This window comes from Mycobacterium sp. UM_CSW, assembly GCF_000455205.1.
Taxonomy (GTDB): Bacteria; Actinomycetota; Actinomycetes; order Mycobacteriales; family Mycobacteriaceae; genus Mycobacterium.
Genome location: NZ_AUWQ01000091.1, coordinates 1 through 44,188, shown reverse-complemented (window position 1 = coordinate 44,188; position 44,188 = coordinate 1). Strand labels below are relative to the sequence as shown.

Genomic DNA, 44,188 nt, shown 5'->3' with positions numbered 1-44,188 from the left:
CTCGGCCTCCAACGACGCAGCCTGGGCGCGAATCGTCGCACCATGGGCATCCACATCGCCAAACTGGTAATTGATGGTCATGTTCATGTCTCCTTGATTGAAAAGTTTTGGGGCAGAAGGTATTTCTGGCTAGCTGCCGAGGATCTGCTGGGAAGCCTGCTCTTGCTGCTCGTAGTTGTTCGCGTCGCGGATCAGCCCGTCGCGCACACCGTGCAGCATGTTCACGATGTTGCGGAAGGCCTGATTCATCTGCCCCATGGTGTCGTAGGACGTCGCCTGGGCCTGGCCACTCCAGCCGGCACCGGCGATGTTGAGCGACGACGCCCACATCTTGCGGGCCTCGTCCTCAACGGTCTGCGCGTGGACCTCAAACCGGCCCGCCATCGCCCGCATCTCATGCGGGTCGGTCATGAATCGTGTTGCCATTTTGGCTCCTTACCTCACTTGGATGGGTTCTGTCGGTGGCTGGTTCGCTTGTGCGGCGAGCCAGGACACCTCGAGTCAATTGATTTGTGCTGCCGTCACACGTTGGCCGACGAGTTTCCGTTGGTCGGCACGTATATGACCGCCGCCTGATACCCGGGGGGCGCATGGCCATTCGTCGGAAACGACGCGGGCACAGGGTATTTCGCCGCCGCCGGTGGGGCCGCCGGGGTTTCCCCGTCGTCCGAGTATCCGGCGGCTGGTGGACGCGACACGAACCTGAGGCGCGGTGCGTACTTGGCCGCCGCGATGGCCGCGCCGGCTCCGGCACCCGCGGCCGCGGCTCGGCCGAGCCCGCCGACCCCGCCGAGCGGCACCGGGAAACCCAGTCCGGCGGCAACTTCGTCGCCCGCCAACGGCAGCGCCGCCGGAGAAGCCATCGGCAGCGTCCCGAGCATCCCCGGCGAAGCGCCCGCTGCCGCGAGGCCCCAACTTTGCGGCACCGCCAATCCGCCGACGGAGGTCGCCGCACCCAGGCCCGCGAAGCCGCCCAAGCCAGGGATACCGCCTAAGCCTGCGCCGATCGGCCCCAGGGCTCCCGCCGCCGCACCCGCCGCGCCGGCCGTGTTGGCCGCGGCTGCGGATGCGAAGCCGATGTTCATCGGGCCACCGATGAGGGGACCGAAAACGGTGCCCAACATCGTCGACATCACCGACAAGCCCATCCACCCTGGCATCGCGCCGTACGAGGTGATCAGGCCGGTCGCGATGCCTCCGAGCGAGGAGTCGGACAAGATGCTCCCGAAGGGGCCCACGGCAGCGCCCGACGAAGAAGTTCCGCCCAGTGCGGAGGACAAGGGTGACGCGAGGCTGTTCAGCGCCCCGGTGATCGCCGAGGTCAATTGGGACAGCGTCTGCTGTGCGCCGCCAATCGCCGAGCCGGCCGACTGGGCGCTCGCGCCCCCCTGCGCCGCCAACCCGGCCAGGTTGGTGGTCTGCGGCGCCGGAGCGAAGGGAGTCACCGGCGCTGTGGCCGCCGCCGAACTCGCGGCATAGCCGTACATCGCCGCGGCGTCCTGTGCCCACATCTCCGCGTACTGGGCCTCGGTGGCCGCGATCGCCGGTGTGTTCTGTCCGAAAAAGTTGGTCGCGATCAGCATCATCAGGAGTGCGCGGTTGGCCACGATCTCCGGCGGCGGCACCGTCGCCGCGAAGGCCGCGGCATAGGCGGCCGCCGCCGCTTGAGCCTGAGTAGCCGCCAGCTCGGCCTCCGCGGCGGTCGCGCCCATCCACGCCACGTAGGGTGCGGCCGCGGCCGCCATCGCCATCGCCGACGGGCCGAGCCACGGTCCACCGGTGAGCGCCGAGATCACGGCGTCGTAGCCGGCCGCCCCAGAACGCAAATCGGCGGCCAACCCGTTCCAGGCGGCTGCGGCGGCCAGCATCGACCCCGCGCCCGGACCGGCATACATCCGCCCGGAGTTGATCTCCGGCGGTAGCGCCCCGTAATCCATGGTGACCCCGCTGCGCAGCTCAGAGGACCGCGGCCGCGTTGGCGGCCTCGGTGGCCGCGTAAGAACCGGCGCTGGTCGCCAAGGTGCTGACGAACAGCTCACGAATCGCGGCGGCCTGGGCGCTGACCTCCTGGTACAGCACGCCGTGCGCCGTGAAGTGCGCCGCCGTCAGCGCCGACACCTCGTCGGCCGCTGCGGGAATCACCCCGGTGGTCGGGGCAGCCGCGGCCGCGTCTCCGGCGGTCACGGCGGCGCCGATGTTTTGCAGTTCGTCGGCTGCGGACGACAACATCGCCGGCAGCGTGGTCACAAACGACATGTGCTCCTCCTAGCGGAAGCAGGTCGAGCCATCGGCCGGACGCCGTTACGCGGGGCCTGGTGCGACCGTGGATACCGGCAATGCACTTCATTCAGCAGAATACATACTAATCGAAGCATTAGTAAGGGAATTGGTCAACTTGTAGTACTTGCAGGTCGCGGACTCGCCGCGAGGAGGCTTCGCACAGACTGCCCACTGAGCCGAGGCTGAGGCCGGTGCCACGGCATGAAGCCGGGTCACGGCAGCGGCAAGCGCGTCACCCGCGCTTGGGGAAACGCAGCGCCGGTCTAGAACACCCAGGTCGCCGCGGGCGACGGCGCAGCTGCCTGGGAACGAATCGGCACGCGGGGATATCCAGGGCGCCGACTCAGCGCTCGTCCATCCACAGCCGCTCCGTCATATTGTCGAACGTCACCAGCACGACCGGGTCGGCCTGGCGCAACATCGCCGTCTGGCTCATCCTGGCCCGCACCGTCCAACCCTCACAATGCCGCAGCTCGACGATCAAATTCGCGACTGCGTCGACGCCGGCAACCGAACACAAGGTGGCCGGCACGGTGTGGAACATCTCGGGAAACACCGAGCCCGCCAACGCTTCCAGCTCGTAACCCACCATCTCGGCAAACGCCCTGTTGGCGAACAAAATGACGCCGTCCCGCGCCATCGCGAGCGAAGGAACCGGCAGCCGCTCCAACACCACCACGGCGGGCAACCGGCTCAAGATGTCCATCGGCGAATCGCCGGGACCTCCATTACGCCGCCGCTCGACCGCCGCGCTGGCGTCCATGCCAGGGCAGTCGCGCGGTGGGTCGGGTAAGACCGCGGTGGGCGGAGGCGCGTTTGACTTCGATGGCAGGCGCGTCGCCACATCCGGTTGTCTGGTCACGACCGACATATGTCCTCCTCACGGAAGAAAGCCGACCTGTGGCGGGCGTGTCACCGCGACGCCTGAGGCGCAATCGTGTACAGATACCGCCGATGCACCTGACCAGCCAAGTTTCATACTCTTTGGCATGGTAGCGGCCAAATTATCACACTTTGAGTCTTCCCGCGAAGTAAAGTGTGAATTAAAGTCAGGACGTCAGCTCCAGATCAGACCAGGCCAGACCAACGGAAGACTTTCGACGAACACAACGCCGCTCCAGGGGGGTGCACACGCCCGGCGTGCCATCGCCCCCCTCCCCGAAGGGACTGACTCGGTCGCGGAACTGCCTGGCCGCGCCGCGACGGTTTTTCGCGCGGCAACCGCGACAAGACAAGGCGGGGCAATGAATGAGGACGGCGAACGGCGAGCCGACGTGACGCGTCAGCGGATCATTGCCGCCGCCTCACGCCAGTTCGCCCACCGCCCGTACAGCGTCGTGAGCCTCGACGACATCCTGGCGGAAGCCGAACTGACCAAAGGGGCAATGTATTTTCACTTCCCCTCGAAGCAGGCGCTGGCGCTGACGATCATCGACGATCTCACCGAGCTGAGCCGTTCGTCGATCGCCGAGTTGCTTGACCGCAACATGTCGGGCCTGGAAACCCTGATCGAGTTCGTCTTCGCCCGTGCCGCTCAAGACACCCAGGACGACGTGGCGCGCGCCGGCGTCCGACTGCTCGACACGCTGGACAACCCGACCTCCCTGCCCCCGACGGTGTGGCAGTCATGGATCGAGTTCGTCACCAGCCTGATCCAAAAGGCAGCCGCCGAGGGCGACGTCATCGCCGAGCACGATCCCGAAGACATCGCCAAAATGTTGGTGGCACTGTGGGTGGGCATCCGCCGAACCAGCAATCTCGACAAACCAGCGGATTACCTCGACACCCTGCAAAGAATATGGACGCTGGCACTGCCCAGCTTCGCCAATCCCGATCGAATCGACTACTTCACCAAGTTCATCGAACGCCGCCAAGCGCTTGCGTGAAAGATGTTCTGCCGCAGACGCTCTCACGACGACCTGTCGGCAGAGCGTCTCCTCCACACCCCACCCGTGTTCGCATCGAGCAGCGGACGACGACTTGGGTTCCGAGTGTCGACCGGGGCCGACTCACGTCTCTGGCGTCCGGGGTCTGGGGATCTCCCAGCAACCATCCGCGGCCCGTCGTGGGCGTAACTTCGGGAGAAGCCGCGGTAAACGCAGGGTGTAAGGTCAGGGGCGGCCGCGGGATGAATTGAGGGTCACCACGCCGGGCAGGCCTGCAGACACTGCGTGTCGGCGGGGCCTATCATCGAAGGCATCGACGCGGCGGTGTTATTTTCTCGGGCCGAGAAGGTGTCCCCGCTGCGCGGCGGGCGCAAAGAGAACAGGCGGGGCGATGACTGATGACAGCGAACGGCGACCCGACAACACCCGCGATCGCCTCATCGCCGCCGCCGCACGCCAGTTCGCCCAGCTTCCGTACAACCTCGTCAGCCTCGATGACATCCTCGCGGAGGCCGAGCTGACCAAAGGGGCGATGTATTTTCACTTCTCCTCGAAGCAGGCGCTGGCGCTGACGATCATCGACGAACTCACCCAGCTGACCCGTTCGGCGGTCGCCGAGTTGCTTGAGCGCAACATGTCGGGCCTGGAGACCCTCATCGAATTCGTCTTCCTCCGTGCCGTTCAGGACACCCAGTACGACCTCTCCCGAGCCGGCATGCGGCTGCTCGACGCACTGGAAAACACGACGCCAGAGCCTCGCGCACTGTGGAAGTCCAGGAAAGACTTCGTCATCACCCTCATCGAGAAAGCAGCCAGGGAAGGCGACGTCATCCACCAGCAGGATCCCGCGGACGTCGCCAAAATGTTGATTGCCCTGTGGGTGGGTGTCCGCCGAATCAGCAATCCGGACCAACCCGAGGACTACCTCGATAACTTCAAGAAGGCGTGGATACTGGCACTGCCCAGCTTCACCAACCCCGATCGAATCGACTACTTCAAGAAGTTCATGGAGCGACGCCACGCACTCGCGGTGAGAAAGGTTTGCGCAGAACCGCTCTCATTTGAGGTCCCCGTGACCGCCGCGGCGCACGCCGGCGACTAGCCCACCACTGTCGATCGCGGCCTCTCTGGGCGCCGCGTGTCGGTCGCCTCGCGGATGTAGTTCCCAATCTGGCGCAAAGAACGATCGGCCTCCGGGACCATCGACGCTGCGATCTGGAAGACATGCATCTGGCCGGGCCACACCCGCAGCTGCACCGGCACTCCGGCCTCGGCGAGCCGCTGCGCGGCCACGCGAGCGTCGTCGAGCAGGACCTCGCAGCCGGATACATGAATCAACGTTCGGGGCAGACCGGCCTCGATGTGGTCGAGCGGCTCGAAGATCTCCTTCCAGCGCCCGTCCCCGACACGGCGCTGATCCGCTTTGGCGATCAGGTGGCGGAATGCGTCAAACGCTTTGGCGGAGAACATCGCATCGCGACTGTCGTTGGGGTGCACCGGTCCATCACGCGTCGCGATCCGCAGCAAAGGCGACATGCAGACGATGGCCGCGACGTCCTCACCCTCGGCGTGCAGCCGTTCGGCCAGCGCCAGTGACAGGTAGCCGCCCACGGAGTCGCCGGCCAAGACGATCTGGTCGGGGCCGTAACCTCGCGTGCGCAGCCACCGGTACCCGTCGTCGCAATCATCGAACGCCTCACCGATCGAGTGCTTGGGCATCATCCGGTAGTTCATCACCAGGACCGGGGCGTCGGCGTACTTCGACAACGCGGTGACGAGCCGGTCATGCGTGTTGGCGCCGCAGGTCAAGAAGCCGCCGCCGTGCATGTACAACACGACGCGCCGGCTGCCGTCGGCAGGCAGCACGCCGGCAGCGCGGACCAATCGGGCGGTGCAATGCGGCAACCGAATCGTCTGGCGAACGCTGCCCGGCACGGGTGCCACAGCCCGGGCGGCGAAATCGACGAGACCCCACGGCCACGGCGCGTTCGCCAGGTGGCTTCCAACAGTCAGAACCGGCCGGATGGTAAGCCGGGCGCAGAGCCACACAAGCCGGCCGGCGACACTCGGCTCATCCTCCACGACCTCCCGAGCGGCAGCTGAACACCGAGCGTCGAACATGATCGCGGTGCCCCGGCGAGTGGGTGCACGATCTCTAGGCGTTCGTTCTCCGTTTTGCATGGTCAGCCATCGGTCCGGTTCCTCCGGGCCTGCGGGGCGTCCCCGACGCGCGTCGGCTTTGTCATCGGTACGACGCTTGCCGCGCCTCGGCCCGCGCGGGAACCCACGCTCGGAACATCGAATTCGAGCCACGCGGCGACGGCGTCGAGAACCGGAGCCACGTCGGTGGCCCACCAGGTGTGGTGGTCTGGCGGGGTTTCACGCTTGCGCCACGAGCCGGCAGCATGGCGCAGCCAGGTCAGCACGATGGCAATGCGCTCGTCGATGGGCTCAGTGTGCTCGATGTCCGCTTCTGCTTCGTCGTGCGCGGCACGCAGCGCCGAACGCTCGCGAACCGAGAGACCGCCCGCTCTCAGCCGGTCAGCGACGACCGTGCCCAGATCGGTTCGCTCCACCAGAGAACTCGCCGTCAGGATCATCAGGTACTCGTCGACGAAGGCAGGCTGGCCCGGCCGCGCCCCGCCCCAATCCACGATGCCGGTAACCGGGCCGCGAATGCCGGCGACCCGAACGTTGGTGGGCGTGTAGTCGCCATGGGTCCAACTCACCGGCATGCGCCAGCCGACAAGGGCTTGACGTAGCACGGTGCCAAGCCGGTTCATGTCGGGAACCCGATGCGGATCCAGCCGCCGGCACGCGTCCGTCAGGGTCGCCAGGGGTTCGACGACCCATCGCCGCAATAAGCAGAAGTTGTCGACGACGGCGGGCGTCGCGGTTCCGCGGTGCAGGGGCGCGATGGCTCTGAGAGCCGCCGCGGTCAGCTCCTCGACACGGTTCGGGCGGCGCGCCAGAACCTCGGCCAGGTCCGTTCCACGGCGATACGACTCGACGGACACGGCCGCATTTGCGCGCTCGTCGAATGCCAGGATCCGCGGTAGCAGTTTGCGCCATTCGTCGTTAAGTCCTTGGTGGACAGCGAGTTCGGCGAGCACGCGCCGCTGCATGCGCAATTTCGCGGCTCTGAGCTGGCCACGCGCCACCTTCAATACCGCCGTCGGGGGTCCCTTCTCGGGACGCAGCAGGACCACAACCGTTTCGCCGACCAGCTCGGCCGGCGGCATGCTCAGCGCGACGTCAATGAAACCGATCGGCAGGTCGTTGACATCAATCAGCCGGTCGGGCGGGCGGGCATTGCCAGTCACGCCGTCACTTCGGCTGACATACCGACAGCCGGTCGCCCTGCAGCCTGTCGTGCCGCCTGGTACAGGTGCCCAGAAACACCCGAGCGGTGGTGACGCAGCACCGTCCGCAGCACGCGGATGCCATCGCGGATGGCATGCAGGTTCGATGCTCCGCTGCGACGCGGCAGTTCCACGCTGGGAACCTCCGCAATTCGCAACCCCGCCTGCATGGCCCGCACCGTCATCTCGGCCTCGATTTCGAAGCCGGTCGCCGAGAGGTGGAGGTGATCAAGATAGCGGCGGTCGAAAGCCACGAACCCATAGCAGAGGTCGGTCAAGTTGCCGTGGTACAGCGAGTTGAACACGGAGAGCAAAAACCAGTTGCCGAACCGGCGGAACCACGTGATGTCCAACGACGATCCGCCGCTGATGAACCGCGACCCCTTGACGAAGTCGTAGCCGTTCGCAATGAAATGCACGTAGTGCGGGATCTCGCTGGGCGACATGCTGCCGTCAGCGTCCATCATCACGATGATGTCACCGGTTGCGGCCAGGAACCCCGTGCGCAACGCGCTGCCTTTGCCGGGCCCCTGCTGCGGCACGACGCGGATGTCGGGCCGGGATCGGCGCGCGGTGATGAGCGTGACGTCGGTCGAATCGCCGTCGACGATGATGATCTCGGTGGCCTCGTCAGCGAGCTGCTCGAGCACCCAGCCGATGTTGCGCGCCTCATTCCGCACCGGAATGACCAGGCTGACCGTCGGGGCCGAAGGGCTCGATTTCGGGCGAGAGCGAGGACGTCGAGAGAGGGAAGTCTGGACTGAGTCTAGTGATGAAACGCTGGTCATCTTCGGGCCGCCAATCTCTAATGAAGTGCTGCGCGTCACCCCCTGGTGCGGGCCGTCGGCGTATACCGGCGATGCACTTGATTGGCGAGTTTACATACCATTGGATTACACCGCAAAAGATTTACTCAACTTTTGGTCTCTGACTTTCGGGCAGGGCCCAGGAGGTCAGGCGTGGCCGTCAGGCTGCAGCACGAAGTCGGCGACGATGTCGGCCATGGCGTCGATGGCGCCCCGAGACGTGACCTCATACCCGTGCGTGCTCAGCGTCGGCAGGCACAGCAGGGCCGCCCGCGGCGACAGCCCGTTGGCCTTGGAATGGGACGCGTCGGACTCGAACGCGCCCAGCACCGCGGCCTGCGGCTCCAGCCCCCGGTCGGAGGCGATGGCCATCAGCCGGTCGGCGACGTCCTTGTCGTAGACGCAGAGGGCATCGCTGTAGCCGACGATCGGACCGCCGGTGACGGTGGTGCCGTACTCCCGCTCGGTGGGTCCGACCTCGAGGGCGAGGTTGAGCGTGCCCGGCAGTGAGGCGCTGGCGTAGGAGCCGCCCACCCCGCCGATCTCCTCGTTGGTCGTGAATACCAGGTAGACGTCGTCGGCGGGCCGTTGTCCGCGCTCGCGCAGCAATTGCGCCGCGCGCAGCAGCGCGGTCACCGCGGCTCGGTCGTCGAGGAAGTAGCAGCCGACGTAGTCCGCGATCTCGACGAGCGTCCGCTTGCTCCGCTCGACGCACACCCGCGTGCCGGGCCGCACGCCCGCGTCGGCCAGCTCCTTTTCGGTGCGGCCGGTGAAGACGTAGACGTGCTCCCAGTCCAGCGCCTGATCACCCGCATCGGGTTTGGTCTGCCAGATCCGCGGGCTCTCCTTGGTGGTGTGTTCGGAGCCGAGCGTGAGCACCGCGGTGAGCGTCTCGTGCTCGCCCAGGACGGCGACCGGGCCGAGTCCGAAGTTCCCGGGATACATGGTGCCCAGTTGCGTCACGTGCAGCGAGCCGTCCGGCTCGATCCGCTTGACCAGCATGGACAGCTCGTCCATGTGCGCCATGACGCGCGTCGCGGTGCTGGGCCCGGCGATTGCGGCCGACCGGTGGGCGGCGTCGTCGGGGGGACCTCCCGCGGCGATGTAGCCGACCAGGTTGCCGGCGTCGTCGGTCCACATGTCGTCGACGACGGGTTCCAGCTCGCGGGCGCAGACGGCTCGGACCTCGTCCTCCTGGCCGCACGGCCCATAGGTCCACAGAAGTTCTTTCAGCAGCGCTTCGGTCGCATCGGGATCGCGGGGCGCCATCGGGTCCTCTCGCTCGTTGCTGGGTCGACAACTGGACCAGTACCCAAATCGCGCGTCGGCAACGCGGTGGCCGATCGCGGCCCCGCGCGGATCAGGGGTCGAAAAGTGGGTATGCGAGCTGCACGGTGCAAAGGAGACCAAAGTGACGAAAGATCATGGGTCGAGCGTCAAGAACGACAAGCAGTACGAGGGTCTGCGCAAAAAAGGGATGAGCAAGTCCAGGGCGGCGGCGATCTCGAATTCGCCCGGCGCCTCCAGCAGGGGCGGCAAGAGTTCAGGCAGCAGCCAAAGCAGCCGTAGCAGCGGTAGCGGCAGCGGTGGTAACCAGTCCCAGAAGAAGGCCGCAGGGCGCACGGGCGGCAAGAAGTCCAGCTAGCCCGATGACCCGGGGAGCGGAGCTCAGCGGGCGGTCAACTGGCTCGTGATATCGAGTCCGGCACCCGGGTCGTGGTGGTGGTCGGTGGTGTCCCGGCACTCGCCGTAGAGGATGATTTGCCCGCGGCTGTGGTCCGAGGGCAACAAGCTCATGTTTGCAGTCACACCGTTCTTGTTCAGGGTGGTGCCGTGGTAGTGCTGTCCCGGCGGAGCGCCCTCGCTCCAGCCGTGCGCGACCATCGCGGCGCGGATGTGCTGGAAGTAGGCATCCGGGTCGCCCTGCAACAGGAACCCGATCGTCACCCTGCCCTGATAGGGCGGATCGCCTTGGTCATTGCAGGAGGCGAACGAAAACCCGCCGTCGACGCCCTGCAGGTCCGCGGCGGCGACGATCTCCTTGGCCGGCTCGATCACCTGGGCCTTGGTCTGATCATCCGTTAGCGGGTGGGCGGAATCGTCAAAGGGGTTGGAAGAGCCCGAGGAATGCGGTTTCGGAAACACCAGCGAACACCCTCCTAGCAACATGACGGCGACGACTAACGCGGCAAGCCGTGCTTGCCGGGGCCAAATGCGTTGCCGCTCAGTGATGGTGTTGGTCATCGAAGACATGATCATCGGTAACAGATCCAGGCGCGCGGTCCCACTCGGGGTCGACGACGAGCCCGCCTATGCCCGGCCCGACCGGACCCAGGCCCGGGATGGTGACCTTGCCCGGCTGGTAACGGTGTTGGGCCGTCAGGCCGTCGGATTCCAGCGCGTCACCGTGGCCCGAGGTGATGTCGGCCATGCTGTGTAGCGCCTCGCTTCCGGGGTGGTAGTAGTACGAATGGTCATGCGGGTCAACGCCATCGGAGCCGGGCACCTCGGCCCGGAAGCGCACCGACCCGAATCCGTCGGCCGCGGGGTCGGCGCCCAGGCCGGGGGTCAAGCCGAGCACCTGACCGCCGAGGTTGTCCCGGTTCACGTAGTGGCTCAAGCCATTCAGCTCCCCGAGCATGCCGACCGGATCCGTCGACGCGTCCCCCACGTACACGTGCCCGCCGTCGAGATGGAAGCTCGCGGCGGTGGGTGCCAGGTCGGTGCCCGGGCAACCGATGAGCACCGCGTCGTTGGCGTGCATGTGGCCCAACGCGAACGCGTCGGCCACCGTGGTCGAGCCGTACGAGTGGCCCAACACGGTGACATGCTGGCCGGCCCCGAGGTGCGTGGCCCACAAACCGTTGACGTCTTGCGCCAGCGCCTGACTGCCGGTCCGCGCCAGCGCCGGGGTGGAAATCCGCTGGACGTCCTTGAAGTCGTTGGGGGCGTCGTATCCCATCCACGCGATCACCGCCGTGGGGTTTCTCGGGTCGGCGGCGTTGGCCTGGCCGTACAGGTTGAGCGCATCGTTGTGGCCGTCGTGCAGCCAGCCGCCCTTCACGCTGCTGCTGGTGCCCGGGACGATCACCGCGGTGTTCTTCGCCAGGTCGGGGTTGCCGATCGCGATCGCCGCCCGCCCCTTGCCGCCGAAAGCCATTGGGTCGTAAGCGAATAGGAATACCGGGTTGTGGCCATGGTCGGCGTCGCGATCGAGCCCCTGCTGGGTCTGATCGGCGTTCTGGTAGCGGGTGACGTCGGCGGCCGACAGGCCGTACCTCGCCGGATCGCGCAGCACGTCGGCCGGGGAGACGCCGTAGCGGCCGGCGATGTCGCGAATTCGGTTGAGATCGGCCGTCATCACCGCGATGTTGGCGTCGCTGCGCGCGAGCACCGGGACACCGTTGAGGTTGCCGACCTGATCCGGGTGCTCGGCGATGAGCTGCTGGCGCTCCCCCGGCGTCAACGACGTCCACCACCTGTTCACGTCCTCCGGACTCGTTCCCGGCGGCGGAATCTCGGGTTTGGCGTCCACCGCCTGGAGAACGTCGGGCTGGTAGCCGTCGGCGCGCAGGGTGCCCATCGCTGCGTGCAGGTAGTTCGAATAGCCGTCGCGTACCGAATCGATCTGTGCCAGAGCGGATTTGGTGTCGGCGATGGCTTCGTTTTCAAGGTCGGCGATGTGCAGCTCCAAGAGCTTTCTCTCACCCGCGGTGAGGTGGATGTCTTTCTCCGCCTCCACCGCCTGGCCGATCTCGTTGTCGAGCTGCTGCAGCTGCCCCTCCAGCGTCGAGATCAACGCGGCGCCGGTTCGCTGCGCCTCGGCCAACGCGGCGGCGATGTTTTCCAAGTCGGCGCCGATCTTGGGCAGCTGCAACGACTGCGCGCCCAGCGCCGTGGTCACCCGCTGCACCTCGGCGGAGTCGTTGATCGGGTGGTCGCCGTTCTGGTGGTTCCAGGCCGCATCGAAGCGACGGCGCGCTTCCTGGAACGAAGCGTCGGACTCAGCGGTGCACCGACCCGCTGCGTGAAACGCCTCCGCCAACTCGGAGATCTGCGCCGGGCGACCGACCTGGAGGCTCTGATTGATCAACCACGGATCTCCCCCGGCCTCGGCGATCAGGGCCGGCACGCTTATGTAGCGCAGCTGCACCGCACTGCCCGTCCGGAGTACGGGGGATCTGTATCGAAACGCATCGCGATCCCCTTTCCGAGCTGGTGACAACGCTACTACCGCGTCTCCAGTCGGACAGCTCGCCAAAGCGTGCCCGCAGCGGAAATTTGGGCTGTGCAGCGCGGCCCGAAATCGTGCTGACCTGCCCAAATGTGGTGGAGCTAAGCTTTTGCTCCACCGTCAGTCGGCGCGTCAACGAAGTGATCGGCATCCAACGCCGTGGCGTAATACATCGAAGATATCGACGCGAGCATCGCGACCCTCGAGTAATCGCGTTCAGTCGGTTCCTCGGGCAACGCCTGGGCGACGGCGACAGTCATGTCGGCATACTTTTGGGCAGTCTCGCGCCATTCGCGGATCCTGTCCGAATCAACAGCCATCCTCTTCAACCCCTCCCTGCGCACCCGCTGCGGACCGGACCCGCCGGGTGACGCCCATTGAAAGACAAAACCGGTGGTCAAACCTGGTGGAGCTAAGGGGATTCGAACCCCTGACCTACTCGATGCGAACGAGTCGCGCTACCAACTGCGCCATAGCCCCTGACCGCTAGCAGGCTACCAGCCGCGCGGCGAACCGCCGAACTGCCGGCGCTACTCGCCGACCGCGCGCGGCAGGTCCCTGGGCCACCCGAAGGTCCGCATCGGCATCGCGTAGTCCAAGTGCTCGAAGATCGGGTCCTCGTCGTCGATCTCGAGCACCACCGCGCCGGGCCGCCGCAGCCGCGAGGGCACCACGTCGTATTCGCGGTCGTAGGTGTTCTCCACGCCAAGCCGTGCCCGCGCCATCCGCTGCATCCGGCGGCGACGCACCCGCTCCTCGATCCGGGTCTGCCGACGCAGGTAGGCGAGGTACAGCAGGGTCACCGCGGTCGCGCTTCCGCACACCCACCAGGCCGTCGGCGTCACCTCGAACGCGGCAGTGGCCGAGCCGGTCAGCACGAGGGCCATCACCATCAGCACCCGCTTGCGAAAGGCGTACTTGCGTGCGCTGACCGCGGCTGCGGCTTTGGGGTCGAACCGGCGCCGCCGCGAGGCGCCCGCCGCGACGTACGCCCGCGGATCCTCGTCCTCCTCGCGGTCCGCCTCGGGCTCCAAACCCGAAGAGTCCTCGACGTATTCGTACCGGTCGTCCAGGTCCTCCTCGGTCTCGGAGTGCTCGGCGACGGGCTCGGTCTCGTCGGCATCGGCGTCCTCGACGTCCCCGGCGGCCTCGTCCGCCGCGGCCCCCGCCGGCAGCGCCCCGGAATCCTCGATGACGTCGACGTCCAGGTAGTCGGGCTCGGCCGCTTCGGTGGCCGCGGCCCGCACGACGACGGGACGCGCCACCTCCTCGGTTTCGGCGTCGTCCTCGTCGTGCTCGGGCTCGGCGAGCTCGTCGTCGACGGCGTCCTCTTCCGGCTTCCAGTCGGGGTCGCTGCGATGGCCCGCGGCGGGCCCACTGCGCCTGACCAGCCGGGAGCCGGCGCCGTTGAGCACCCGGGTGGCCAGCGCGACGTCGCTGGTGCGACGCACGGCGTCGCGTTTGCTGATCAGCATCGGAACAAGGACGAACAGCCAGAGCACCACGAGCGAGATCCACAACAGCGACTGCGGGATGCTTGGCATGATGACTTGCTCCTTACTGGACCCGACCCCCGCGAGGCTCGTCTGTGGCCGATGCGGCTGGGCCGAGGTGACCAGCACAATTACACACCTGTAATTTGCCTCTCACAAGCACCACATGTCACTCGTGTCGCGATAGCCACAGTTCACGCCCAACTCGCGTGACCGGAGCGGACCAGGGTCGCCGCGACCGAGCCCTGCACCTCTTCGACAGTGATCGCCATCAGCAGGTGGTCGCGCCAGGCCCGGTCCACCTCGAGGTAGCGGCGCAGCAGCCCCTCCTCGCGGAACCCCACCTTTGCCAGCACGGCCCGGCTCGCGGCGTTCTCCGGACGCACGGTCGCCTCCACGCGATGCAGCATGACGGGGCCGAAGCAGTGATCCAGACCCAGCGCCAACGCCGCCGTCGCCACCCCGCCGCCGGTCGCCGACCTGGGCACCCAGTAGCCGATCCACGCCGAGCGCAACGCCCCGTGGGTCACGTTGCCGATGGTCAGCTGCCCGCAGAAACGCCCGTCGAGCTCGATCACGTAGGGCAGCATGCGGCCCTTGCGGGCCTCCGCGCGCAGGCCGGAACACAACGCCGGCCACGCCGCGACCGTGTGCCGGATCGTCCAATCGCCATCCGTGCTGGGCTCCCACGGCTCCAGATGCGCGCGGTCGGCCAACCTGATCCGGCTCCACTGCGCGCCGTCGCGCATGCGCACCGCCCGCAACCGGACGACACCACCCGGGACCCGCAGCGGACCCACATCCGAGGGCCAACCCGGATGCCGGGGATTCGCGCGCAACAGGTTCACGAGCATGTGCAGTAGCTTCGCCTAGCCGCGCTGGGCCAGGAACGCGACGTCGACGATCTCGCCGGTGCGGATCTGCTCGGCGCCGCTGGGAACCACGACCAAACAGTTCGCCTCGGCGAGGGTGGCCAACAGGTGCGACGACGACCCCGGGGCCCCGCCCAGTGCCTGTACCAAATACTCACCGCTGTCCTGATCGCGCATCAACTGCCCGCGGAGGTACCCCTTGCGCCCGGCGACCGACGTGATCGGCGAGAGCGCACGGGCCTGCACGATGCGGCGCATCGGCTGGCGCTTGCCCAGCGACAGCCGGATCAGCGGCCGGACCATCACTTCGAAGACCACCAGCGCGCTGACCGGGTTGGCCGGCAGCAGGAATGTCGGAACACCCTCGCGGCCCAGCTGCCCGAAACCCTGCACGGACCCCGGGTGCATGGCCACCCGGACCACTTCCATCTCGCCGAGCTCAGACAGCACCGACCGCACCGACTCGTTGGCCGCGCCCCCGACCGCGCCGGCGATCACCACTACCTCGGAGCGGTTGAGCTGGCCTTCGACTACCTCGCGCAGCTCTTTCGGGTCGTTGCTGACGATGCCGACGCGGTTGACCTCGGCGCCGGCGTCGCGGCCCGCCGCCGCCAACGAATATGAGTTGACGTCGTAGACCTGCCCGTTGCCCGGGGTGCGCGAGATGTCGACCAGCTCGCCACCCACCGCGATGACCGACAGGCGCGGACGCGGATGCACCAGCACCCGTTCCCGTCCCACCGCCGCCAGCAGACCGACCTGCGCGGCGCCGACGATGGTGCCGGAGCGCACGGCGACGTCGCCGGGCTGGACGTCGTCGCCGGCGCGGCGCACGTAGGCGCCCGACGGGGCCCCGCGCAGGATCCGCACGCGCGACATCCCGCCGTCGGTCCATCGCACCGGCAGGACGGCGTCGGCCAGGGTGGGCAGCGGGGCCCCGGTCTGCACCCGGACCGCCTGCCGCGGCTGCAGCCGGCTGGGCGTGCGCGAGCCGGCCTCGATCGTCCCCATCACCGGCAACACCAGCCCGTCGCGCAGGTCCTCGTCGTCCGAGGGCCCGCCGAGGCTTTCGGCGCCCACCTCACCGACCCCCAGCACGTCGACGCTGCGCACCGCGTAACCGTCGATGGCGGCCTGATCGAACCCGGGCATGGGCCGCTCGGTCACCACTTCCTCGGCGCACATCAAACCCTGGGCCTCGGCAATGGCGACCCGGATCGGCCGCGGGGCCACCGCGGCGGCCGTTATCCGGGCCTGCTGCTCCTCAACAGAACGCACGAGCGCGCCTCTCTGACCTTGGCGGGCGGCGACCTTGATGGCGCCCGGCTACTGCTCGGTCAGGCCTAACCGCGCCACCAACCATCGCCGCAAATCCGGGCCATAGTCGTCACGATCCAATGCAAAGTCAACCGCAGCCTTCAGGTAGCCGCCGGGATTTCCCAAGTCGTGTCGGGATCCGCGATGCACGACGACATGCACCGGGTGGCCCTCCTTGATCAGCAGCGCGATCGCGTCGGTGAGCTGTACTTCGTTTCCCGCGCCGCGGTCGATGCGGTGCAGCGCGTCGAAAACGGCGCGGTCGAGCACGTACCGGCCCGCTGCCGCGTACATCGACGGCGCGTCGGAGGCCTTGGGCTTTTCGACCATGCCCTTGACCCGCAGCACGTCCGGATTGTCGCCGCCCGCAACGGGTTCGACGTCGAAAACGCCGTAGGAGCTGATCTCGTCCGGTGTCACTTCGATCGCGCACAGCACCGTGCCGCCGTGGTCGGCGCGCACCTTCGCCATCGTCTCCAGGACGCCGGTCGGCAGCACCAGGTCGTCGGGCAGCAGCACCATGACGGCGTCCTCGTCCGCCGCCAGCCTTGGCTCCACGCAGCTGATGGCGTGCCCCAGCCCGAGCGGCTCGGCCTGCACCACGGACTCCACCTTGATCAGCTGCGGCGCCCGGCGCACCTTGTCGAGCATGGCCTTCTTGCCGCGCGCCTCGAGGGTCCCCTCCAGCACCAGGTCCTCGACGAAGTGCGCGACGACGCCGTCCTTGCCCTCGGAGGTGATGATCACCAGGCGTTCCGCCCCGGCCGCGGCCGCCTCCTCGGCGACCAGCTCGATGCCGGGAGTGTCGACGACGGGCAGCAGCTCCTTGGGCACCGTCTTCGTCGCAGGCAAAAATCGCGTACCCAGGCCGGCCGCAGGGACGATCGCCGTGAAGGGGATCGGAACATCCGGGCGTGACATTGTTCAAACCATAACCCCCAGGAGGCACGCCACCGCGATGTGGCGGCGCGAAACCCCGGCCTGTCATGGTTGAGGGCATGCCAACCGCGACCAAGGCCGCGTTGCGCGAACGCCTGCTGGCGGCCCGGCGTTGCGTTGCCGACGACGTTCGCGCCGCCGAGGCGCGCGCGCTGCGCGAGCACCTGGAGCCGGTGGTCGAGGGCGGGACCACGGTCTGCGCGTACGTGCCGGTGGGCACCGAGCCGGGGTCGACCGAGCTGCTCGAGGCGTTGCTGCGCCGGTCGGCGCGGGTGCTGTTGCCGGTCGCGCGCACCGGCTCGGGCAAGGCACCGTTGCCGCTGCGGTGGGGTGAATACCGGCCGGGCGCGCTGGTCCCCGGACCGTGGGGGCTGCTCGAGCCGGCCGGGCCGCTGCTGGCGGAGTCGGCCCTGGCCGAGGCGGCCCTGGTGATCGTCCCGGCGCTGGCGGTCGACCGTCGCGGCGTGCGGCTGGGCCGGGGCCGCGGCTTTTACGATCGCTCGCTGGGCCTGCGAAACCCGCAGGCGCGGCTGATCGCGGTGGTGCGCGACGCCGAATTCGTCGACGAGCTGCCCGCCGAACCGCACGACGTGCCGATGACCCACGCGCTGACACCGGAGCGGGGCCTGATCGCGCTTCCCGAGGGGGAATGATCGCGATCACGTGGCGGTTCTAGCACTTGAGACGGTAGAGTGCTAATTCAACCCGTAATCATTCGGAGGTTTTCGTGCCGACATACAGCTACGCGTGCACCCAGTGCGACGACCGCTTCGACGTCGTGCAGGCCTTCACCGACGACGCGCTGACCACGTGCGAGAAGTGCCAGGGCCGGCTGCGCAAGTTGTTCAACTCCGTCGGCGTGGTGTTCAAGGGCAGCGGGTTTTACCGCACCGACAGCCGCGAGGAGCGCAAGAAGTCGACGAGCTCGTCCAACGGCTCCGGCGAGGCGGCGTCGAGTTCGGGCTCGAGCGAGAAGAACGGGTCCGACAAGAGCACGTCGAGCGACAAGTCGTCCAGCAGCGCCGCCCCGGCCACCGCGGGCGCCTCGAGCTAACCGGTTATCCACAGCGCCACCACCGACCGGAACGGTCGGCGCTCGGCCGCGCCTACCGTTGCGGCGTGGGCGAATCCTCGTTGAACCCCAACGTTTTCAGGCGCCTGTCGGCGTCGTTACGCCCCGACTGGACGCGCACCGTGCTGGCCCGGCGGGTGGCCGCCGGCGGGCTCGTCGTGCTGGCCGGCGTCGCGACCCTGCGGTCCAATCCCGACGGCGATTACGCCGAGGTGGTGGTGGCGGCGCGCGACCTGGCGCCGGGCGCCGCATTGACCACCGATGACGTCTTGATCGAAAAGCGTTCGGCCACAACGGTTCCCGACGGATCGAAGGCGGACCTCGCCGCGGTCGTCGGTTCGACGCTGGCCAGCCCCACCCGGCGCGGCGAGGTGCTCACCGATGTCCGGCTGCTCGGCAGCCGGCTGGCGGAGTTGACGGCCGGGCCCGGCGCCCGCATCGTGCCGCTGCATCTGGCGGACGGCGCCCTGCTCGACCTGGTCCGCGTCGGCGACGTCGTGGACGTGCTGGCCGCCCCGGCCACCGACCCGCCCGCGGGCGCTCCGCCGGCCAGCAGGGTGGTGGCCACCGACGCCGTCGTCGTCGTCGTGTCGGCCAAGCAGAAGGGCCAGGCCGCCGACGCCGACCGCGTAGTGTTGGTTGCGCTGCCGGCTCGCGTGGCGAACACGGTGGCAGGCTCGACGCTGGGTCAGACGGTGACGCTCACCCTGCATTGAGTATCTGGCCGCTGTTGGGCACGTGACCGATAGCAAACTCGGTCCAGACCAGAAAGGGCGTCCTCATGCTCAAGGGGTTCAAGGAGTTTCTCTCGCGGGGCAATATCGTCGACCTGGCCGTCGCGGTCGTCATCGGTACTGCCTTCACTGGATTGGTCACCAAGTTCACGGAGAGCATCATCACGCCGCTGATCAATCGGGTCGGGGTCAATCAGCAGTCCAACGTCGGCGCCCTGAAGATCGGCATCGGCGGCGGCCAGACGATCGACCTGAACATCCTGCTGTCCGCCGCGATCAACTTCGTCCTGATCGCGGCCGTCGTGTACTTCTTCGTCGTGCTCCCCTACAACACGCTGCTCAAGCGCGGCGAGGTCGAACAGGCGGACGACGCGCAGGTCATCCTGCTCACCGAGATCCGCGACCTGCTGGCGCAAACCACCAACGGGGACTCGTCGTCCGGTAGGCACGGGGGCTCTGTGGCCACGACACCGCCGCCCGAATACGGACCGCGTGCGGAGGCCGAATCGCGCTGACCCGCGCCTAGATCTCCAGGCTGGACAGCTGGCCGATGATCTGGGCGGCAAGCGGATTCAGCGTCGCCATCCCGTCACGCACCGCGTAGCGGGAACCCGCGAGGTTGACCACAAGTGTGCTCCCCGACACTCCGGCCAGACCCCGGGACAACCCGGCGTCGGTGATGCCCGCGGACAGCCCGGAGGCGCGGATGGCCTCGGCGATGCCCAGGATTTCCCGGTCGAGGATCTCGCGGGTGGCCTCGGGCGTGACATCCCGCGGGGTGACGCCAGTCCCGCCGACAGAGACCACCAGGTCCACGCCGCCGATCACCGCGGTGTTCAGGGCGTTGCGGATCTCGACCTCGTCGGCCGCGACCGCCACGACGCCGTCGACGACGAACCCCGCCTCGGTCAGCAGCTCGGTGACGAGCGGCCCGCTGTGGTCCTCCTCGTCCCCGTGGGCGGTGCGATCGTCGACGACGACGACCAGCGCCCGGCCCACTACCAACTCCGCACCCGCTTCCATGGGTGCAACGGTATATCCGAGCTCCGACAGGCCGGCCGCCGAGGGCTCATCGACTCTCATTACTGATCCGCCTTGCCGAGGGTGACCTGCACGGTGCGACTGCCGCCGCCGGGATCCTGAAACGTCAGCGATACCTTGTCGCCCGGCGCTTTTGAGCGCACGGCGGCGACCAACGCGTCGGCGCTGTTGATCGGGCGGTCGTCGACCTTGGTGACCACCACGCCCTTGGGCACTCCGGCGGTCGCGGCCGCGCCGTTCGCGATAACGTCGACGACCTTGGCGCCCGGGGTGCCCTTGTCGCTGGTCACCTGCACACCCAGCGACGCGTGCGTCGCCTTGCCGGTCGCGATCAACTCGTCGGCGATGCGCTTGGCCTGGTCGACCGGGATCGCGAAGCCGAGGCCGATCGAGCCGCTCTGGGAATCCGGCGAATCGGCGCCCAGGGTGGCGATGGCCGAGTTGACGCCGACCAGCTGACCCTGCATGTTGACCAGCGCGCCCCCCGAGTTACCCGGGTTGATCGCGGCGTCGGTCTGAATCGCGTCGAGCACGGTGTTCTGGTTGCCCGACTCGCCCGTCGTGGACACCGGCCGGTTCATCGCGCTGATGATCCCTGTGGTCACGGTGCCCGACAGCCCCAGCGGCGAACCGATCGCCACGACCGGCTGGCCCACCCGCAGGTCCGACGAGGAACCCATCGTGATCGGTGTGAGGTTCGAGACGCCCTGCACCCGGATCACGGCGATGTCGCTGGTGGGGTCGGCACCGACCACCGAGAACGGCGCGGTGCGGCCGTCGGAGAAGGTCACGGTCGTCTTCGGTGGCGGAGCGCCCGGCGGCGCACCCGGCGGCCCACCGGGACCGCCCGGCTTGACCGCGGCCGCGACCACGTGGTTGTTGGTCAGGATCAGCCCGTCGGCCGACAGCACGACGCCGGAGCCCTCCTCGGACTGGCGACCCATGTCGGTCTCCAGCATCACGACGCTGGGCACCACCTTGGCGGCGACCTGTTCGACGCTCCCCGGCGGCATGTTCGCGGCCGGGACACTGGGAGCGCCCGCGAATATCCTGCCTCCGTTATTGCCCGCGGAGTGCGTGCTCAGCTCGACGGCCGTGGCCGCGGCACCACCGATACCGGCCGACACCACCGCGATCGCCAGCGCGCCCGCGGTCAATAGCCCTGCGCGGGAACGCTTCTGGGGAACCGGCGGGGGCCCCGGGGGCATCGGCGGCAGCATGTGAATCGGCCCGGTGCCGGTGCCCGGCGGAATGGACCCCGCCCCGGTGCCCCCGGGGATCGGGCCCGGCCCGGTGCCCCCGGTGAGCGGAACCGGCCCGGTGCCGCCGGGGACCCGGCCCGGCCCGGTGCCGGCGAACGGCTCGTAGGGCCGGCGGTACTGCGCGGACGGCTGCGACGGCTGGGCAGGCTGGGACGGCTGATAGCGCCAGTCGAACTGCTGGTTGTACGGCTGCTGCCCCTGGGCATACGCGGGGGGCACAGGCTGATTAGGCCCCGTACGGTATCCCGGCTGCTGCGGCGGTGGCGAATACCTCGGGTCATTCGTCATGTCGCTACGTCGCTCTTCCTCTATCTCGGCGTTATCGGCGTTCGGGCTCTTCGGCTCGACGTGGCTAGGTTCTAACCCTAGCCGCAGAACTACCTTGCCCGCGCGGACTGAGAGTCCACTGAGATAACGTTCGCCGAATCCCGAGAGTTCTCCGCACTCCTCGCGAGCGGCACGGCCGGTTCTGTCTTGGCTTCCGCACCGAGATTCGCTTCCGCACCGAGATTCGCAGTATCGGCATCGGCCGGCGGGTATCCCGAAACCGGCACCGGGCGGCCGGGAAGCAGCACATAGATGGATGTGCCCGGGGGTTGGCCTCCCGGCACGGTGTCCTCGACTCGGAGCAACCCGCCGTGGCTCTGCACCACCTTTTTGACGATCGCCAGCCCCAGCCCCGAGCCTGGCATCGCCCGCGCCGTCGTCGACCGGTAGAAGCGCTCGAACACCAGGCGGCGCTCGTGCACCGGGATGCCCGGGCCCTCGTCGGAGACCACTAGCTCCGCGTGCGTCGGGTCGAGTTGCCTCAGCCTGACGCCGACGCGCCCACCGGAGGGGCTCCATTTGGCCGCGTTATCCATCAGGTTCAGCACCGCGCGCGACAGACCCGCGGCGTCGCCGTAGACCTGCCAGCCGATCGCCTCGACGTCGAAGCGAATGTCGTTGCGCCGCCGCCTGACTCGCTCGAGGCTGCGATCGATCACCTCGGACATGTCGACGACCTCGTGCACCACCTGACTGGCGTCGTCGCGGGTGAGGTCGACCAAATCGCCCACCAGCGTGGACAATTCCTCGATCTGCGCGATCACGTCCGTCCGCAGGTCGACCATCTCCTGGTCGGGCAGCCGCGGCGCCCCCGGTTCCATCGAGGCCATCAGCAGCTCGACGTTGGTGCGCAGCGAGGTCAGCGGGGTGCGCAGTTCGTGGCCGGCGTCGGTGACCAGCCGCGCCTGGCGCTCCCGCGATTCGGCCAGCGCTCGCAGCATCAAGTTGAAAGCCTCTGTGAGCCTTGCCAATTCGTCGCTGCCGAACACCGGGATGGGCCGCAGGTCGTCGGTGCGCGCCACCCGCTCGGCGGCTTCGGTCAGCCGGGCCACCGGACGCAGCCCGGCGCGGGTGACCATGCCCCCGGCCACCGCCGCGACCGCGACGCCGACGCCGCCGACCATCAGCAGCACCCAGCGCAGCTTGGTCATGACCGCCTCGGTGGGCTTGAGGCTCTTGGAGATCAGTAGTGAACTGCCGTTGGGCAGGTGGATGGCGAGGATTCGCTGATCCGAGGCGGTGCGGCGGGACATGAAGAGCTCGCCGTTGATGACGGCCTTCTCGGCGGTCCCGACGGGCAGGATCTGGCCTGGCTGGTTGGCGGTGTAGATGGACCGGCCTGGGTTCACCAGCATGGCGTTGACGTCCGAGTATGCGGTGCCCTCGATCGCCTTGCCCGGGTCGGCGGCCAGCGAGCCGCTGGCGATCAGCAGCTGCGCCCGGCTCTGCAGTTGGTTGTCGATGTCGTTGTAGAGCGCGGCCGAGATCACGGCGTACACGGCGAACGACATCAGCACGACGACCATCGCGACCATCGACATCGCCAGCAGCATCACCCGCCACCGCAGCGACAACGAGCTGGTGGGGCGCAGCGGTGCGCGCCGGCGCCGACGGAGCCGGATCATCGTTGGTGCTGGCTCATCACGGTGGCGTCTCCCGAAGGACGTATCCCACCCCTCGGACAGTATGGATCAGTCGCGGCTCACCGTCGGCTTCCGTTTTGCGGCGCAGGTAGCCGACGTAGACCTCCAGCGCGTTGCCCGAGGTGGGAAAGTCGAATCCCCAGACCTCCTCGAGGATGCGGCTGCGGGTGAGCACCCGGCGCGGGTTGGCGATCAGCATTTCCAGCAACGCGAACTCGGTGCGGGTCAGGCTGATGCAGCGCTGCCCGCGGGTGACCTCGCGGGTCACCGGGTCCAGGCTCAGGTCGGAGAACGTCATCGCCACCGACTCGGCGGCGTCGTCGGGCTTGGTGCGTCGCAGCAGCGCCCGCATGCGGGCCAGTAGCTCTTCGAGGGCGAACGGCTTCGGCAGGTAGTCGTCGGCGCCGGCGTCCAGGCCCGCGACCCGCTCGGAAACCGAATCGCGGGCGGTGAGCACCAGGATCGGCAGGTCGTCTCCGGTGCTGCGGAGCTGACGGCACACCTCGAGGCCGTCCAGACGCGGCATCATCACATCCAGGACGAGGGCATCGGGCCGGTCGCTGGCGATCATGTCGAGGGCCTCGACCCCGTCGTGGGCGAGCTCTACCGAATAGCCATTGAACGAAAGCGACCTGCGCAGCGACTCGCGCACCGCGCGATCGTCGTCGACGACAAGTATGCGCACGGCCACTAGTTTCGTCCTAGCGCCTGAGAGCGGGCTGAGAGGCGCGCCGGGTATTTGCCGAGATTAGCGCTTGTCGAGATCGATGAGACCGAGGCGGGCCGCCTTGAGTAGCCGGCGGGGCACCTTGTGCTTCTGGCCTGCGACGTTCACGCCGACGAGTTCGGTCTTCGTGGCCTTCCACTGCGAGCGCCGGCTTCGGGTATTCGCGCGCGACATCCTGCGCTTGGGTGTGGCCATGGTCGGGCCTAACTCCTCGTTCGGGCTTGATGGGGCATGTCGCGGGGCGTGGCCGGTGAGGCCGAACGTGCGACGATTGCCTATCAGGATAGTCGGTGGCCTGCTGGTCGCCAAAACGGCGCCCGCCGTCGACCGGGCGTCCTTGACGCGGCACCGCGGGTACCCGCTAACCTACCGAGTGGTTGGTTGGTTCGCGGTCACCGGTATGCCCACGAATGGAGGACACGCATGGCCTCTGCTTCCGGCGCTGTCCGCATCGCGAACTGTTCGGGCTTCTACGGCGACCGGCTTTCGGCCATGCGCGAGATGCTCACCGGCGGGGACGTCGACTACCTCACCGGCGACTACCTGGCCGAGCTGACCATGCTGATCCTGGGCCGCGACCGGATGAAGCACCCGGAGCGCGGCTACGCCAAGACCTTCCTGACGCAGCTCGAGGACTGCCTGGGTGAGGCCCGCGACCGCGGGGTGCGGATCGTCGCCAACGCCGGCGGCCTCAACCCCGCCGGGCTGGCCGACGCGATACGGGCGCTCGCCGAGCGCCTGGGCGTCCCGGCCCGCGTCGCGCACGTCGAGGGCGACGACCTGTTGCCCCGCGCGGCGGAGCTGGGCCTGGGCACGCCGCTGACCGCCAACGCCTACCTCGGCGCGTGGGGGATCGTGGACTGCCTGAACGACGGCGCCGACGTCGTCGTCACCGGCCGGGTCACCGACGCCTCGGTGATCGTCGGGGCGGCGGCGGCCCACTTCGGCTGGGCCCCCTCCGACTACGACCGGCTCGCCGGCGCCGTCGTCGCGGGCCACGTGATCGAATGCGGCGTGCAGGCCACCGGCGGCAACTACTCGTTCTTCACGGAGATTCCGGACCTGACCCACGCCGGCTTCCCGCTCGCCGAAGTCCACGCCGACGGCTCCTCGGTCATCACCAAGCATCCCGGCACCGGCGGACTGGTCAGCGTCGACACCGTCACCGCGCAATTGCTCTACGAGATCACCGGCGCCCGCTACGCCAATCCCGACGTCACCGCCCGCATGGACACCGTCGAACTGACCGCGGACGGCCCCGACCGGGTGCGCATCAGCGGCGTGCGCGGCGAACCGCCGCCGCCCACGCTGAAGGTCTCGCTGAACAGCATCGGCGGTTTCCGCAACGCCATGACGTTCGTGCTGACCGGCCTGGACATCGAGGCCAAGGCCAACCTGATGCGCCGGCAGCTCGAGTCCGCTTTGACGGCGAAGCCGGCGGAACTGCAGTGGTCGCTGGCGCGCACCGACAAACCCGACGCCGACACCGAAGAGGCCGCCAGCGCCTTGCTGCACTGCGTGGTCCGCGACCCCGACCCCGCCAACGTGGGACGCCAGTTCTCCTCTGCGGCAGTGGAACTGGCGCTGGCCAGTTATCCTGGCTTCCACGTGACGGCCCCGCCCGGCGACGGCCAGGTCTACGGCGTGTTCACCCCGGGCTACGTCGACGCCAAGGAGGTCCCGCACGTCGCCGTGCACGCCGACGGCGCCCGCGTCCACATTCCTTGCGCCACCGACACTTTGGAACTGGCTCCCGCCGCACCCCCACCGCTGCCCGAGCCGTTGCCGGCCGGTCCGGTGCGCAGGGCGCCGCTGGGCCGCATCGCGGGGGCCCGCAGCGGCGACAAGGGCGGGTCGGCCAACGTCGGCGTCTGGGTGCGCACCGACGACCAATGGCGTTGGCTGGCCCACACCCTGACCGTCGAGAAGCTCAAGGAGTTGCTGCCCGAGGCGGCCGACTTCGACGTCACCCGGCACGTGCTGCCCAACCTGCGCGCGGTGAACTTCGTCATCGACGGCATCCTGGGCCAGGGCGTCGCCTACAACGCGCGATTCGATCCGCAGGCCAAGGGGCTGGGCGAATGGCTGCGCGGCCGCTACCTAGACATCCCGGAGAGCCTCTTGTGAGTATCTGGACCACCCCCGAGCGCGAACAGCTGCGAAAGACGGTGCGCGCCTTCACCGAACGCGAGATCCTGCCGCACGCGGACGAGTGGGAGCGCACCGGCGACCTGCCGCGCGACCTGCACCGCCGGGCCGGGGCGGCCGGGCTGCTGGGCGCGAGCTTTCCCGAATCGGTCGGCGGCGGTGGCGGCGACGGCGCCGACGCGGTGGTCATCTGCGAGGAGGTGCACCAGGCCGGCGCCCCCGGCGGCGTCTTCGCGTCGCTGTTCACCTCGGGGATCGCGGTGCCGCACATGATCGCCTCCGGCGACGCGCGGCTGATCGACACCTATGTCCGGCCCACGTTGGCCGGCGAGAAGATCGGTTCGCTGGCCATCACCGAGCCCGGCGGCGGTTCGGACGTCGGGCACCTGCGGACCAGCGCGGTGCGTGACGGCGACCACTACGTCGTCAACGGCGCCAAGACCTACATCACCTCCGGGGTCCGCGCCGACTACGTCGTGACCGCGGTGCGCACGGGAGGCCCTGGCGCCGCAGGGGTTTCGCTGCTGGTGGTCGAGAAGGGAACGCCCGGTTTCGAGGTGACCCGCAAGCTCGACAAGATGGGCTGGCGGTCCTCCGACACCGCCGAGCTGTCCTATACAGACGTGCGGGTGCCGGCGGCCAACCTGATCGGCGCGCCGAACAGCGGATTCGCTCAGATCGCCCAGGCGTTCGTGTCCGAGCGGATCGGCCTTGCCGCGCAGGCGTATTCGAGCGCCCAGCGGTGCCTGGACATCACGGTGGCCTGGTGCCGCGACCGGGAGACGTTCGGCCGGCCGCTGATCTCGCGGCAGTCGGTGCAGAACACGCTGGCCGAGATGGCCCGCCGCATCGACGTGGCGCGCGTGTATGCCCGCAATGTGGTCGAGCGCGAGCTCGCGGGCGAGACGAACCTGATCGCGTCCGTGTGTTTCGCCAAGAACACCGCCGTCGAGGCCGGCGAATGGGTGGCCAACCAGGCCGTGCAGCTGTTCGGCGGCATGGGCTACATGGCCGAATCCGAAGTCGAACGCCAATACCGGGACATGCGGATCCTGGGCATTGGCGGGGGAACCACTGAGATCCTGACCGCACTGGCCGCCAAAACACTGGGATTCCAATCGTGATTGCACCGCCTTCTCCTCATCGCTCCGTCCCCCGCAAGCGGGAGGTACCCCCACTGCGTCGTCGGCGGTGGCTGTGACCGTCCTGCAGTCCACTCTCGACCCCAACTCCGCCGCGTTCACGGACGCGGCGTCGACCGCGGCCGAACGGCTCGAGGAGATCGACGCCGAGCTGGCCAAGGCGCTCGCCGGCGGGGGCGCGAAGTACGTCGAGCGCCACCACGCCCGCGGCAAGCTCACCGCCCGGGAACGCATCGAGCTGCTCGTCGACCCGGACTCGCCGTTCCTGGAGCTCAGCCCGCTGGCCGCGTACGGCAGTGCGTTTCAGATCGGCGCCAGCACCGTCACCGGCATCGGCGTGGTGTCGGGCGTGGAATGCCTGATCGTCGCCAACGACCCGACCGTCAAGGGCGGCACCAGCAACCCGTGGACGCTGCGAAAGATCCTGCGCGCCAACCAGATCGCCTTCCAGAACAGGCTGCCGGTGATTTCGTTGGTGGAATCCGGCGGGGCCGACCTGCCCACCCAGAAGGAGATCTTCATCCCCGGCGGGCAGATGTTCCGCGACCTGACCCGGCTCTCGGCGGCCGGCATCCCGACCATCGCGCTGGTCTTCGGCAACTCGACCGCCGGCGGCGCCTACATCCCCGGCATGTCCGACCACGTGGTGATGATCAAGGAACGCTCGAAGGTGTTCCTCGCCGGTCCCCCGCTGGTCAAAATGGCCACCGGGGAAGAGTCGGACGACGAGTCGCTCGGCGGTGCCGAAATGCACGCCCGCACTTCGGGGTTGGCGGACTACTTCGCCGTCGACGAGCTGGACGCGATCCGCATCGGGCGGCGCATCGTGTCGCGGCTGAACTGGGTCAAACAGGGGCCCGCGCCCGGGCCCATCACCGAGCCGCTGTTCGACGCCGAGGAACTGATCGGCATCGTGCCCGCCGACCTGCGCATCCCCTTCGACCCGCGTGAGGTGATCGCCCGCATCGTCGACGGTTCGGATTTCGACGAGTTCAAGCCCATGTACGGGTCGTCGCTAGTGACCGGCTGGGCCCGGCTGCATGGCTACCCGCTCGGAATTTTGGCCAACGCGCGCGGGGTGCTGTTCAGCGAGGAGTCCCAGAAGGCCACCCAGTTCATCCAGCTGGCGAACCGCTCGGACACGCCATTGTTGTTCCTGCACAACACCACCGGCTACATGGTCGGCAAGGACTACGAAGAGGGCGGGATGATCAAGCACGGCTCGATGATGATCAACGCCGTGTCCAACTCGACCGTGCCGCACATCTCGCTGATCATCGGCGCGTCCTATGGCGCCGGACATTACGGCATGTGCGGGCGCGCCTACGACCCTCGATTCCTGTTCGCCTGGCCCAGCGCCAAATCCGCGGTGATGGGCGGCGCACAACTCGCCGGCGTGCTGTCGATCGTGGCCCGGGCGGCCGCCGAAGCCCGCGGGCAACAGGTCGACGAGGAGGCCGACGCCGCGATGCGGGCCGCCGTCGAGGGCCAAATCGAGGCCGAGTCCCTCCCACTGGTGCTCTCCGGCATGCTCTACGACGACGGCGTGATCGACCCCCGCGACACCCGCACCGTGCTGGGAATGTGTTTGTCCGCCATCGCCAATGGCCCGATCAAAGGGACGTCGAACTTCGGCGTCTTCCGGATGTGAGCCCCATGGTCACTCGAGTGCTGGTCGCCAACCGGGGCGAGATCGCCCGGCGGGTGTTCGCCACCTGCCGTCGGCTGGGCCTGGGCACCGTCGCCATCTACACCGACCCCGACGCCGCCTCGCCGCACGTCGCCGAGGCCGACGCCCGGGTGCGGCTACCCAACACCAACGACTATCTGAACGCCGAGGCGATCATCGCCGCGGCCCGCGCGGCCGGCGCCGACGCGGTCCACCCCGGCTACGGATTCCTCTCGGAGAACGCTGAATTCGCCGCCGCCGTGCAGGCCGCCGGCCTGACCTGGGTGGGTCCGCCGGTGGATGCGGTGCGCGCGATGGGCTCCAAGATCGAGTCCAAGAAGCTCATGGCCGCGGCCGGTGTTCCGGTGCTCGAGGAACTGGACCCCGACACGGTCACGGACGCTCAGCTCCCGGTGCTGGTCAAGGCGTCGGCGGGCGGCGGCGGTCGCGGCATGCGGGTGGTGCGCGAATTGTCCGCCCTGGCGGGCGAAGTCGCGGCCGCGCGGCGCGAGGCCCAGTCGGCGTTCGGCGACCCGACCGTGTTCTGCGAGCGCTACCTGCCCACCGGACACCACGTCGAGGTCCAGGTCCTCGCCGACACCCACGGCACCGTGTGGGCGGTGGGCGAACGGGAATGCTCGATCCAGCGCCGCCACCAGAAGATCATCGAGGAGGCGCCCTCACCCCTGGTCGAACGCACGCCGGGCATGCGCGCCAAACTGTTCGACGCGGCCCGGCTGGCCGCCGGCGCGATCGGCTACACCGGCGCCGGCACGGTCGAGTTCCTCGCCGACGACGACGGTGAGTTCTACTTCCTCGAGATGAACACGCGCCTGCAGGTCGAGCACCCGGTCACCGAGGAGACCACCGGGCTGGACCTGGTCGAACTGCAGCTGGACGTCGCCGCCGGTGGTCGCCTACCGGCCGAACCCCCGGTGGCCCAGGGGTATTCGATCGAGGCCCGGCTCTATGCCGAGGACCCCGCGCAAGGCTGGCAGCCGCAGGCCGGGCCGGTGCACGCGATCGACGTGCCGGCGGTCCGGGCCGAGTTCGGGGCGCTAGGCCACCGGACCGGGATCCGGCTGGACTCCGGGATCGTCGACGGATCGGTGGTGTCGATCCACTACGACCCGATGCTCGCCAAGGTCATCTCCTACGCCCCGACGCGGCGGCAAGCCGCGCTGGTGCTGGCCGACGCGCTGGCCCGCGCCCGCCTCCACGGCGTGCGCACCAACCGCGAACTGCTGGTGAACGTGCTGCGCCATCCAGCGTTCCTCGACGGCGCCACCGACACCGCGTTCTTCGACACGCACGGCCTGGCGGAACTGTCCGCACCGCTGGCCGACGACGCCACGATCCGGCTGTCCGCCGTCGCCGCAGCCCTTGCCGACGCCGCGCACAACCGAGCCACCGCGAAGACCTCCGGAGTCCTCGGGTCTCTGCCCAGCGGCTGGCGCAACCTGGCTTCGGGCTATCAGGCCAAGGACTACCGCGACGACGGCGACACCGAGCACCACGTCGAATACCGCTTCACCAGAACTGGTTTGACGCTGCCTGACCACCCTTCCGTGGGGCTGATCTCCGCCGCGGCGGATCGGGTCGTGCTCGCCGCCGACGGGGTGGAACTCACCTTCGCGGTGCGGCGGTACGGCCCCACCCTTCAAGACGTCTACGTCGATTCGGCCCGCGGGCCCGTTCACCTGGTCGCGCTGCCCCGCTTCCCGGAGCCGGGCTCGACCGTCGAAAAGGGTTCCCTGGTGGCGCCCATGCCCGGCAACGTCATCCGCGTCGGCGCCGCCGTCGGCGACACCGTCGCGATCGGCCAGCCACTGATCTGGCTGGAGGCGATGAAGATGGAACACACCATCACCGCGCCGTCGGACGGGGTGCTCGCCGAGCTCAACGTCGAAACCGGTCAACAAGTCGAAGTGGGCGCCGTCCTGGCAAGAGTGGAAGCGCCCGAAGCAGAAGGAGATTCACAGTGACCGACAGCAGCTTCATCGAAAACGAGGAGCGCCGGGCGCTGCGCAAGGCGGTGTCCGAGTGGGCGTCCAACTACGGCGCCGAGTATTACCTGGAGAAGGCCCGCGCGCACGAACACACCAACGAATTGTGGTCCGAGGCGGGCAAATTGGGCTTCCTCGGGGTGAACCTGCCCGAGGAATACGGCGGCGGCGGCGCCGGCATGTATGAGCTGTCGCTGGTGATGGAGGAGATGGCGGCCGCGGGCAGCGCGCTGTTGCTGATGGTGGTGTCACCCGCTATCAACGGCACCATCATCAGTAAGTTCGGCACCGAGGAGCAGAAAAAGCGCTGGATTCCCGGCATCGCCGACGGGACCCTGACGATGGCCTTCGCGATCACCGAGCCCGACGCCGGGTCCAACTCGCACAGGATCACCACGACCGCACGCCGCGACGGTGGCGACTGGATCCTCAAGGGCCAAAAGGTTTACATTTCCGGCATCGACCAGGCGCAGGCGGTGCTGGTGGTGGCCCGCACGGAGGAAGCGAAGACCGGCAAGCTGCGCCCGGCGCTGTTCGTGGTGCCGACCGATGCACCGGGTTTCACCTATACCCCGATCGAGATGGAGCTGATCAGCCCCGAGCGCCAGTTCCAGGTCTTCCTGGACGACGTCCGGCTGCCTAGCGATGCCCTCGTCGGAGCCCAAGATGCCGCCATCGCACAGCTTTTCGCCGGGCTGAACCCCGAGCGGATCATGGGCGCGGCCAGCTCGGTGGGCATGGCGCGGTGCGCGCTGAGCAAGGCCGTCGACTACGTCAAGACGCGACAGGTCTGGTCCACGCCGATCGGGGCGCACCAGGGACTGTCGCATCCGTTGGCGCAGTGCCACATTGAGGTCGAGCTCGCCAAGCTGATGATGCAGAAGGCCGCGACGCTCTACGACAACGGCGACGACGGGGGCGCGGCCGAGGCCGCCAACATGGCCAAGTACGCCGCGGCCGAGGCGGCCACCCGCTCGGTCGACCAGGCCGTGCAATCGATGGGCGGCAACGGGTTGACCAAGGAGTACGGGGTGGCGGCGATGCTCGCCTCGGCCCGGCTTGGACGGATCGCCCCGGTCAGCCGCGAGATGGTGCTGAACTTCGTCGCGCAGACGTCGTTGGGCCTGCCCCGGTCGTACTGATGGACGCCGTCGTCGAATACTCGGTCGACGGGCATGTCGCCCGGCTGACGCTGAATTCGCCGCATAACCGCAACGCGCTGTCGACGGCCCTTGTCGATCAACTGCATCGGGGACTCCGCAACGCTGCCACGGACCCACACGTGCGGGTGGTCGTGCTGGGCCACACCGGCGGCACCTTCTGCGCCGGGGCGGACCTGGGCGAGGCAAGCGACGGCGACCCATTCGAGTTGGCCGTCGCGCGGGCCCGCGAAATGACCGCGCTGCTGCGCGCCATTGTCTCGTCGCCGCTGCCGGTGGTCGGCGCGATCGACGGGCACGTCCGCGCCGGCGGGTTCGGGTTGGTTGGCGCCTGCGACATTGTGATCGCCGGGCCGCGCAGCACCTTCGCGCTGACCGAGGCCCGGATCGGTGTGGCGCCGGCGATCATCTCGCTGACGCTGCTGCCTAAGCTGTCGGCGCGCGCAGCGGCGCGCTACTACCTGACCGGCGAGACGTTCGATGCGGCCGTGGCCGCCGAGATCGGTCTTGTCACCATCGCGGCCGAAGACGTGGACGCCGCGGTGGCGAAGGTCATCGCCGACGTGAGCCGTGGGTCGCCGCAGGGCCTCGCCGCGTCGAAGGCGCTGACCACCGCCGCAGTCCTGGACGGGTTCGACCGCGACGCCGACCGTCTCGCCGAGGAATCGGCCCGGCTGTTCGTCTCCGACGAAGCCCGCGAAGGCATGCTGGCGTTCCTGCAGAAGCGCCCACCCAGTTGGGCAAACGTCTAACGGGGCGGCGCGACCTGCGGCAACAAGCCGCCAGGCCCGAGCTTGACCTGGGACGAACGTTGCAGTTTAGCCAACCCCCTTGCAGCAAAACTTCTACGTCGTACGCTCGTGGATGATGAGCAACTCAGCGCAGCGTGACGCCGGCGAGACGCAGGCCGCGCGCGACGTACCGTCCCGCGCGGCCGACACGGATCGCATCCAGGTCGCGCAGTTGCTCACCTATGCGGCCGAGCAGGGCCGCCTGCAGATGAAGGACTACGAAGACCGCCTGACGAAGGCTTACGCGGCGACCACCTATGAGGAGCTCGACGAGCTCAGGGCCGACCTGCCGGGCACGATGCTAAGCCCCCGCCGGGGCGGCAAGCCCAACCCAGCGCCGTCGACATTGCTGCTCGCCCTGATGAGCAATTTCGAGCGGCGCGGCCGGTGGAACGTCCCGAAGAAGCTCACCACCTTCACCTTTTGGGGCACCGGGGTGGTGGACCTGCGTTACGCGGACTTCACCTCCACCGAGGTCGACATCCACGCGATCTCGATCATGGGCGCGCAGAACATCTTGCTGCCACCCGAGGTCAACGTCGAGATCCACGGCCGCGGCGTGATGGGCGGCTTCGACCACACGGTACTAGGCCAGGGCACGCCCGGCGCGCCGAAGGTGAACATTCGCGGCTTCTCGCTCTGGGGCGGGGTGGGCATCAAGCGTAAGGCCCGCCGGCCCCGCTAAACGCGTTGCGTCCCAACCGCTCTGAGCGCTTCTAGCCCGGAATGTAATCGAACTTGTCGGGATTGGGGCCCCTGCGGCCTGCTTCCCCCTTGTCCAATGCCGTGATCGCGTCCATGTCGGAGCCGTCCAGTTCGAAGTCGAACAGCTCGAAGTTCTCCCTGATCCGTTCCGGCGTGACCGATTTCGGGAAGATGATGTCGCCGCGCTGAACGTGCCAGCGCAACACCACCTGCGCCGGCGACTTGCCGCGCGCGTCGGCGATGCGGTTGATCACGGGGTCGCCGAGCACCTTGCCCTGGGCGATCGGCGACCACGCCTCTGTGACGATGCCGTGATCGCGCCCGTAGCCGCGAACCTGCTCGTTGGTGAAGTACGGATGAACCTCAATCTGGTTGACCGACGGGACCGTTTCGGTTTCCGCGGCGAGGCGCTCCAGATGCTCGACCTGGAAGTTCGACACGCCGATGCTGCGAGCGCGGCCGTCTTTCGCGAACTCCTCGAGGACCTTCCAGGTGGAGACGAAGTCCCCGCCGTAGAGGGTGGGCAGCGGCCAATGAATGAGAAACAGGTCCACGTAATCGGAATCCAGGGCCTCCAGCGTTTTGTCGAATCCGCGGCGCGCATCGTCGGGCTTGTGGAAGCCGTTGTTGAGCTTGCTGGTAACGAAAACGTCGGCGCGGTCCAAGCCCGCGTCGCGGATCCCTTGGCCGACTTCCCTTTCGTTCCCGTACATTTCCGCGGTGTCGATGTGGCGATATCCGATGTCGAGGGCGCGCTTGACGGCCGCAGCCGTCTCGTCCGGCTTGATCTGGAACACGCCGAAGCCCAGCTGTGGGATGCGCACACCGTCGTTGAGTTCGATCGTTGGAACGTTGCTCATGCGTCTCCTTACCTCTTCGCACCTCTCCGCCCGACTACCCGGTCGGGGAAGTATCTATTCCACTGAAGGGATTTACCGACGCCGCCGCGACCGCAGGTAGTCGCCCACCACGGCGGCCCCCAGGCCGTCGACGTCGGGCACCACGACGCGGCCCTCGACGCGCCGCGCGACCTGGTCGATGAACCGGGCCAGACCGGGGTCGTCGCCCAGCCGGAAGATCGTCACCTGCGCGCCGAGCCGCGCCATGTCGTCGAATCCGCGCACCGTGTGGGCGATGGTCCGCGGATGCGGCGGGTAATCAAAGAACACCGCCGAACCGTCGCCGTCGAAGTCCTCCAGGTGAGCGGTCGGCTCGCCGTCGGTCACCACCAGCACGACGGGCTGTGCGTTGGGGTGCCGGCGCAGGTGGCGACCCGCCAGCGCCAGCGCATGATGCAGGTTGGTGCCCTGCTCGTAGACACCCTCCAGGCCGGTCAGCTCGGCGGCCGTCACCGTCCGGGCGTACCGCCCAAAGGCAATGATCTGCAAGGCATCCGAGCGAAAACGCGTGCACACCAGGTGATTGAGCGCGAGCGCCGTCTGCTTCATCGGCAGCCAGCGATTCTCCATCACCATCGAAAACGACGTGTCGACCAACAGCGCCACGGCGGCCTGGGTGCGGGTCTCGGTCTCGGACACCTCGACGTCGTCGACCGTGATCCGCAGCGAGACAGCGCCGTCCGCCCCCTTGACCGGAGCGGTTCCCGCCCGCCGCAACACCGCGTTCGTCAGCGTGCGTGGGATGTTCCACGGCTCGGTGTCACCGAACTGCCAGGGCCGCGTCGCGCCGGTCAACTCGCCCGCAGCGCCCGCGCGCCGATGGTCGCGCTCGCCGTGGCGACCCGAAAGCTGTTGCGCCACATCGCGCAGCGCCGTCTCGCCGAGCCGGCGCATCGCCTTCGGAGAGAGCCGCCACTGGCCGTCGGAACCACGGTCCAGGAAGCCCTGATTGACCAGGGCGCGTTCCAATTCGGCGAGTGTGCGCGCGTCGATGGCCGCCTCGTCGCCGAGCTGGCGCGCCAGCGCGTCCAGGTCAACGTCATCCATGGTGGCGCCCGGATAGCTTTGCGACAGCTGCTCGGCCAGCTGCTCCAGCTCGGCGATGTCCGAGATCGCCTGCGTCCCTTCGCCCATGCCAAACGGGTTGTCGCCGGAGAACTGCTCGGAGCCGGTCCAGTCCTCGCCCGGCCGCGCCGCCTGCAGATGGGCGTCGAGTCGGCCCAACGCCTCCATCAACGCCGGTGAACCAAACGCCTGCTGCGCCAACGCATCCAGCTCGGCACGCTGGTCGGGGCTCAGGCTGTTGCGGAAGCGTTGCGCCGCCGCGGCGCGCTTGGCCAGCGAGTCCAGCAACTCGTCGACGTTGCGCGGGTTCTCCGGGAAGAACTCGCCGTGCTTGTCCATGAAGTCTTCGAAGTCCTGCTGGGTGTCCTGGCCTTTGGCGTGCTTGTCCAGCAGTTCGTTCAGGTCGTCCAGCATCTCGTTGACGCGCTGGCGATCTTCGTCGGTGGCGCCCTCCAGGGCCTGCTTCATCCCGGCGAAACGCTGGTCCAGCATCTCGCGGCCGAGCAAATCCTTGATCTGCTCGTATTTTTGGCGTGCCTCGGCGCTGCGCCAGTCATAGTCGGAAAGCTCCTGGACGGCCTTGGCGGGCGACGCCGGAAGCGCGTCCAGCTGCAGCTCGCCGAAGCGGGCGTCGTCGTCCAGCGCGCGGGCCAGCTCCTTGCGCTCGGCCAGCACGGCCTCGTCGAGCAGCTTCTTGATCTCCTGTAGGGTGCCGTCCAAGTTGTTGCGGCGCAACAAGTCCCGTCGGCGCTTGTTCGCCTCGGCCGCCAGCCGATCGGCGCCGGGCATGTTCTTGGTGCCGCGGCGCAGCAACTCCGAGAGCGCGCGCCGCGGCGAGGTGCCGGCCATGACGTCCTGCCCGATCTGTTCGAGCGCCTCGCGCAGATCTACCGGCGGCGCCAGCGGGTCGGGCCCGCCGGTGTACGCGGAGTATCGCGACGAATGGCCTCTCGAAACAGGTTTAGCCATAAACGGTTTGGCCCTCCCCGGACACCTTGTCGATCCGCTTGGCCAGATACAACGCCTCGAGCGCCAACTCCAATGCCGCCGCCCGCTCGCCCTCGGATTCGGCGTGCAGCTTGGCGGCGATCTTGTCCACGACGGGCAAGTTGGGCACGGCGGCCAGCACGTCCTTGGCCGACACCCGCTCGCCCGTCGTGACCGCGGAGCCGCCTTCGACCGCAGCCACCAACGCGCCGACGTCGATGCCGCCCAGCACGCGGGCCGCGGTGTCGGCGGTCGCGCGGCGCAACAGGTGCTCCAGCACGGCCTGTTCGCGGCCCTCCTCGCCGGACTCGAATTCCAGCTTGCCGCGCAGCACGTCGATGACCGTGCCCAAATCGACCACCCGGGCCACCGGGTCGGTCTCCCCCAGCACCGCGCCGCGGTGCCGGGCGGCGGCGGCGACGGTCTCGGCCGCCGCGATCGCGAACCGCGCCGACACCCCGGATCGCTGGTCGATCGAGTTGGACTCGCGCAGGTATCGGGCGAACCGCGCCATCACCTGCATCAGATAGTCGGGCACCTGCGCGGACAGGTGCGCCTCCTGGACGATCACGCCCACCTCGGCGTCGAGCTCCAGCGGGTAGTGGGTGCGGATCTCGGCGCCGAACCGGTCCTTGAGCGGGGTGATGATGCGGCCGCGGTTGGTGTAGTCCTCGGGGTTGGCGCTGGCGACCACCAGCACGTCCAGCGGCAGGCGCAGCGTGTAGCCGCGGACCTGGATGTCGCGCTCCTCCATGACGTTGAGCATGGACACCTGGATGCGCTCGGCCAGGTCGGGCAGCTCGTTGACCGCGACGATGCCGCGGTGTGCGCGCGGGATCAGCCCGTAGGCGATGGTCTCCGGGTCACCGAGGCTGCGGCCCTCGGCGACCTTGATCGGGTCGATGTCGCCGACCAGGTCGGCGACGCTGGTGTCCGGTGTGGCCAGCTTCTCGGTGTAGCGCTCGCTGCGGTGCTTCCACGCCACCGGCAGGTCGTCGCCCAGGGTCGCGGCCCGCCGGATCGACTCGGGCGTGATCGGCCGGTACGGGTGCTCGCCCAGCTCGGCGCCGTCGATGACGGGTGTCCACTCGTCGAGGAGCCCGACCAGCGCCCGCAGCAGCCGCGTCTTGCCCTGGCCGCGTTCGCCCAGCAGCACGAAGTCGTGACCGGCGATCAGCGCGCGCTCCAGCTGGGGCAACACGGTGTCGTCGAAGCCCAGGATGCCGGGCCAGACCTCGTCCCCCTCAGCCAGCGCGGTCAGCAGGTTTTCGCGGATTTCCTGTTTGACTCCCCGCTCGCGGTGGCCGGCGGCGCGCAGTTCGCCGACCGTGCGGGGCATGTTGCTCGGTGATGGCACCACTCCACGCTACGCGTAACCCGCTACGGCCACCCGCTAAGCGGCCTAGTGCGCGAAGTGACGGGCCCCGGTGAGGTACAGGGTGATGCCGGCGTTGGCCGCGGCCGCGGTGACCTCGTCGTCGCGCACCGATCCGCCCGGGTGCACCACCGCCTTCACGCCCGCGGCCGTCAGCGTCTCGAGGCCGTCGGGGAACGGGAAGAACGCGTCCGAGGCCGCGACGGCGCCGCGCACCCGGTCGCCACCGCGTTCGACGGCCAGCCGGGCCGCGTCGACGCGGTTGACCTGCCCCATGCCGACGCCGATGGTGGCGCCGTCGGCGGCGATCACGATCGCGTTGGACTTGACCGCGCGGCAGGCCCGCCACGCAAACACCAGATCGGTCAAGGTGTTCGGGTCGGCCGGTGACCCGGTCGCCAGGGTCCAGTTGACCGGGTTGTCGCCGTGCGCGTCGAGCTGGTCGCGCTGCTGCACCAGCAGTCCCCCGCTGACCGGTCGCAGCTCGGTGCCGCCGGCCAGCGGCTCGGAGGCCACCAGCACGCGGATGTTCTTCTTGCGCGTCAACGCCTCGACGGCGCCCGGCGCGTAGGCCGGCGCCACGATCACCTCGGTGAAGATGGTGCTGACGTATTCCGCCATCTCGACACTGACCTCGGTGTTCGACGCGATCACGCCGCCAAAGGCGCTCAGCGGATCGCACTCGTGGGCCTTGCGGTGCGCGTCGGCGACCGACACCGACGAGATCGCGATCCCACAAGGGTTGGCGTGCTTGATGATTGCCACGCACGTCTCTTCGTGGTCGAAGGCGGCCCGCCACGCCGCGTCGGCGTCGGTGAAGTTGTTGTAGGACATCTCTTTTCCGTGCAGCTGCTCGGCCTGGGCCAGGCCCGGCCAGGCGCCGGGGTCGCTGTAGAGCGCCGCCTGCTGGTGCGGGTTCTCGCCGTAGCGCAGCATCGTCGTGCGCCGCCAGCTGCCGGCGAGCCACTGCGGGAACGCCGTAGGGGGATGCTCGGGTGCCAGCGTCGACTCCATCCAGCCGGCTACGGCGATGTCGTAGTCCGCGGTGTGTTGAAACGCCAGCGACGCCAGCCTTTTGCGCTCGGCGAGGGTAAATCCGCCGTTGCGCACCGCCGCGAGGACGCCGTCATACCCGAGCGGGTCGACGACGACCGCCACGCTGGGATGGTTCTTGGCGGCCGCCCGAACCATCGACGGGCCGCCGATGTCGATCTGCTCGACGCATTCGTCGATGCCCGCGCCGGAATCGACGGTCTCGCTGAACGGATACAGGTTGACGACGACCAGTTCGAACGCCGCGATCCCGAGCTCCTCGAGCGCCGCCGCGTGCTCGGGCTTGCGCAGGTCGGCCAGCAGCCCGGCGTGCACCCGCGGGTGCAGCGTCTTGACCCGCCCGTCGAGCACCTCGGGGAAGCCGGTCAGCTCCTCCACTGGCGTGACCGAAATTCCTTTGTCGGCAATGGTTTTCGCGGTGGAACCGGTGGAGACGATCTCCACGCCCGCCGCGCTCAGGCCCTCGGCGAGCTCGATCAGCCCCGTCTTGTCGTACACGCTGATCAACGCGCGGCGAATCGCCCTTCTTGACTCGTCGCTCATCCTATGCTCGCCTTTCGTCCGGTCCAGGTCACGCCGCGGGTTGCGATCGCGGCCACCACATCCACCAACAGTCGCCGTTCGATGACCTTGATGCGCTCATGCAGTGTCTCTTCGTTGTCGCCGTCGAGCACCGGAACGGGCTCCTGCGCCAATATCGGCCCGGTGTCCATACCGGCGTCTACCAGGTGCACCGTACAGCCGGTGACCTTCACACCGTAAGCCAGCGCGTCGGGCACCGCATGCGCCCCGGCGAAGGCCGGCAGCAGCGCCGGATGGGTGTTGAGCGTTCGGCCGCAGAATCGTGAAAGAAATTGCGGCCCAAGTATTTTCATGAACCCCGCGGAGACGATGAGATCCGGCGAGTGCGCGGCAGTCGCCTCGGTGATGGCCGCATCCCAGGCCGTGCGGTCGGGGTAGTCGCCGAGGCGGACCGTGAACGCCGGCAACGACGCCGCCGCCGCGACCTCGGTGGCCCGACATTCGCGATCCACGCCGACCGCGACTATGCGCGCCGGATAGTCACCCGCGGCGGCTTCGATGAGCGAGCCCAGCAATGAACCGGTGCCGGACGCCAGCACCACCACCCGCGCCGGCGCGCTCGGGGGCACGTGAAGCGGTTGGGGCACAACGGGGAGCCTAGTCGGGCGACGATGCGCGCCGGCACGGCGCGCTGAGAAGCCCGACAATCAGACCTAGTCGGAGGTATCGCCGCGCCGACTCTGCGTCCAGCGCTATATCGCTCGGCGTGTCGGCGCGCTCAGCGCAGTCTCGATCACTCCGGGCGCGGAGCCTCGTCGTCCTCGGCGGCCGACTCGCGGGCCGGCTCGTCGTCCTCGCTGATCGTCGGCTCCTCCTCGACGGACTCGCCGGCCGGCTCGTCGTCGATCTCGTCCTCCGGGTCCTCGAACAGCACCGGCTCCTCCACCGGTGCGGCTCTCGGTCGCCGGGGCCTCCTGAGCCGGATGGGGCGGATCCCGCCGGCCATCACCACGGTTATCCAGCCCACCACCGCGAACCAGAAGAACACGCCGATCAGCAGGGCCCCCTGGTCGACGCCGACGTCACCGAAGTTGCCCAGCCGGCCGCTGCCGCCGTAAGCCAGCAACGACATCACCAACGCGCCGGCGACCGATGCGACCAGCAGTTTGGCCAGCGCCGGCAGCACCGGCAGCGCGTGCCGGGCGCATTGTTGTCCCACGGCAACACCGGACGAGGCGCCCACGATGAGCAACGCGACCCAGACCGGACCCAGTGGCGGCGTGGGAGCCGCGGCCAGGATCGGCAGCGCGGGCATGTCACCGCCGAACACGGTGAACGGACTGAACGTCGCGAAACCGAGGTGTGCCGAAGACCCGACCGCAATCGCCGACGTGCCGACGATGACGTTCGGTGCGTACAGCACCGACAGCACCGTGAGGCTGAACTCTCCGAATATCGAATCGGTGATCCCGTAGAGCTCTTGCATCGTCGACCAGTGCACGACCAGCGAGCCCGCGGTCACCAGGCCGGAAAGCCCGAGCAACGCCAGCACACCGGCCACCGCCGCGCGCAGCGAATCACCGAGCCAGTTGGGCAGCGGCGATGCCGCCAGCGCGCGCCGGCCCACCCGCGACCACACGCCGATCCCGGCGCCGATGGCGTGCACCACCAGCACGCTCGCGAACGCCCGCAGGGCGCTGGGCGTCTGCAGCTCGGTGATCACCGACGACGCGTCGTGAATGACTGCGAGCGCGATCGCCGCCATCAGGAGCGGCCCACCCAGCGCGGAGGCGATCACCCACCGGACGACCAGCCATGACGAAGAGGGAGAGGTCGCCCTTGCGCTGGTGCGCGCGGTGCCCCACACCATCAACAGGGCCGGCAGCAGCGGCAGCACGCCCAGTTCGCGGCCACCGATCGAGATCGGCACCTGGTGCACTCCGAGCCACATGCTGGCGATGGCGCCCGGCGCACCCGTCATGTCGCTGTTGGCGATCAGCAACTGCAGCAACGTGACCGCGGCGATGATGCCCAACGCCACCACGGCCGGCGCGAACGCCACCCGGACAAGGTCGCGCGCCTGGCGAGCGCCTGCCGCCCGGTTGTCCGCGCTTTCCGACACCCTTGTCACTCTTGGCGCACGTGCCCGACTACGCGCGAGAGCGCACGTTTAGGCCGGTGCCGCCGGCCCGGACGACGGCGACTGCTGCTCCTGGCCGCCGGTGTGGCTGGATTGCTCGGCCGGGGCCGAACCCGCCTGCGACTCGTTGGACGACGGAGGCGGGCTGAAGCTGGGAAAACCGGTGGGTGGCGTCGACGGTCCCTGCTGATGCTGCGCGGTCGGCTGCGGACCCGACTGCGGCGAGGGCTGTGCACCGAAGCCGCCGGTCGACGTGGGGATCGCCTGCTGGGTCACGTCCTGGCTCGACGGATAGCCCCCGTACTGCGCGCCGTACCCGGACGGCCGCGGCGGCTCCTGGTGTCCCGCTTGCTGCTGCCCGTAGTAGGACGGTTGCTGTCCGTACTGCCCGTATTGGCCGTATTGGCCGTACTGGCCGTACTGCGCGTACGGGTCGTACTTGGGCCGCGGGGCGGGTGCGGTGATGACGCCGGCGTCCAGCAGCAACGCACCGATGGCGGCGATCGCCTGGAAAATGCTGCAGGCCACCAGAGGCCACATCGCCCAGCCGATCGCGAAACCGGCGGGCGTGTTGACGGTCTCGGTGATGGCCAGGAGCGCACCCAGCGTCGCGATCACCGCGACGATTCCTACGTAGCTCTTGGCCTTGGGCAGCAAGCTGATTGCGGCCAGCAGGGAAGCCAGCACCGCGACGATGACCGCGGTGCCGGCATCGCCGGCGCGTCCACCGCCCGGGCCCAGGTCGGCGCCGATGGTGAACGTCGGGCCGAAGTTCAGCAGATACACCGCGATGCCGAGCACCACGACCGCGATGTTCAGGATCCGCGGAAGCTTGCTTTCGCCGTCGTCGGTCTTGGCGAACGACGGTGTGCTGCCCGCGTAGGAGCCGGCGGGCTGCTGGGGTTGATATCCGGGGCTACCGGGCGAGTAGGTCATGACTCCTCCTGTTGCTTCCCGTGGTCTTGAAGTGTCTCGGCGGTGTCACATTCAAGCGCGACGCGGTGCCGCTGGGCGCGCCGCTTCGAAACACCTTCCCCATGTCGCGTAGCGGCGCGATCGATCACCCACGCTAGCGCACGTCCGGACGGGCGCGCCGGGACGCCGCGCCCCGGTAGCTTGCCCCGCATCGGTAGAACACGTTCTAATCCTGTGCATGGATTACGGGCTCGTGCTTTTCACCAGCGATCGTGGCATCTCCCCGGCGGCCGCCGCCAAGCTTGCCGACGACAACGGCTTCCACACCTTCTACGTGCCGGAACACACCCACATCCCGGTCAAGCGTGAGGCGGCCCATCCCACGACGGGCGACGCGTCGCTGCCGGACGACCGCTACATGCGCACGCTAGACCCATGGGTAAGCCTGGGCGCGGCATGCGCCGTCACCTCCCGGGTGCGGCTGTCGACTGCCGTCGCACTGCCCGTCGAGCACGACCCGATCACGCTGGCGAAAAGCATTGCCACCCTTGACCATCTGTCGGGGGGCCGCGTCAGCGTCGGCGTCGGGTTCGGGTGGAACACCGACGAGCTCGCCGATCACGGGGTGCCGGCCGGCCGCCGGCGCACCATGTTGCGCGAGTACATCGAGGCGATGCGTGCGTTGTGGACGGAAGAAGAGGCCGCCTACGACGGCGAATTCGTCAAGTTCGGTCCCAGCTGGGCCTGGCCGAAGCCGGTGCAGCCGCACATTCCGGTGTTGGTGGGCGCGGCCGGCAATGAGAAGAACTTCAAGTGGATCGCGCGCAGCGCCGACGGCTGGATCACCACGCCGCGCGACTTCGACATCGACGAGCCGGTCAGGCTGCTGCAGGACACCTGGGCGGCCGCGGGGCGCGACGGCGCCCCGCAGATCGTCGCGCTGGACTTCAAGCCGATCCCCGAGAAGCTGGCGCGCTGGGCCGAGCTGGGGGTGACCGAGGTGCTGTTCGGTTTGCCGGACCGCCCCGAAGACGAGATCGCCGCCTATGTGGAGCGGTTGGCCGGCAAGCTGGCCGCCGCGGTCTAGCCAAACCCCAGCGGCTCGCACACCCGAGCCGATACGATTTGCTCCTTCACGTCCGGATCGTGACGTGCTGGGAGGTGTCCCATGTCGTTCTTGATCGCGACGCCGGAACTGGTGACAGCGGCCGCAACGGATCTGGCGAATGTCGGGGCGACACTCGGCACGGCCAACGCGGCCGCCGCGGCCACGACAACCGAACTGCTGGCGGCCGGCGCCGACGAGGTGTCGGCAGGCATCGCGGCGTTGTTCGGCGCGCAGGGCCAGGCCTATCAGGCGCTCAGCGCCCAGGCGGCCGCCTTCCACGCCCAGTTCGTACAGCTGCTGAGCGCCGGCTCCGCCTCGTACGCGGCCACGGAGGCGGCCAGCTCGTCGCCATTGCAGGCCGTCGAGCAGGAAATCCTCGGCGTGATCAATACGCCCACCCAGGTGCTGTTCGGCCGCCCGCTGATCGGTAACGGCGCCAACGCCGCACCTCTCAGCGGGGCGGACGGCGCGCCCGGCGGATTCCTGATCGGTAGCGGCGGCAACGGCG

At 68.6% G+C, this 44,188-nt stretch carries 41 protein-coding genes, 1 tRNA gene and 3 pseudogenes; 16 read left to right on the top strand and 29 right to left on the bottom strand.

What is annotated here, in order from left to right; genetic code table 11:
• From N415_RS31025 to N415_RS25340, 5 genes and pseudogenes are all read right to left on the bottom strand, one after another.
• Positions 1 to 81: pseudogene (locus N415_RS31025) on the bottom strand (type VII secretion protein EsxI); the annotation flags it as partial.
• A 48-nt stretch (positions 82 to 129) separates the two neighbouring features.
• Complete coding sequence (locus tag N415_RS25355) at positions 130 to 426, bottom strand: WXG100 family type VII secretion target (RefSeq protein WP_068187683.1); 297 nt, start codon at positions 424 to 426, stop codon at positions 130 to 132.
• A gap of 95 nt (positions 427 to 521) precedes the next feature.
• Positions 522 to 1,937: a PPE family protein gene (locus N415_RS25350; protein WP_068187681.1), complete on the bottom strand. Its 1,416-nt coding sequence runs from the start codon at positions 1,935 to 1,937 to the stop codon at positions 522 to 524.
• A gap of 19 nt (positions 1,938 to 1,956) precedes the next feature.
• The gene (locus tag N415_RS25345; protein WP_068137678.1) at positions 1,957 to 2,256 is read right to left on the bottom strand and encodes a PE family protein; all 300 of its coding nucleotides are present in this window, start codon (positions 2,254 to 2,256) and stop codon (positions 1,957 to 1,959) included.
• A gap of 367 nt (positions 2,257 to 2,623) precedes the next feature.
• Entirely contained in the window at positions 2,624 to 2,986 is a 363-nt protein-coding gene (locus tag N415_RS25340) for a PAS domain-containing protein (RefSeq protein ID WP_068187679.1), read from the bottom strand.
• A 283-nt stretch (positions 2,987 to 3,269) separates the two neighbouring features.
• Here N415_RS25340 and N415_RS25335 point away from each other — a divergent pair, with 283 nt between their 5' ends.
• Entirely contained in the window at positions 3,270 to 4,166 is an 897-nt protein-coding gene (locus tag N415_RS25335) for a TetR/AcrR family transcriptional regulator (RefSeq protein WP_239645697.1), read from the top strand.
• Positions 4,167 to 4,557: 391 nt separating this feature from the next.
• Positions 4,558 to 5,268 (top strand): TetR/AcrR family transcriptional regulator, encoded by a 711-nt coding sequence (locus tag N415_RS25330; RefSeq protein WP_068187676.1) that lies wholly within the window; start codon positions 4,558 to 4,560, stop codon positions 5,266 to 5,268.
• Here the strand turns inward: N415_RS25330 and N415_RS25325 are convergent.
• The 4 genes and pseudogenes from N415_RS25325 to N415_RS25315 form a co-directional block, all read right to left on the bottom strand.
• Positions 5,265 to 6,254: pseudogene (locus tag N415_RS25325) on the bottom strand (alpha/beta hydrolase); the annotation flags it as partial. The gene N415_RS25330 and the pseudogene N415_RS25325 overlap by 4 nt on opposite strands.
• A 95-nt stretch (positions 6,255 to 6,349) precedes the next feature.
• Complete coding sequence (locus tag N415_RS31020; protein ID WP_081665501.1) at positions 6,350 to 7,489, bottom strand: aminoglycoside phosphotransferase family protein; 1,140 nt, start codon at positions 7,487 to 7,489, stop codon at positions 6,350 to 6,352.
• On the bottom strand, positions 7,486 to 8,316 hold the full coding sequence (locus N415_RS25320) for a glycosyltransferase family 2 protein (RefSeq protein ID WP_081665500.1): 831 nt from the start codon (positions 8,314 to 8,316) through the stop codon (positions 7,486 to 7,488). Before N415_RS25320 ends, N415_RS31020 begins: the two co-directional genes overlap by 4 nt.
• Positions 8,317 to 8,481: 165 nt before the next feature.
• Complete coding sequence (locus N415_RS25315) at positions 8,482 to 9,603, bottom strand: M20/M25/M40 family metallo-hydrolase (protein ID WP_068187674.1); 1,122 nt, start codon at positions 9,601 to 9,603, stop codon at positions 8,482 to 8,484.
• Positions 9,604 to 9,745: 142 nt separating this feature from the next.
• On the opposite strand from N415_RS25315, the gene N415_RS31015 reads away from it, so the two are divergent.
• Complete coding sequence (locus tag N415_RS31015; protein WP_081665503.1) at positions 9,746 to 9,979, top strand: hypothetical protein; 234 nt, start codon at positions 9,746 to 9,748, stop codon at positions 9,977 to 9,979.
• 23 nt (positions 9,980 to 10,002) lie between these two features.
• On the opposite strand, the gene N415_RS25305 is transcribed toward N415_RS31015, so the two are convergent.
• The 8 genes from N415_RS25305 to N415_RS25270 all read right to left on the bottom strand — a co-directional run bounded on the left by N415_RS25305 (position 10,003) and on the right by N415_RS25270 (position 17,171).
• Positions 10,003 to 10,578 (bottom strand): hypothetical protein, encoded by a 576-nt coding sequence (locus tag N415_RS25305; protein WP_068187669.1) that lies wholly within the window; start codon positions 10,576 to 10,578, stop codon positions 10,003 to 10,005.
• Entirely contained in the window at positions 10,559 to 12,487 is a 1,929-nt protein-coding gene (locus N415_RS25300) for an alpha/beta hydrolase (protein ID WP_068187667.1), read from the bottom strand. The genes N415_RS25305 and N415_RS25300 overlap by 20 nt, the downstream gene beginning before the upstream one ends.
• A 182-nt stretch (positions 12,488 to 12,669) precedes the next feature.
• A complete protein-coding gene (locus tag N415_RS25295) occupies positions 12,670 to 12,888 on the bottom strand; it encodes a hypothetical protein (protein WP_142282057.1) in 219 nt (72 codons plus the stop codon).
• A gap of 84 nt (positions 12,889 to 12,972) precedes the next feature.
• Positions 12,973 to 13,048 (bottom strand) — tRNA-Ala (locus N415_RS25290).
• Positions 13,049 to 13,098: 50 nt separating this feature from the next.
• Positions 13,099 to 14,112 carry a gephyrin-like molybdotransferase receptor GlpR gene (gene glpR / locus N415_RS25285; RefSeq protein ID WP_068187665.1) on the bottom strand — a complete coding sequence of 338 codons (1,014 nt, stop codon included), beginning with the start codon at positions 14,110 to 14,112 and terminating at the stop codon, positions 13,099 to 13,101.
• 143 nt (positions 14,113 to 14,255) lie between these two features.
• The gene (locus N415_RS25280) at positions 14,256 to 14,909 is read right to left on the bottom strand and encodes a GNAT family protein (RefSeq protein WP_068137800.1); all 654 of its coding nucleotides are present in this window, start codon (positions 14,907 to 14,909) and stop codon (positions 14,256 to 14,258) included.
• A 21-nt stretch (positions 14,910 to 14,930) separates the two neighbouring features.
• Entirely contained in the window at positions 14,931 to 16,211 is a 1,281-nt protein-coding gene (gene glp / locus N415_RS25275; protein ID WP_068187663.1) for a gephyrin-like molybdotransferase Glp, read from the bottom strand.
• A gap of 48 nt (positions 16,212 to 16,259) precedes the next feature.
• Positions 16,260 to 17,171, bottom strand: a complete 912-nt coding sequence (locus N415_RS25270; protein WP_068187660.1) for a UTP--glucose-1-phosphate uridylyltransferase — start codon at positions 17,169 to 17,171, stop codon at positions 16,260 to 16,262.
• Positions 17,172 to 17,248: 77 nt separating this feature from the next.
• Between N415_RS25270 and N415_RS25265 the strand changes: the two genes are divergently transcribed.
• The 4 genes from N415_RS25265 to mscL all read left to right on the top strand — a co-directional run bounded on the left by N415_RS25265 (position 17,249) and on the right by mscL (position 19,510).
• Positions 17,249 to 17,842 carry a 5-formyltetrahydrofolate cyclo-ligase gene (locus N415_RS25265; protein WP_068187658.1) on the top strand — a complete coding sequence of 198 codons (594 nt, stop codon included), beginning with the start codon at positions 17,249 to 17,251 and terminating at the stop codon, positions 17,840 to 17,842.
• Between the two features lie 74 nt (positions 17,843 to 17,916).
• Positions 17,917 to 18,243 (top strand): FmdB family zinc ribbon protein, encoded by a 327-nt coding sequence (locus N415_RS25260; protein WP_068187656.1) that lies wholly within the window; start codon positions 17,917 to 17,919, stop codon positions 18,241 to 18,243.
• Between the two features lie 65 nt (positions 18,244 to 18,308).
• Positions 18,309 to 18,977, top strand: a complete 669-nt coding sequence (locus tag N415_RS25255) for an SAF domain-containing protein (RefSeq protein ID WP_068187654.1) — start codon at positions 18,309 to 18,311, stop codon at positions 18,975 to 18,977.
• A 65-nt stretch (positions 18,978 to 19,042) separates the two neighbouring features.
• Positions 19,043 to 19,510: a large-conductance mechanosensitive channel protein MscL gene (gene mscL, locus N415_RS25250; protein WP_068187652.1), complete on the top strand. Its 468-nt coding sequence runs from the start codon at positions 19,043 to 19,045 to the stop codon at positions 19,508 to 19,510.
• A 7-nt stretch (positions 19,511 to 19,517) separates the two neighbouring features.
• Here the strand turns inward: mscL and N415_RS25245 are convergent, their stop codons facing one another.
• From N415_RS25245 to rpmF, 5 genes are all read right to left on the bottom strand, one after another.
• Positions 19,518 to 20,078 carry a molybdenum cofactor biosynthesis protein B gene (locus N415_RS25245; RefSeq protein ID WP_068104220.1) on the bottom strand — a complete coding sequence of 187 codons (561 nt, stop codon included), beginning with the start codon at positions 20,076 to 20,078 and terminating at the stop codon, positions 19,518 to 19,520.
• Positions 20,078 to 21,586, bottom strand: coding sequence for a trypsin-like peptidase domain-containing protein (locus tag N415_RS25240; RefSeq protein ID WP_068187650.1), 1,509 nt, complete (start codon positions 21,584 to 21,586; stop codon positions 20,078 to 20,080). Before N415_RS25240 ends, N415_RS25245 begins: the two co-directional genes overlap by 1 nt.
• Before the next feature lie 89 nt (positions 21,587 to 21,675).
• Positions 21,676 to 23,250, bottom strand: coding sequence for a HAMP domain-containing sensor histidine kinase (locus N415_RS25235; protein WP_068187647.1), 1,575 nt, complete (start codon positions 23,248 to 23,250; stop codon positions 21,676 to 21,678).
• 16 nt (positions 23,251 to 23,266) lie between these two features.
• Positions 23,267 to 23,953, bottom strand: coding sequence for a two-component system response regulator MprA (gene mprA, locus N415_RS25230; protein ID WP_067013606.1), 687 nt, complete (start codon positions 23,951 to 23,953; stop codon positions 23,267 to 23,269).
• A gap of 63 nt (positions 23,954 to 24,016) precedes the next feature.
• Complete coding sequence (gene rpmF, locus N415_RS25225) at positions 24,017 to 24,190, bottom strand: 50S ribosomal protein L32 (protein WP_066942127.1); 174 nt, start codon at positions 24,188 to 24,190, stop codon at positions 24,017 to 24,019.
• A 228-nt stretch (positions 24,191 to 24,418) separates the two neighbouring features.
• On the opposite strand from rpmF, the gene N415_RS25220 reads away from it, so the two are divergent.
• The 7 genes from N415_RS25220 (at position 24,419) to N415_RS25190 (ending at position 33,596) form a co-directional block, all read left to right on the top strand.
• Complete coding sequence (locus tag N415_RS25220) at positions 24,419 to 26,122, top strand: acyclic terpene utilization AtuA family protein (RefSeq protein WP_068187645.1); 1,704 nt, start codon at positions 24,419 to 24,421, stop codon at positions 26,120 to 26,122.
• Positions 26,119 to 27,267, top strand: a complete 1,149-nt coding sequence (locus N415_RS25215) for an acyl-CoA dehydrogenase family protein (protein ID WP_068187641.1) — start codon at positions 26,119 to 26,121, stop codon at positions 27,265 to 27,267. Before N415_RS25220 ends, N415_RS25215 begins: the two co-directional genes overlap by 4 nt.
• A 73-nt stretch (positions 27,268 to 27,340) precedes the next feature.
• Complete coding sequence (locus N415_RS25210) at positions 27,341 to 28,936, top strand: acyl-CoA carboxylase subunit beta (protein WP_068187639.1); 1,596 nt, start codon at positions 27,341 to 27,343, stop codon at positions 28,934 to 28,936.
• A 5-nt stretch (positions 28,937 to 28,941) separates the two neighbouring features.
• Positions 28,942 to 30,939, top strand: a complete 1,998-nt coding sequence (locus N415_RS25205) for a biotin carboxylase N-terminal domain-containing protein (protein WP_068187637.1) — start codon at positions 28,942 to 28,944, stop codon at positions 30,937 to 30,939.
• Positions 30,936 to 32,102, top strand: coding sequence for an acyl-CoA dehydrogenase family protein (locus N415_RS25200; protein WP_068187635.1), 1,167 nt, complete (start codon positions 30,936 to 30,938; stop codon positions 32,100 to 32,102). The genes N415_RS25205 and N415_RS25200 overlap by 4 nt, the downstream gene beginning before the upstream one ends.
• Positions 32,102 to 32,872, top strand: coding sequence for an enoyl-CoA hydratase family protein (locus N415_RS25195; protein ID WP_068187633.1), 771 nt, complete (start codon positions 32,102 to 32,104; stop codon positions 32,870 to 32,872). The genes N415_RS25200 and N415_RS25195 overlap by 1 nt, the downstream gene beginning before the upstream one ends.
• A 115-nt stretch (positions 32,873 to 32,987) precedes the next feature.
• Positions 32,988 to 33,596, top strand: coding sequence for a DUF1707 domain-containing protein (locus tag N415_RS25190; protein ID WP_068187686.1), 609 nt, complete (start codon positions 32,988 to 32,990; stop codon positions 33,594 to 33,596).
• Between the two features lie 31 nt (positions 33,597 to 33,627).
• Here the strand turns inward: N415_RS25190 and N415_RS25185 are convergent, their stop codons facing one another.
• The 7 genes and pseudogenes from N415_RS25185 to N415_RS25155 form a co-directional block, all read right to left on the bottom strand.
• Entirely contained in the window at positions 33,628 to 34,476 is an 849-nt protein-coding gene (locus N415_RS25185) for an aldo/keto reductase (RefSeq protein WP_068187631.1), read from the bottom strand.
• Positions 34,477 to 34,548: 72 nt separating this feature from the next.
• Positions 34,549 to 36,549: a VWA domain-containing protein gene (locus N415_RS25180; protein ID WP_068187629.1), complete on the bottom strand. Its 2,001-nt coding sequence runs from the start codon at positions 36,547 to 36,549 to the stop codon at positions 34,549 to 34,551.
• A complete protein-coding gene (locus tag N415_RS25175) occupies positions 36,542 to 37,906 on the bottom strand; it encodes an ATP-binding protein (protein ID WP_152531568.1) in 1,365 nt (454 codons plus the stop codon). Before N415_RS25175 ends, N415_RS25180 begins: the two co-directional genes overlap by 8 nt.
• Before the next feature lie 63 nt (positions 37,907 to 37,969).
• Positions 37,970 to 39,538: a bifunctional phosphoribosylaminoimidazolecarboxamide formyltransferase/IMP cyclohydrolase gene (gene purH, locus N415_RS25170; protein WP_068187625.1), complete on the bottom strand. Its 1,569-nt coding sequence runs from the start codon at positions 39,536 to 39,538 to the stop codon at positions 37,970 to 37,972.
• On the bottom strand, positions 39,535 to 40,164 hold the full coding sequence (gene purN / locus N415_RS25165; RefSeq protein ID WP_068187622.1) for a phosphoribosylglycinamide formyltransferase: 630 nt from the start codon (positions 40,162 to 40,164) through the stop codon (positions 39,535 to 39,537). Before purN ends, purH begins: the two co-directional genes overlap by 4 nt.
• A 299-nt stretch (positions 40,165 to 40,463) precedes the next feature.
• Positions 40,464 to 41,648: pseudogene (locus tag N415_RS25160) on the bottom strand (DUF6350 family protein); the annotation flags it as partial.
• A gap of 39 nt (positions 41,649 to 41,687) precedes the next feature.
• Positions 41,688 to 42,593 (bottom strand): DUF5336 domain-containing protein, encoded by a 906-nt coding sequence (locus N415_RS25155; RefSeq protein WP_068187618.1) that lies wholly within the window; start codon positions 42,591 to 42,593, stop codon positions 41,688 to 41,690.
• A gap of 217 nt (positions 42,594 to 42,810) precedes the next feature.
• Between N415_RS25155 and N415_RS25150 the strand changes: the two genes are divergently transcribed.
• Entirely contained in the window at positions 42,811 to 43,659 is an 849-nt protein-coding gene (locus tag N415_RS25150; protein ID WP_068187616.1) for an LLM class F420-dependent oxidoreductase, read from the top strand.
• A gap of 81 nt (positions 43,660 to 43,740) precedes the next feature.
• Positions 43,741 to 44,188: PE family protein (locus N415_RS25145; protein ID WP_152531567.1), on the top strand; the 448-nt coding region annotated here is incomplete at its 3' end.

What these genes read in the sequence shown, in the direction of transcription:
- N415_RS25340 (WP_068187679.1), bottom strand. Translation starts at nt 2,986, where the DNA reads ATGGACATCTTGAGCCGGTTGCCCGCCGTGGTGGTGTTGGAGCGGCTG.
- N415_RS25350 (WP_068187681.1), bottom strand. Translation starts at nt 1,937, where the DNA reads ATGGATTACGGGGCGCTACCGCCGGAGATCAACTCCGGGCGGATGTAT.
- N415_RS25155 (WP_068187618.1), bottom strand. Translation starts at nt 42,593, where the DNA reads ATGACCTACTCGCCCGGTAGCCCCGGATATCAACCCCAGCAGCCCGCC.
- N415_RS25150 (WP_068187616.1), top strand. Translation starts at nt 42,811, where the DNA reads ATGGATTACGGGCTCGTGCTTTTCACCAGCGATCGTGGCATCTCCCCG.
- glpR (WP_068187665.1), bottom strand. Translation starts at nt 14,112, where the DNA reads ATGCCAAGCATCCCGCAGTCGCTGTTGTGGATCTCGCTCGTGGTGCTC.
- N415_RS25205 (WP_068187637.1), top strand. Translation starts at nt 28,942, where the DNA reads ATGGTCACTCGAGTGCTGGTCGCCAACCGGGGCGAGATCGCCCGGCGG.
- N415_RS25335 (WP_239645697.1), top strand. Translation starts at nt 3,270, where the DNA reads ATGGTAGCGGCCAAATTATCACACTTTGAGTCTTCCCGCGAAGTAAAG.
- N415_RS25305 (WP_068187669.1), bottom strand. Translation starts at nt 10,578, where the DNA reads ATGACCAACACCATCACTGAGCGGCAACGCATTTGGCCCCGGCAAGCA.
- N415_RS25185 (WP_068187631.1), bottom strand. Translation starts at nt 34,476, where the DNA reads ATGAGCAACGTTCCAACGATCGAACTCAACGACGGTGTGCGCATCCCA.
- N415_RS25355 (WP_068187683.1), bottom strand. Translation starts at nt 426, where the DNA reads ATGGCAACACGATTCATGACCGACCCGCATGAGATGCGGGCGATGGCG.
- N415_RS25270 (WP_068187660.1), bottom strand. Translation starts at nt 17,171, where the DNA reads ATGTCACGCCCGGATGTTCCGATCCCCTTCACGGCGATCGTCCCTGCG.
- N415_RS25190 (WP_068187686.1), top strand. Translation starts at nt 32,988, where the DNA reads ATGAGCAACTCAGCGCAGCGTGACGCCGGCGAGACGCAGGCCGCGCGC.
- N415_RS25345 (WP_068137678.1), bottom strand. Translation starts at nt 2,256, where the DNA reads ATGTCGTTTGTGACCACGCTGCCGGCGATGTTGTCGTCCGCAGCCGAC.
- N415_RS25180 (WP_068187629.1), bottom strand. Translation starts at nt 36,549, where the DNA reads ATGGCTAAACCTGTTTCGAGAGGCCATTCGTCGCGATACTCCGCGTAC.
- N415_RS25195 (WP_068187633.1), top strand. Translation starts at nt 32,102, where the DNA reads ATGGACGCCGTCGTCGAATACTCGGTCGACGGGCATGTCGCCCGGCTG.
- N415_RS25240 (WP_068187650.1), bottom strand. Translation starts at nt 21,586, where the DNA reads ATGACGAATGACCCGAGGTATTCGCCACCGCCGCAGCAGCCGGGATAC.
- mscL (WP_068187652.1), top strand. Translation starts at nt 19,043, where the DNA reads ATGCTCAAGGGGTTCAAGGAGTTTCTCTCGCGGGGCAATATCGTCGAC.
- N415_RS25220 (WP_068187645.1), top strand. Translation starts at nt 24,419, where the DNA reads ATGGCCTCTGCTTCCGGCGCTGTCCGCATCGCGAACTGTTCGGGCTTC.
- N415_RS25245 (WP_068104220.1), bottom strand. Translation starts at nt 20,078, where the DNA reads ATGAGAGTCGATGAGCCCTCGGCGGCCGGCCTGTCGGAGCTCGGATAT.
- N415_RS25315 (WP_068187674.1), bottom strand. Translation starts at nt 9,603, where the DNA reads ATGGCGCCCCGCGATCCCGATGCGACCGAAGCGCTGCTGAAAGAACTT.
- N415_RS25175 (WP_152531568.1), bottom strand. Translation starts at nt 37,906, where the DNA reads ATGCCCCGCACGGTCGGCGAACTGCGCGCCGCCGGCCACCGCGAGCGG.
- N415_RS25320 (WP_081665500.1), bottom strand. Translation starts at nt 8,316, where the DNA reads ATGACCAGCGTTTCATCACTAGACTCAGTCCAGACTTCCCTCTCTCGA.
- N415_RS25265 (WP_068187658.1), top strand. Translation starts at nt 17,249, where the DNA reads ATGCCAACCGCGACCAAGGCCGCGTTGCGCGAACGCCTGCTGGCGGCC.
- purH (WP_068187625.1), bottom strand. Translation starts at nt 39,538, where the DNA reads ATGAGCGACGAGTCAAGAAGGGCGATTCGCCGCGCGTTGATCAGCGTG.
- N415_RS25235 (WP_068187647.1), bottom strand. Translation starts at nt 23,250, where the DNA reads ATGATCCGGCTCCGTCGGCGCCGGCGCGCACCGCTGCGCCCCACCAGC.
- N415_RS25295 (WP_142282057.1), bottom strand. Translation starts at nt 12,888, where the DNA reads ATGGCTGTTGATTCGGACAGGATCCGCGAATGGCGCGAGACTGCCCAA.
- N415_RS25330 (WP_068187676.1), top strand. Translation starts at nt 4,558, where the DNA reads ATGACTGATGACAGCGAACGGCGACCCGACAACACCCGCGATCGCCTC.
- rpmF (WP_066942127.1), bottom strand. Translation starts at nt 24,190, where the DNA reads ATGGCCACACCCAAGCGCAGGATGTCGCGCGCGAATACCCGAAGCCGG.